The sequence below is a fragment of the Streptomyces sp. 3211.6 genome (assembly GCF_003634815.1).
In the GTDB taxonomy this organism is placed as follows: Bacteria; Actinomycetota; Actinomycetes; order Streptomycetales; family Streptomycetaceae; genus Streptomyces; species Streptomyces katrae_A.
The window spans coordinates 2,362,288-2,419,190 of sequence record NZ_RBXC01000001.1; the positions used below are offsets into that span (position 1 = coordinate 2,362,288).

General features: G+C 72.8%; 53 protein-coding genes and 1 riboswitch (2 of these 54 only partly in view). Of the genes, 20 read left to right on the forward strand and 33 right to left on the reverse strand.

Going from position 1 to position 56,903, the window contains the following annotated elements:
* The 16 genes from BX286_RS10970 to rsmH form a co-directional block, all read right to left on the reverse strand.
* Positions 1–754, reverse strand: the 5' portion of a protein-coding gene (locus BX286_RS10970; RefSeq protein WP_079426087.1) for a DivIVA domain-containing protein. It extends 464 nt beyond the left edge of the window; 754 of the gene's 1,218 nt are visible here — the first part of the coding sequence; it begins with the start codon at positions 752–754; its stop codon lies beyond the left edge, outside the window.
* A gap of 82 nt (positions 755–836) precedes the next feature.
* Entirely contained in the window at positions 837–1,133 is a 297-nt protein-coding gene (locus tag BX286_RS10975; protein ID WP_079426090.1) for a YggT family protein, read from the reverse strand.
* Positions 1,134–1,193: 60 nt separating this feature from the next.
* Positions 1,194–1,811 carry a cell division protein SepF gene (locus BX286_RS10980; protein ID WP_045949551.1) on the reverse strand — a complete coding sequence of 206 codons (618 nt, stop codon included), beginning with the start codon at positions 1,809–1,811 and terminating at the stop codon, positions 1,194–1,196.
* Between the two features lie 149 nt (positions 1,812–1,960).
* A complete protein-coding gene (locus BX286_RS10985; protein WP_079426093.1) occupies positions 1,961–2,680 on the reverse strand; it encodes a YggS family pyridoxal phosphate-dependent enzyme in 720 nt (239 codons plus the stop codon).
* Between the two features lie 3 nt (positions 2,681–2,683).
* A complete protein-coding gene (pgeF, locus tag BX286_RS10990) occupies positions 2,684–3,415 on the reverse strand; it encodes a peptidoglycan editing factor PgeF (protein WP_079426096.1) in 732 nt (243 codons plus the stop codon).
* Positions 3,412–4,614, reverse strand: a complete 1,203-nt coding sequence (gene ftsZ, locus BX286_RS10995; RefSeq protein ID WP_079426098.1) for a cell division protein FtsZ — start codon at positions 4,612–4,614, stop codon at positions 3,412–3,414. Before ftsZ ends, pgeF begins: the two co-directional genes overlap by 4 nt.
* A gap of 280 nt (positions 4,615–4,894) precedes the next feature.
* Positions 4,895–5,734, reverse strand: coding sequence for a cell division protein FtsQ/DivIB (locus BX286_RS11005; protein WP_100863808.1), 840 nt, complete (start codon positions 5,732–5,734; stop codon positions 4,895–4,897).
* Positions 5,735–5,757: 23 nt separating this feature from the next.
* Positions 5,758–6,849, reverse strand: a complete 1,092-nt coding sequence (gene murG / locus BX286_RS11010; RefSeq protein ID WP_079426104.1) for an undecaprenyldiphospho-muramoylpentapeptide beta-N-acetylglucosaminyltransferase — start codon at positions 6,847–6,849, stop codon at positions 5,758–5,760.
* A gap of 6 nt (positions 6,850–6,855) precedes the next feature.
* Positions 6,856–8,217 (reverse strand): putative lipid II flippase FtsW, encoded by a 1,362-nt coding sequence (ftsW, locus tag BX286_RS11015; RefSeq protein WP_079426106.1) that lies wholly within the window; start codon positions 8,215–8,217, stop codon positions 6,856–6,858.
* 68 nt (positions 8,218–8,285) lie between these two features.
* Positions 8,286–9,731 carry a UDP-N-acetylmuramoyl-L-alanine--D-glutamate ligase gene (gene murD / locus BX286_RS11020; protein WP_079426109.1) on the reverse strand — a complete coding sequence of 482 codons (1,446 nt, stop codon included), beginning with the start codon at positions 9,729–9,731 and terminating at the stop codon, positions 8,286–8,288.
* Positions 9,713–10,783, reverse strand: coding sequence for a phospho-N-acetylmuramoyl-pentapeptide-transferase (mraY, locus tag BX286_RS11025; protein WP_079426112.1), 1,071 nt, complete (start codon positions 10,781–10,783; stop codon positions 9,713–9,715). Before mraY ends, murD begins: the two co-directional genes overlap by 19 nt.
* Positions 10,780–12,198 carry a UDP-N-acetylmuramoyl-tripeptide--D-alanyl-D-alanine ligase gene (gene murF / locus BX286_RS11030; protein ID WP_079426115.1) on the reverse strand — a complete coding sequence of 473 codons (1,419 nt, stop codon included), beginning with the start codon at positions 12,196–12,198 and terminating at the stop codon, positions 10,780–10,782. The genes mraY and murF overlap by 4 nt, the downstream gene beginning before the upstream one ends.
* Complete coding sequence (locus BX286_RS11035) at positions 12,195–13,889, reverse strand: UDP-N-acetylmuramoyl-L-alanyl-D-glutamate--2,6-diaminopimelate ligase (protein WP_121014917.1); 1,695 nt, start codon at positions 13,887–13,889, stop codon at positions 12,195–12,197. The genes murF and BX286_RS11035 overlap by 4 nt, the downstream gene beginning before the upstream one ends.
* Before the next feature lie 43 nt (positions 13,890–13,932).
* Entirely contained in the window at positions 13,933–15,897 is a 1,965-nt protein-coding gene (locus tag BX286_RS11040; protein WP_121014918.1) for a penicillin-binding protein 2, read from the reverse strand.
* A gap of 351 nt (positions 15,898–16,248) precedes the next feature.
* Entirely contained in the window at positions 16,249–16,782 is a 534-nt protein-coding gene (locus BX286_RS11045) for a hypothetical protein (protein WP_079431666.1), read from the reverse strand.
* Positions 16,783–16,823: 41 nt separating this feature from the next.
* Entirely contained in the window at positions 16,824–17,753 is a 930-nt protein-coding gene (gene rsmH / locus BX286_RS11050) for a 16S rRNA (cytosine(1402)-N(4))-methyltransferase RsmH (protein WP_237293302.1), read from the reverse strand.
* A 277-nt stretch (positions 17,754–18,030) separates the two neighbouring features.
* Here rsmH and BX286_RS11055 point away from each other — a divergent pair, with 277 nt between their 5' ends.
* The 4 genes from BX286_RS11055 (at position 18,031) to BX286_RS11070 (ending at position 23,576) form a co-directional block, all read left to right on the forward strand.
* A complete protein-coding gene (locus tag BX286_RS11055) occupies positions 18,031–18,645 on the forward strand; it encodes a beta-class carbonic anhydrase (protein WP_398898380.1) in 615 nt (204 codons plus the stop codon).
* A 136-nt stretch (positions 18,646–18,781) separates the two neighbouring features.
* Positions 18,782–19,792: a MoxR family ATPase gene (locus BX286_RS11060; protein WP_079426129.1), complete on the forward strand. Its 1,011-nt coding sequence runs from the start codon at positions 18,782–18,784 to the stop codon at positions 19,790–19,792.
* Positions 19,792–21,153 (forward strand): DUF58 domain-containing protein, encoded by a 1,362-nt coding sequence (locus BX286_RS11065; RefSeq protein WP_079426132.1) that lies wholly within the window; start codon positions 19,792–19,794, stop codon positions 21,151–21,153. The genes BX286_RS11060 and BX286_RS11065 overlap by 1 nt, the downstream gene beginning before the upstream one ends.
* Positions 21,150–23,576 carry a DUF3488 and transglutaminase-like domain-containing protein gene (locus BX286_RS11070; RefSeq protein ID WP_079426134.1) on the forward strand — a complete coding sequence of 809 codons (2,427 nt, stop codon included), beginning with the start codon at positions 21,150–21,152 and terminating at the stop codon, positions 23,574–23,576. Before BX286_RS11065 ends, BX286_RS11070 begins: the two co-directional genes overlap by 4 nt.
* Before the next feature lie 284 nt (positions 23,577–23,860).
* Here BX286_RS11070 and BX286_RS11075 read toward each other — a convergent pair whose 3' ends face one another.
* From BX286_RS11075 to BX286_RS11085, 3 genes are read right to left on the reverse strand one after another with little or no spacing between them, the layout of a single operon-like run.
* Positions 23,861–24,487, reverse strand: a complete 627-nt coding sequence (locus BX286_RS11075) for a TetR/AcrR family transcriptional regulator (RefSeq protein WP_237292765.1) — start codon at positions 24,485–24,487, stop codon at positions 23,861–23,863.
* Between the two features lie 29 nt (positions 24,488–24,516).
* The gene (locus BX286_RS11080) at positions 24,517–26,604 is read right to left on the reverse strand and encodes a YhgE/Pip domain-containing protein (protein WP_100863805.1); all 2,088 of its coding nucleotides are present in this window, start codon (positions 26,602–26,604) and stop codon (positions 24,517–24,519) included.
* Positions 26,576–27,595, reverse strand: a complete 1,020-nt coding sequence (locus BX286_RS11085; protein WP_079426141.1) for an ATP-binding cassette domain-containing protein — start codon at positions 27,593–27,595, stop codon at positions 26,576–26,578. Before BX286_RS11085 ends, BX286_RS11080 begins: the two co-directional genes overlap by 29 nt.
* A gap of 214 nt (positions 27,596–27,809) precedes the next feature.
* Here BX286_RS11085 and BX286_RS11090 point away from each other — a divergent pair, with 214 nt between their 5' ends.
* From BX286_RS11090 to BX286_RS11110, 5 genes are all read left to right on the forward strand, one after another.
* Positions 27,810–28,292, forward strand: coding sequence for an SAV_6107 family HEPN domain-containing protein (locus BX286_RS11090; protein ID WP_079426143.1), 483 nt, complete (start codon positions 27,810–27,812; stop codon positions 28,290–28,292).
* A gap of 76 nt (positions 28,293–28,368) precedes the next feature.
* Positions 28,369–29,127, forward strand: coding sequence for a bifunctional 2-polyprenyl-6-hydroxyphenol methylase/3-demethylubiquinol 3-O-methyltransferase UbiG (locus BX286_RS11095; RefSeq protein WP_079426145.1), 759 nt, complete (start codon positions 28,369–28,371; stop codon positions 29,125–29,127).
* A gap of 311 nt (positions 29,128–29,438) precedes the next feature.
* Positions 29,439–29,840: a DUF3040 domain-containing protein gene (locus BX286_RS11100; RefSeq protein WP_079426147.1), complete on the forward strand. Its 402-nt coding sequence runs from the start codon at positions 29,439–29,441 to the stop codon at positions 29,838–29,840.
* 90 nt (positions 29,841–29,930) lie between these two features.
* The gene (locus tag BX286_RS11105; protein WP_079426149.1) at positions 29,931–30,545 is read left to right on the forward strand and encodes a DUF4126 domain-containing protein; all 615 of its coding nucleotides are present in this window, start codon (positions 29,931–29,933) and stop codon (positions 30,543–30,545) included.
* A 51-nt stretch (positions 30,546–30,596) separates the two neighbouring features.
* Positions 30,597–32,030, forward strand: coding sequence for an NAD(P)/FAD-dependent oxidoreductase (locus tag BX286_RS11110; protein WP_100863801.1), 1,434 nt, complete (start codon positions 30,597–30,599; stop codon positions 32,028–32,030).
* Between the two features lie 105 nt (positions 32,031–32,135).
* On the opposite strand, the gene BX286_RS11115 is transcribed toward BX286_RS11110, so the two are convergent.
* The 5 genes from BX286_RS11115 to BX286_RS11135 form a co-directional block, all read right to left on the reverse strand.
* A complete protein-coding gene (locus BX286_RS11115; RefSeq protein ID WP_079426154.1) occupies positions 32,136–33,029 on the reverse strand; it encodes a hypothetical protein in 894 nt (297 codons plus the stop codon).
* A 53-nt stretch (positions 33,030–33,082) separates the two neighbouring features.
* Positions 33,083–33,997: a methylenetetrahydrofolate reductase [NAD(P)H] gene (gene metF / locus BX286_RS11120; RefSeq protein ID WP_121014919.1), complete on the reverse strand. Its 915-nt coding sequence runs from the start codon at positions 33,995–33,997 to the stop codon at positions 33,083–33,085.
* Between the two features lie 138 nt (positions 33,998–34,135).
* Positions 34,136–34,774, reverse strand: coding sequence for a thiamine phosphate synthase (gene thiE / locus BX286_RS11125; protein ID WP_079426159.1), 639 nt, complete (start codon positions 34,772–34,774; stop codon positions 34,136–34,138).
* Between the two features lie 76 nt (positions 34,775–34,850).
* Entirely contained in the window at positions 34,851–35,216 is a 366-nt protein-coding gene (locus tag BX286_RS11130) for an Rv2175c family DNA-binding protein (RefSeq protein ID WP_045949327.1), read from the reverse strand.
* 177 nt (positions 35,217–35,393) lie between these two features.
* Positions 35,394–36,647: an NAD(P)/FAD-dependent oxidoreductase gene (locus BX286_RS11135; protein WP_398898382.1), complete on the reverse strand. Its 1,254-nt coding sequence runs from the start codon at positions 36,645–36,647 to the stop codon at positions 35,394–35,396.
* Positions 36,648–36,748: 101 nt separating this feature from the next.
* Positions 36,749–36,861, forward strand: a riboswitch (TPP riboswitch).
* Between BX286_RS11135 and thiO the strand changes: the two genes are divergently transcribed.
* The 6 genes from thiO (at position 36,859) to BX286_RS11165 (ending at position 43,072) form a co-directional block, all read left to right on the forward strand.
* Positions 36,859–38,055 (forward strand): glycine oxidase ThiO, encoded by a 1,197-nt coding sequence (gene thiO, locus BX286_RS11140; protein ID WP_079426164.1) that lies wholly within the window; start codon positions 36,859–36,861, stop codon positions 38,053–38,055. It overlaps the preceding riboswitch by 3 nt.
* The gene (gene thiS / locus BX286_RS11145; protein ID WP_079426167.1) at positions 38,052–38,252 is read left to right on the forward strand and encodes a sulfur carrier protein ThiS; all 201 of its coding nucleotides are present in this window, start codon (positions 38,052–38,054) and stop codon (positions 38,250–38,252) included. Before thiO ends, thiS begins: the two co-directional genes overlap by 4 nt.
* A 5-nt stretch (positions 38,253–38,257) precedes the next feature.
* Positions 38,258–39,052, forward strand: coding sequence for a thiazole synthase (locus BX286_RS11150; protein ID WP_121014920.1), 795 nt, complete (start codon positions 38,258–38,260; stop codon positions 39,050–39,052).
* Between the two features lie 548 nt (positions 39,053–39,600).
* A complete protein-coding gene (gene pknB, locus BX286_RS11155; protein ID WP_121014921.1) occupies positions 39,601–41,514 on the forward strand; it encodes a Stk1 family PASTA domain-containing Ser/Thr kinase in 1,914 nt (637 codons plus the stop codon).
* 6 nt (positions 41,515–41,520) lie between these two features.
* Entirely contained in the window at positions 41,521–42,381 is an 861-nt protein-coding gene (locus BX286_RS11160; RefSeq protein ID WP_100863796.1) for a deoxyribonuclease IV, read from the forward strand.
* Between the two features lie 100 nt (positions 42,382–42,481).
* Positions 42,482–43,072 (forward strand): DUF4396 domain-containing protein, encoded by a 591-nt coding sequence (locus tag BX286_RS11165; protein ID WP_121014922.1) that lies wholly within the window; start codon positions 42,482–42,484, stop codon positions 43,070–43,072.
* 7 nt (positions 43,073–43,079) lie between these two features.
* On the opposite strand, the gene BX286_RS11170 is transcribed toward BX286_RS11165, so the two are convergent.
* On the reverse strand, positions 43,080–43,712 hold the full coding sequence (locus BX286_RS11170) for a sulfite oxidase-like oxidoreductase (protein WP_079426182.1): 633 nt from the start codon (positions 43,710–43,712) through the stop codon (positions 43,080–43,082).
* Positions 43,713–43,884: 172 nt separating this feature from the next.
* On the opposite strand from BX286_RS11170, the gene bfr reads away from it, so the two are divergent.
* On the forward strand, positions 43,885–44,361 hold the full coding sequence (bfr, locus tag BX286_RS11175) for a bacterioferritin (RefSeq protein ID WP_037926968.1): 477 nt from the start codon (positions 43,885–43,887) through the stop codon (positions 44,359–44,361).
* 65 nt (positions 44,362–44,426) lie between these two features.
* Here bfr and BX286_RS11180 read toward each other — a convergent pair whose 3' ends face one another.
* Together BX286_RS11180 and BX286_RS11185 are read right to left on the reverse strand one after the other, a co-directional pair.
* Positions 44,427–44,681, reverse strand: coding sequence for a bacterioferritin-associated ferredoxin (locus tag BX286_RS11180; protein WP_100863794.1), 255 nt, complete (start codon positions 44,679–44,681; stop codon positions 44,427–44,429).
* Positions 44,682–44,835: 154 nt separating this feature from the next.
* A complete protein-coding gene (locus BX286_RS11185; RefSeq protein ID WP_185117263.1) occupies positions 44,836–46,200 on the reverse strand; it encodes a class II 3-deoxy-7-phosphoheptulonate synthase in 1,365 nt (454 codons plus the stop codon).
* Positions 46,201–46,530: 330 nt separating this feature from the next.
* Between BX286_RS11185 and BX286_RS11190 the strand changes: the two genes are divergently transcribed.
* The gene (locus BX286_RS11190; protein ID WP_121014923.1) at positions 46,531–48,459 is read left to right on the forward strand and encodes an anthranilate synthase family protein; all 1,929 of its coding nucleotides are present in this window, start codon (positions 46,531–46,533) and stop codon (positions 48,457–48,459) included.
* 82 nt (positions 48,460–48,541) lie between these two features.
* On the opposite strand, the gene BX286_RS11195 is transcribed toward BX286_RS11190, so the two are convergent.
* From BX286_RS11195 to BX286_RS11210, 4 genes are all read right to left on the reverse strand, one after another.
* Positions 48,542–49,573, reverse strand: a complete 1,032-nt coding sequence (locus tag BX286_RS11195) for a 6-phosphofructokinase (protein ID WP_079426199.1) — start codon at positions 49,571–49,573, stop codon at positions 48,542–48,544.
* A 155-nt stretch (positions 49,574–49,728) separates the two neighbouring features.
* Positions 49,729–50,373, reverse strand: a complete 645-nt coding sequence (locus BX286_RS11200) for a response regulator transcription factor (protein ID WP_079431668.1) — start codon at positions 50,371–50,373, stop codon at positions 49,729–49,731.
* Positions 50,374–50,453: 80 nt separating this feature from the next.
* Positions 50,454–51,668 carry a MacS family sensor histidine kinase gene (gene macS, locus BX286_RS11205; RefSeq protein WP_237292767.1) on the reverse strand — a complete coding sequence of 405 codons (1,215 nt, stop codon included), beginning with the start codon at positions 51,666–51,668 and terminating at the stop codon, positions 50,454–50,456.
* Between the two features lie 46 nt (positions 51,669–51,714).
* On the reverse strand, positions 51,715–52,440 hold the full coding sequence (locus BX286_RS11210; protein WP_079426205.1) for a 1-acyl-sn-glycerol-3-phosphate acyltransferase: 726 nt from the start codon (positions 52,438–52,440) through the stop codon (positions 51,715–51,717).
* Positions 52,441–52,659: 219 nt separating this feature from the next.
* On the opposite strand from BX286_RS11210, the gene BX286_RS11215 reads away from it, so the two are divergent.
* Complete coding sequence (locus BX286_RS11215; protein WP_167747580.1) at positions 52,660–53,439, forward strand: carboxylesterase; 780 nt, start codon at positions 52,660–52,662, stop codon at positions 53,437–53,439.
* Positions 53,432–53,986 (forward strand): hypothetical protein, encoded by a 555-nt coding sequence (locus BX286_RS11220; RefSeq protein ID WP_079426211.1) that lies wholly within the window; start codon positions 53,432–53,434, stop codon positions 53,984–53,986. The genes BX286_RS11215 and BX286_RS11220 overlap by 8 nt, the downstream gene beginning before the upstream one ends.
* 260 nt (positions 53,987–54,246) lie before the next feature.
* Here BX286_RS11220 and BX286_RS11225 read toward each other — a convergent pair whose 3' ends face one another.
* Together BX286_RS11225 and BX286_RS11230 are read right to left on the reverse strand one after the other, a co-directional pair.
* On the reverse strand, positions 54,247–54,741 hold the full coding sequence (locus tag BX286_RS11225) for an NUDIX domain-containing protein (protein ID WP_079426214.1): 495 nt from the start codon (positions 54,739–54,741) through the stop codon (positions 54,247–54,249).
* Between the two features lie 33 nt (positions 54,742–54,774).
* A complete protein-coding gene (locus tag BX286_RS11230) occupies positions 54,775–56,130 on the reverse strand; it encodes a helix-turn-helix transcriptional regulator (RefSeq protein WP_079426217.1) in 1,356 nt (451 codons plus the stop codon).
* A 192-nt stretch (positions 56,131–56,322) separates the two neighbouring features.
* On the opposite strand from BX286_RS11230, the gene BX286_RS11235 reads away from it, so the two are divergent.
* A protein-coding gene (locus BX286_RS11235; RefSeq protein WP_121014924.1) for a hypothetical protein crosses the window boundary here: on the forward strand, positions 56,323–56,903 show its 5' portion. 169 nt of this gene lie beyond the right edge of the window; only the first 581 of its 750 coding nucleotides appear in the window; it begins with the start codon at positions 56,323–56,325; its stop codon lies beyond the right edge, outside the window.

Here is a 56,903-nt window from a genome sequence, read left to right on the forward strand (position 1 = left end):
CGTCGGCCTTGGCGCGGGCGTCCCGCTCCAGGCCCTCGGCGCGCGAACGGGCCTCGCCGACGATCTTGTTGGCCTCGGAGCGGGCCTCCGCGATCGCCTGGTCGGCGGTCTGCTGGGCGAGCGACAGGACGCGGGCGGCGCTGTCGCCACCGGGGCCCTGCTGCGGGAGCTGCGGCTGCTGCATGGGCTGCATCTGCTGGCCCATCGGCTGCATCTGCTGACCCATGGGCTGCATCTGCTGCCCCATGGGCTGGCCGAGCTGGTTCTGGCCGCCCATGGACTGCTGCTGCATCTGCTGCTGCATCTGCTGCTGGCCCATCTGCTGCTGCGGCGCCATGGGGTGCTGGCCACCCATGGACTGCTGCTGCATGGGGCCGCCCATCGGGCCCGGACCCTGCGGTCCGTGTCCGCCGGGGCCCGGGGGCAGCTGGGGCTGGCCGCCCGGCAGCTGCGGCGGGCCCATCTGCGGCTGCTGCTGCTGCGGCGGGCCGGATATGGCCGCCGGCACGGGGGCGCCCGGGCCTCGCTGGTCCTGGGGTTCCGGCTTGCGCATGTTGGCCTGCTGCTGGCTCTGCGCGGCGGCACGCGTGGCGGCGGCCAGCTTCGCGCGCAGGTCCTCGTTCTCGCGCAGCAGGCGCGTCAGCTCGGCTTCGACCTCGTCGAGGAAGGCATCGACCTCGTCCTCGTCATAGCCTTCTCGCAGGCGGACGGTCGTGAACTGCTTGTTCCGCACGTCCTCGGGAGTCAGCGGCATGTCTTCTTCACCTCTACGTAGTCGTCGGCAGTCGGCAGGACCGTATCGGGACTGTCCCCGCAGGCGCGGGGGAGCTCATCGTTCACACGCTTCTCGCAGCGGTGCTCACGAAGCTGATGAGGATGTAAACGATGATCATCAGAACGAAGAAGGACAGGTCGAGCGCCACGCCCCCGAGACGCAACGGCGGGATGAACCGCCGAAGGAGTTTGAGCGGTGGATCGGTGACAGTGTAGGTGGCCTCCAGAACGACCACCATCGCCTTGCCGGGTGTCCATGAACGTGCGAACTGGAACACATAGTCCATGACCAGTCGGAAGATCAGCACGATGAGGAAGCACATCAGCGCGATGTAGACCACCTGCAGTGCGATGCCCATCCCGCGCTTCCCTCTCCCCTGCTCCCGCTCTGTTCCCGGTCCCGTATCTGACGGATCGGTCTAGCTTTGGTTGAAGAACCCGCCCTCCGCGATGCGGGCCTTGTCCTCCGCCGTGACATCGACGTTAGCAGGCGACAGCAGGAACACCTTCTGTGTCACGCGTTCAATGCTGCCGTGCAGACCGAAGACGAGACCGGCCGCGAAGTCGACCAGACGCTTCGCATCGGTGTCGTCCATCTCCGTGAGATTCATGATCACCGGAGTGCCCTCACGGAAGTGTTCCCCGATGGTACGGGCCTCGTTGTAGGTCCGGGGGTGCAGCGTCGTGATGCGGTACGGCTCCCGCTCGGAGACGACCTTGGGCATGATCACGGGGGCGTTCTTCTCCAGGTTGGTGCGGTCAGGTGTGATGGATGCCACGGGGGCAATTCGCGCGGGACGTCCGTTTTCTGACGGAATTGGGAGGGGTTCGCGCGGCGCCGGCGGCTGCACCGCTCGTACCGGTTCGTCCGTTACGGGCGATTGGTGCACGGGCTGCTGCCGCCGCTCCCGCTCCCGGGGGCGCTCGGGCTCCGGCTCCGGCTCGAATTCGTCATCGGGGTCGTACCCCGGGTTGTCGTACCGGTCGTCCTCCACGAGGCCGAGGTAGACCGCCATCTTGCGCATCGCGCCGGCCATTCTCCGAGTCCTCCGCTCTGTGGTGGATCGCCCTGTCGCAGGTGTCGCCGTGTCACCAAAGTCACCAACTGCCCGCGATCCACGTGGTCTGTCCGCTCATCCGCGGAAATGACCATATTTTCTGCTGTGGTCCGACTTTCTTGGCGACGTTACCCGAGCCGGGGTCTCGCGCCGAGTACCGCAGTGCCGACGCGTACATGTGTCGCACCCGCCAGCACGGCCTGTTCCAGGTCGGCGCTCATCCCAGCCGACACCATCGTGGCAGCCGGATGGTCCGCGCGCAGGCCTGATGACAATTCCATCATCCGCTCGAAGGCCGCCTGTTCGCGCCCCGCGTAGCGACCGGCGAGGGGGGCGACGGTCATGAGACCGTCGATCCGCAGCCCCGGCGCGGCCGCGACGAGGTCCGCCAACTCGGCCAGCTGCTCGGGCGCGGCACCGCCCCGGGCCCCGCGCTCCCCCGACTCGGCGTCGAGGGCGATCTGCACGAGGCAGCCGATCTCCCGCCCGTGCGCCACCGCGGCCGCCGAGAGGGCGGTGACGAGCTTCGGCCGGTCGACCGACTGCACCACGTGCGCGTATCCGGCCACGGAACGGACCTTGTTCGTCTGCAACTGGCCCACGAAGTGCCAGTTCAACGACAGATCCGCGCAGGCCGCCGCCTTGGGGGCGGCATCCTGGTCCCGGTTTTCCGCCACATGACGGACCCCCAGGTCCGCCAGCAGTCGTACGTCGGTCGCGGGGTAGGTCTTGGTGACCACGATGAGGGTCACCTCCTCCCGCTTCCGGCCCGCCGCCGCACAGGCGGACGCGATCCGCTCCTCCACCCGCGCGAGGTTCTCCGCGAGCTCGGACTTACGATCCGTCATCAGTCAGTCCAACCAGACATATCCGGCAAGCCGCCCGGTCACCCGGTCGCGGCGGTACGAGAAGTGGTCCCGCGACTCCAGTGTGCAGACCGGGGAACGGTGGCCTTGCGGCACCCCCGCCTCCGCGAGCTGGGCGTGCACCCCGGCGACCACGTCCACGGCCGGTGTCCCCCAGCTGGTCTCGGCCCACGCGGCCGGCACCACCTCGGCGACCGCCTCCCGCATCTCGGCCGGCACCTCGTAGCAGCGCCCGCAGACGGCGGGTCCGGTACGGGCGACGATCCGCGCGGGGTCGGCGCCGAGGGCGGCCATCGCCTCGACGGCGGCGGGCACCACCCCGGCGACCAGCCCGGGCCGCCCGGCGTGGGCGGCCGCGGCGACCCCGGCCACGGGGTCGGCCAGCAGCACGGGGGTGCAGTCGGCGGTGAGCACGGCGAGGGCGAGCCCCCGGCGGGCGGTCACCACCGCGTCCACCGACGGGATGTCGGCGGCGGCGCCCCAGGGGCCGTCGACCACGGCCACGTCCCGTCCGTGCACCTGGTTCATCCAGACCACCAGGTCCGGGTCGATGCCCAGCTCCTTCGCGGCGGCCGCCCGGTTCGCGCGAACGGCGGCCGGGTCGTCGCCGACCGCGCCGCCGAGATTGAGCTCCTCGTACGGAACGGCGCTCACCCCGCCCCACCGGTCGGTGAAGGCGAAGTGGGCGCCGCTCTCGTGATGCTGCTCCAGCGTCACTTCAAGAAGTCCGGAACGTCCAGCTCTTCGGCCGGGCTGTCCTGGTAGGGCCGGGCCGTGGGGACCTGCGGCGGGGCGGGCGCCGGCTCGACCGGGATCTCGACCGGGGCCGGGGGCTCCTCGCGCGGGGTCACGGTGCCGAGTCCGCCGAAGGCCGGGCGGACCGGCTCGGGCGCGCGGACCGGCGCGGGGGCCGGCTCCTCGCGCTTGGTGGACGCCGCGCCGATCACGTTGTCCCGGCGGGCCGGGGGCTGGCCGCCGTCGAAGCCGGCCGCGATGACCGTGACGCGGACCTCGTCGCCGAGGGCGTCGTCGATGACGGCGCCGAAGATGATGTTCGCCTCGGGGTGCGCGGCCTCGCTCACCAGCTGCGCGGCCTCGTTGATCTCGAAGAGACCGAGGTCCGAGCCGCCGGAGATGGAGAGCAGCACGCCGCGGGCGCCGTCGATGGACGCCTCCAGCAGCGGCGAGGAGATCGCCATCTCGGCCGCGGCCACGGCGCGGTCGTCGCCGCGGGCGGAGCCGATGCCCATCAGGGCCGAGCCGGCCTCGGACATCACGGACTTGACGTCGGCGAAGTCGAGGTTGATCAGACCCGGGGTGGTGATCAGGTCGGTGATGCCCTGGACGCCGCTGAGCAGGACCTGGTCGGCCGACTTGAAGGCGTCGAGCACCGACACCTGGCGGTCCGAGATGGACAGCAGGCGGTCGTTGGGGATGACGATGAGGGTGTCGACCTCTTCGCGGAGCTCGGCGATGCCGTCCTCCGCCTGGTTCGCGCGGCGCCGGCCCTCGAAGGTGAACGGGCGGGTGACCACACCGATCGTCAGGGCGCCCAGCGAGCGCGCGATGTTGGCGACGACGGGCGCGCCGCCCGTGCCGGTGCCGCCGCCCTCGCCGGCGGTCACGAAGACCATGTCGGCCCCCTTGAGGACCTCCTCGATCTCCTCGCGGTGGTCCTCTGCCGCCTTGCGGCCGACGGCCGGGTTGGCTCCGGCGCCGAGGCCCCGGGTGAGTTCGCGGCCGACGTCGAGCTTGACGTCGGCGTCGCTCATCAACAGCGCCTGGGCGTCGGTGTTGATGGCGATGAACTCGACGCCCTTGAGACCGACCTCGATCATTCGGTTGATGGCATTGACACCACCGCCGCCGACACCGATGACCTTGATGACTGCGAGGTAGTTCTGCGGTGCTGCCACGTCGAAGGCCTCTCGCCTCGAGTTACGTGTCGCCGCCTCGCGGGCCTGCGGTGCGACGACTGATGCCGAAATGTGGGACGGTCCGTACGCGCCGACCCGAACCCTAACCCTGAAGTTTAGGGTTATGGATGTGCCTGTTCCTTGGACTCTTCCGAACAGGACACTAAGTCGACAAGTAGCGCGTGTTCAACGAACACGCCGAACCTCCCGTTTTTCTTTTCACCCTATGTGATCACCCGTATCGGTGGCCAACCAGGGTGCGTCGGGCCTCGACCCGACGTCAACTCCCGGACACCGCGGGGGCGGTGGGGACGCTCACGTCGAAGTGGTCGGCCTTGGGCGCGGCCTTCAGCAGGGCGGTCAGCGCCCGGCCTTTGGCCTCACCCAGGTCGCCGCTCCCCCACACCACGGAGCGGCCCTTCGTCAGTTCCAGTACGACCGAGTCGAACGACCGTACCTTGACCTGCAACGTCTCCTTCGCGACTGCGTCGGGAAGGCCCCCCGCGATGCCCACCGCCTCCCGCAGCAACCGCTCCTCGTCGAAGCGGCGGGCGCTCGGCGAGCGTTCCGCGGCCATTTCGAGGAGCGGAACGCCGGCGGGTGCTTTCGCAACGGTGTCGAACCGCACACCCTTCGCGTCCACTTCGACGAAGTCCGCGCCCTTTTTGATGAGCAGCACCGGTTTGCGCTCCGTCACCTTCAGCCCGATCCCGTGCGGCCAGGCCCGCACCACATCGACCGAATCGATGCGGGACAGCCGGCCGCGCACCCGGCTCGCGATCTCGTCGGTGTCGACGCTCACCAGGGGCGCGCCGACGGGCACGGCCGCGGCGGAGAGGACCTGTTCGGCGGTGAGCACCTCGGTGCCGGAGGCCGTGACCTTCTCGACGCGCAGCCAGGAGGATCCGTAGAGGGCCCAGGTGACGCCCCCGGCGAGGAGCGCCGCGGCGGCGAGGGTCACCAGCAGGCGGACCCGGCGCGGTCTCCCGCCGCCGGACCCGCGCGGGCCGGTGCCCTTGGGCGACTTGGGCGGCCGGGGCGGTTTGGGCACGCCCGCACCCTTTCCGCCCCCGCCCGCCCGGCCGGACGCCCCGCGTCGTGCCGTCGTCGCTCCGGCCACTCCTGTGCCTCCTGGGTCGGCGGTTACCCGCGTGCGGCCGCGATCGCCTCGTGGACGAGGCCGACGAGGAGCTCGTCGGCGTCCCGACGGCCGAACTCGGCGGCGGCGCGGGACATCTCGTACAGGCGGTGCGGATCGGACAGCACCGGCAGGACCTGGCCGAGCACCCAGTCGGGCGTCAGTTCCGCGTCGTCGACGAGGAGGCCGCCGCCGGCCTTGACCACCGGCTGGGCGTTGAGCCGCTGTTCGCCGTTGCCGACGGGCAGCGGTACGTAGGCGGCCGGCAGTCCGACGGCGGCGAGTTCGGCGACGGTCATCGCGCCCGCGCGGCACAGCATCATGTCGGCGGCGGCGTACGCGAGGTCCATCCGGTCCACGTACGGTACCGGGACATAGGGCGGCATCCCGGGCATGTTGTCGACACGCGGCAGTTCGTTCTTCGGGCCGACCGCGTGCAGGATCTGGATCCCGGAGCGCTGGAGCGTCGGCGCGACCTGCTGGATGGTCTCGTTGAGCCGGCGCGCGCCCTGGGAGCCGCCCGAGACCAGCAGCGTGGGCAGGTTGGGGTCGAGGCCGAAGGCGGCCCGCGCCTCGGGGCGGACGGCGGCGCGGTCGAGGGTGGAGATGGAGCGGCGCAGCGGGATGCCCACGTAGCGGGCGCCGCGGAGCTTGCTGTCGGGGGTGGAGACGGCGACGGCGTGGGCGTAGCGGGAGCCGATCTTGTTGGCCAGTCCGGGCCGGGCGTTGGCCTCGTGGACGATGATCGGCACCCCGAGCCGCTTGGCGGCGAGGTAGCCGGGCAGGGCCACGTAGCCACCGAAGCCGACGACCACGTCGGCCTTGGTGCGGACCAGGATCTCCTCGGCGGCCTTGATGGTGCCGCGCAGCCGTCCGGGGACGGTGATCAGCTCCGGGGTGGGTTTGCGGGGCAGCGGTACGGCGGGGATCAGGCCCAGCTCGTAGCCGCGTTCGGGCACGAGGCGGGTCTCGAGGCCGCGCTCCGTACCGAGGGCGGTGATGCCCACGGTCGGGTCCTGCCTGCGCAGGGCGTCCGCGAGGGCCAGCGCCGGCTCGATGTGGCCGGCGGTCCCCCCACCGGCGAGTACGACATGCACCGAAATTCACCGCTCTCCGGACGGACGCCTCTTGACGCGCCGTCTCATCGACTTCCATATCGGCCCGCTCCGCCGCCAGCCGGCTCCCGGCTGTCGCATCGCGAGCGCCGCGCGCGCCGCCGGCTCCTCCCGCGCGAACGCGATGAGCAGGCCGACCGCGAACATGGTCGGCAGCAGGGCGGACCCCCCGTAGGAGAACAGCGGGAGGGGCACCCCTGCGATCGGCAGCAGACCGAGCACCGCACCGATGTTGATCACGGCCTGGGCCGTGATCCAGGTGGTCACGCCTCCCGCGGCATACCGTACGAAGGAGTCCTCCGTGCGTCCGGCCACGCGGATACCCGCATAGCCTAGGGCCGCGAACAGGGCGAGCACCGACAGCGTCCCCGCCAGGCCCAGTTCCTCACCGGTGATGGCAAAGATGAAGTCGGTATGGGCTTCGGGCAGTTGCCCCCATTTTTCCACACTCGCCCCGAGACCGGAACCGAACCATCCGCCGGATGCGAGGGCGTAGATCCCGTGGACGCCCTGCCAGCAGAGGTCGTTCTTGCCCGGGTCCGTGGCCCCGAGGCAGGCGAGCCGGTCCATGCGGTGCGGGCTGGTCCTGATGAGCAGTGCGACGATCACACCCGCGAAGAGGAGCACGCACGCGAACATCCGCGTCGGCGCCCCGGCGAGCCACAACAGGCCGAACAGGACGGCTCCGAGGATCATCGCGGTGCCCATGTCCCCGCCGAGCATGATCAGCCCGAGCAGCAGGAAGGCGACCGGGACCAGCGGCACCAGCAGGTGCTTCCACTGGGTCAGCAGGCCCTTGTCCCCCTTGCGGGCCAGCAGGTCGGCGCCCCACAGGATCAGCGCCAGCTTGCCGAACTCGCTGGGCTGGAGCATGAACGGGCCGCCCAGGGAGATCCAGTTCTGGTTGCCGTTGATGGAGACCCCTATCCCGGGGACCTGGACCAGGACCATCAGGAACAGGGTGCCCGCGAGCACCGGGTAGGACAGGGCGCGGTGCAGTTTGACCGGCATGCGGGAGGCGGCGAACAGCAGGACGCCGCCGATGGCGGCGGCCAGGAACTGCTTCTTGAAGAAGTAGGCGTCCCCCAGGCCCAGCTGGAGGGCCTTGATCATGGACGCCGAGTAGACCATCACCAGGCCGAGCACGGTGATGAGCAAGGAGCTGCCGAAAATCAGGTAATACGCCGTGAGCGGGCGGTCCCAGGCCTTCGTCAACTGCCGCCGCGTACGCCTGAGCCGCTCCAGCGGCCCGCGCCGGGCGGGCCGCCCGGAACCGGCGGCGGGACGTTTGCGGCCCTGCGCCTTGACGGCGGAGGGCCGCCGTCCCGGCAGCATCTGTTTGGCCGGCATCTGTGATCTTCCCCTCCACTCGTACGGGGCGAGCAGCCGGCCGGAGGGAACCTGGGGGGCGCCCTCGGCTAGGCCGTGTCCGTGGCGCTCCCGGAGGCGAGTTCGCGCACCGCGTCGGCGAACGCGTCGCCCCGCTTGTTGTAGTTCGCGAACATGTCCATCGAGGCGCACGCGGGCGCCAGGAGGACGGTGTCTCCGGGTTCCGCGAGCCGGGCCGCTTCCCGGACCGCTGCGAGCATCGCCCCAGTGTCGGTCCGTTCGAGGTCGGTCACCGGGACCTCGGGCGCGTGTCGCGCCAGTGCCTCGGCGATCAGCGCCCGGTCGGCGCCCATCAGCACGACGCCGCGCAGCCGCTTCGCGGACTTCTGCACGAGCTCGTCGAAGGTGGCGCCCTTGGCGAGGCCGCCGGCGATCCAGACGACCGGCTCGAAGGCCGCCAGGGAGGCTTCGGCCGCGTGGGTGTTGGTGGCCTTGGAGTCGTCGACGTAGCGGACCCCGTCGACCTCGTCCACGTACGCCACGCGGTGCGCGTCGGGGCGGAAGTCGCGCAGGCCGTCGCGGACGGCGCGCGGCTCGACGCCGAAGGCGCGGGCCAGGGCGGCCGCGGCGAGGGCGTTGGCGATGTTGTGCGGGGCGGGCGGGTTGACGTCGTCGACGTGCGCCAGCTCCTGCGCGTTCTTCTGCCGGTTCTGCACGAACGCCCGGTCGACGAGGATCCCGTCGACCACGCCGAGCATGGAGGGGCCGGGGGCGCCGAGGGTGAAGCCGATGGCGCGGCAGCCCTCCTCGACGTCGGCCTCCTCGACCAGCCGCTCGGTGGCCGGGTCGGCGACGTTGTAGACGCAGGCGACGGTGTTGCCCTCGTAGATGCGGCCCTTGTCGGCGGCGTACGCCTCCATGGAGCCGTGCCAGTCGAGGTGGTCCGGGGCCAGGTTGAGGACGGCCGCCGAGTGGGCGCGTACGGAGGGCGCCCAGTGGAGCTGGTAGCTGGAGAGCTCCACGGCGAGGACGTCGTACTGCTCCTCGCCGGTCACCACGTCGATGATGGGGGTGCCGATGTTGCCGACGGCGGCGGTCTTCAGACCGGCCGCCCGCAGGATCGAGGCCAGCATCTGGGTGGTGGTGGTCTTGCCGTTGGTGCCGGTGATCGCCAGCCAGGGGGCGGCGTTCTCGCCGCGCAGCTGCCAGGCGATCTCGACGTCGCCGACGACGTCCACGCCCGCCGCGGCGGCGGCCGCGAACAGCGGGCTGTCGGGCTTCCAGCCGGGCGAGGTGACGACGAGGTCGGTGCCCTCGGGCAGGGTCTCGGCGTCGCCGAGGCGCACGGTGACGCCCTTGGCCTCCGCCTCCAGCTCCGCGGCCCGGGCCCGGTGGCCCTCGCTGTCGCCGCCGTCGACCACGGTCACGAGGGCGCCGAGGCCGGCCAGGGCGCGGGCGGCGCTGATGCCGCTCACGCCGAGGCCGGCGACGGTGATGTTCCGGTCCTGCCAGGGGGTCACTTGTCCGCTGCCCATCCCGCGTAGAAGAGGCCGAGACCCACGATCACGCACATGCCCTGGATGATCCAGAAGCGGACCACGACAAGGACCTCTGACCAGCCCTTGAGTTCGAAGTGGTGCTGGAGCGGGGCCATTCGGAAGACTCGCTTGCCGGTCAGCTTGAAGGAGCCGACCTGGATGACGACCGACATCGTGATGAGCACGAAGAGGCCGCCGAGGAGGGCCATCAGGAACTCCGTGCGGGAGCAGATGGCCAGACCCGCGAGCGCGCCGCCGAGCGCGAGCGAGCCGGTGTCGCCCATGAAGATCTTGGCGGGCGAGGTGTTCCACCACAGGAAGCCGAAGCAGGCTCCCATGAGGGCGGAGGCGACGACCGCGAGGTCCAGCGGGTCGCGGACCTCGAAGCAGGCGTTGGGGTTCGTCAGGGTCACCGCGTTGGCGCAGGACTCCTGGTGCTGCCAGACGCCGATGAAGGTGTAGGCGCCGAAGACCATCACGGCGGCGCCGGTGGCCAGGCCGTCCAGACCGTCCGTCAGGTTCACGCCGTTGGACATGGCCAGGATCATGAAGAGGGCCCAGACCACGAACAGCACGGGGCCGATGGCCCAGCCGAAGTCCGTGACGAACGAGAGCTTCGTCGAGGCCGGGGTGAGCCCGCGCGAGTCCTTGAACTGGAGCGCGAGCACGGCGAAGGCGATGCCGACGATCAGCTGGCCGGCCATCTTGGCCTTGGCCCGCAGACCGAGCGAACGCCGCTTGACGATCTTGATGTAGTCGTCGAGGTAGCCGACCAGGCCCATGCCGGCCATCAGGAACAGCACCAGCAGGCCCGAGAAGGAGGGCTCCTCGCCGGTGATGACCTTCGTCAGGGCGTACGCGATGAGGGTGGCCAGGATGAAGGAGATACCGCCCATGGTGGGCGTGCCCTTCTTGCCGGCGTGGCCGCGGGGGCCGTCGTCGCGGATGAACTGGCCGTAGCCCTTGCGGGCCAGCAGCTTGATCAGCAGCGGGGTGCCGATGACGGTGAGGAACATGCCGATGACACCGGCGAACAGGATCTGCCTCATCGGCCGGCGACCTCACCCTCGAGCAGCGCCAGCGCCACCCGTTCCAGACCGGCCGACCTGGAAGCCTTCACCAGCACGACGTCCCCCGGGCGCAGTTCACTGCGCAACAGGTCGACCGCCGCCTGCGCGTCGGACACGAGCACCGACTCCTCACCCCACGAACCCTCGTTATATGCGCCCAGCTGCAGCCAGGACGCTTCCCTGCCCCCGACTGCCACCAGCCTGCTCACGTTGAGCCGGACGGCGAGCCGCCCCACCGCGTCGTGCTCGGCCAGCGACGCGTCCCCGAGCTCGGCCATGGGACCGAGCACCGCCCACGTACGTCCCCCGCCCTCCTTGCCGGCGCCGCCCATCGCGGCCAGTGCGCGCAGGGCGGCCCGCATGGATTCGGGGTTCGCGTTGTAGGCGTCGTTGACGATCGTGACGCCGTCCGCCCGCTCGGTGACCTCCATGCGCCACCGGGACAGGGTGCCCGCCCCGGAGAGCGCGGTGGCGATCTCCTCGGCTGACATGCCCAGGACATGGGCGACGGCGGCCGCGGCGAGCGCGTTCGACACGTGGTGCTCACCGTACAGGCGCAAGGTCACATCACTGCACCCGGTGGGTGTGTGGAGTGTGAAGGAGGGCTGTCCCGCGGGCGTCATCCGCACCTCGGTCGCGCGTACGTCCGCGTCCTCGGCCTCGCCGAAGAGGACCGTACGGGCCTTGGTCCGGGCGGACATCGCGCGCACCAGCAGGTCGTCGGCGTTGAGGACGGCGACCCCGCCCTCGGCCTCGCCGGGCAGGGCCTCGACCAGCTCGCCCTTGGCCCGGGCGATGGCCTCGCGGCCGCCGAACTCGCCGATGTGGGCGGTGCCGACGTTCAGCACCAGGCCGATGCGCGGAGGGGTGAGGCCGGTGAGGTAGGCGATGTGCCCGATGCCGCGGGCGCCCATCTCCAGGACCAGGTGCCGGGTTTCTGCGGTGGCCTTCAGGGCCGTGAGCGGCAGGCCGATCTCGTTGTTGAGGGAGCCGGGCGTCCACACGGTGGGCGCGTGGTGCTGGAGCACCTGGGCGATCAGGTCCTTGGTGGAGGTCTTGCCGGCCGAGCCGGTCAGGGCGACCACGTCGGTGCCGAGCCGTCCGACGACGGCGCGGGCGAGGGCGCCGAGCGCCTTCTCCACGTCGTCGACCACGATCGCGGGGACGCCGACCGGCCGGGCGGCCAGGACGGCGACGGCACCGGCGGCGACCGCGCGCTCGGCGTAGTCGTGGCCGTCGACGTGCTCGCCGGCGAAGGCGGCGAAGAGGCTGCCGGGCTCCACCTGGCGGGAGTCGATGACGACCGGGCCGCCGACCGTCGCGGAGGGATCCGGTATGTCGTGGGGCCGCCCGCCGGTGATGTCGGCGATCTCGGCGAGGGAGAGGGCGATCACTGGTTCACCTCGGCCTGTCGGGCGCGGAGCTGCTGGTTCTCGATGGCCGCGCGGAGCACGGCGCGGTCGTCGAAGGGGCGTACGACGCCCGCCGTGTCCTGGCCCTGCTCGTGGCCCTTGCCCGCCACGAGGACGGTGTCCCCGGCCTCGGCGCGCGCGACGGCGGCGGCGATGGCCGCGGCCCGGTCGGCGTCGACCAGGACGGTGCCCCGCTCCTCGGCGGGGACGGAGACCGCGCCCTCGAACATCGCGGCGAGGATCTTCAACGGGTCCTCGGAGCGCGGGTTGTCGGAGGTCAGGACGGCGGTGTCGGCGTACCGGGCCGCCGCGGCGCCCATCGGGCCGCGCTTGGTGGTGTCACGGTCGCCGCCGCAGCCGAGCACGATGTGCAGCTTGCCGGTGGTCACCTCGCGCAGGGCGCGCAGCACCGACTCCACGGCGTCGGTCTTGTGCGCGTAGTCCACGACGGCCAGGTACGGCTGTCCCGCGTCGACCCGCTCCAGCCGGCCGGGTACGCCGGGGACCGCGGCGACGCCGTCGGCGGCGGTCTGCGGGTCGAGCCCGGCGGCGGCCAGGGTGACGACCGCGGCGACGGTGTTGGCGACGTTGAACGGGCCGGGCAGCGGGGCCTTGGCCCGTACGCGCTGTCCTTCCGGCCCGACGAGGGTCAGGGTGGAGTCCATGTGGCCGCTGACCACGTCCTCGGCGCGCCAGTCGGCGGCCGGGTCGCCGGCGGCGGAGAAGGTGACGACCGGGATCAGCGCCTCCTTGGCGAGGCGGCGGCCGTACTCGTCGTCGATGTTGACCACGCCCAGGCGGGCGCGGCGCTCGGTGAAGAGCTGCGCCTTGGCCTGGAAGTAGTCCTCCATGTCGGAGTGGAACTCCATGTGCTCCGGGCTGAGGTTGTTGAAGACGGCGACGTCGAAGACGCAGCCGTCGACCCGGCCCAGCACCAGGGCGTGGCTGGAGACCTCCATGGCGACGGCCTCGACGCCGCGTTCGCGCATGACGGCGAACAGGGCCTGGAGGTCGGTGGCCTCGGGGGTGGTGCGCTCGGACTTGATGCGCTCGTCGCCGATGCGCATCTCCACGGTGCCCACCAGCCCGGTGGCCCTGCCCGCCGCGCGGAGCCCGCCCTCGACGAGGTAGGCGGTGGTGGTCTTGCCGGAGGTGCCGGTGATGCCGAGCTGGAGCAGGGCTTCGCCGGGGCGGCCGTAGATCTCGGCGGCGAGCTCGCCCATGCGGCCGCGCGGGTCCTCGACGGCCAGGACGGGCAGGCCCGTCGCGGCGGCGCGTTCGGCGCCCTGCGGGTCGGTCAGCACGGCGGCGGCGCCGAGGGCGGCCGCCTGGGCGGCGAAGTCGGCGCCGTGCAGCCGGGCGCCGGGCAGGGCCGCGTACAGGTCGCCGGGGCGCACGGCACGGGAGTCGTGCGTGATGCCGGTGATCCGGGCGTCGCCGGACTCGGGCAGACCCAGCAGGCCGGCCAGCTCGCCCAGGGGGGTCGGGCGGGCGGTCACGGGCCGGGGCGCTCCCGGCGGCGCTGCCGGGGCGTCTTTCTGGGCGGTTCTGGGCTGATCAGCGTGGGGCACGGCGGTGAGCGTACCGGGCGCGGCGGGCCGCTCGCGAAGCGAGGGGCCGTCCGGGGCGGCTTCGGCCGTCTGGTTCCCGGGTTTCGGGGTGATCGTTGTCACTGATGGAGCCTCACGCGTGGGTGGTGGGAGGGTCGGTTCACTGTCAGGGCTGCGGGCTGGGCTGCGCGGTGGGCGGGGCGGCGGGCGGCGGAGCGGCCGCGTAGGTCACCGGGAGCCCGGCGGGGGCGGTTCCGGTGGGCGCGACCTGGAGGGTCTTGAGTGCGAACTCCATGACGGTCTTGTAGATCGGGCCGCAGATCTGGCCGCCGAAGTAGCTGCCCCTGGTGGGGTTCTGGATCGCGCAGTAGACGGTGATCCGCGGGTCGTCGGCGGGGGCGAAGCCGGCGAAGGAGGCGGTGTAGCCCTTGTAGCGGCCGGTGGCCGGATCCACCCGGTTGGATGTGCCGGTCTTGCCGCCGACCCGGTAGCCGGGGATCTTCGCCTTGGTTCCGGTGCCCTCCTGGTCGTCGACCACGGACTCCAGCATCTCGGCGAGGGACTTGGCGGTCTGCTGGCTGATCACCCGGGTCTTCTCGGGCGCCGGGGCCGGGGTGAAGCGGCCGTCGGGGCCCTTGGTGCCGCGGACCAGGGTGGGGGTGATGCGGACGCCGCCGTTGGCGACGGTGGAGTAGACGGAGGCCGCCTGCATCGCGTTGAGGGAGAGGCCCTGGCCGAAGGGGATCGTGTACTGCTGCGAGGTGGACCAGGCCTCGGGCCTGGCGAGGATGCCCCGCGACTCGCCGGGGTAGTTCAGGCCGGTGGGCCGTCCGATGCCGAACCTGTCCAGGTAGGAGTACAGGACCCTGTTGGCCTCGGGCTGGGTGGCGCCGAGCTGGCCGGTGGCCAGGATGGTGCCGATGTTGGAGGACTTGGCGAGGACCCCGTTGAGGGTCAGGTACCAGGTGGGGTGGTCGACGTCGTCCTTGAAGAGGCGGTCGCCGCGGTGCAGCCGGTTGGGGACCTCGACGTGGGTGTCGGGGGTGGCCTTCTTCTCCTCCAGGACGGCGGCCATGGAGATCACCTTGGCGGTGGAGCCGGGCTCGTAGACGTCCTGGAGCGCGGCGTTGCCCATGGCGGCGGACTTGGCCCGGCTGAGGTCGTTGGGGTCGAAACCGGGGGCGTTGGCCATGGCCAGCACCTCGCCGGTGCGGGTGTCCTGGACGATGACGTAGCCGCGGTCGGCGCCGGACTTCTCGACCTGCTCGGTGATGGCGCTCTGGGCGGCCCACTGGATGTCGCGGTCGATGGTCAGCTCGATGTCCTCGCCGGGCACGGCGGGCTTCTCGTGGGACCCGGCGGTGGGCACGCGGCGGCCGCCGGACTGGGCGTAGGTGATCTCGCCGTCCTTGCCGGCCAGCTTCTTGTCGAGGGCGGACTCCAGGCCTCCGCCGCCCTTGCCCTCGGCGTTGACGTAGCCCAGTATCCCGGCGGCGAGGTCGCCGTTCGGGTACACGCGCTTGCTGCTGTTCTCGTTGAAGATCCCGGCGATGACGTTGGCGCCGGGGCCGTTGTTGCGCTTGTCGGCGGCCGCCTTGTCGGCGAAGAGCTTCTTGAGGTCCTTGATCTGGTTCCAGACCTGCGGGGTCTGCCGGCGGGCCAGGACCACGTAGCGGGTGTCCTTGGTCTTCAGCCGGGCGGCGATCTCCTTGGCGTCCTTGCCGAGGATCGGCGCGAGGAGGGCGGCGGCCTGCTCGGGGGCGTCGGGGGCCTCGCTCTCCTGGGGCGTGAACATCTTCGGGTCGGCGGTGATGTCGTACGCGTCGACGCTGGTGGCCAGGGCGACGCCCTTGCGGTCGGTGATCTCCCCGCGCTCGGCGGCCAGGACGTACTTGGCGAAGCGGTTCTCGGTGGCCTTGGCGGAGTACGCGGAGGCGTCGACGGCCTGCACCTGGAGCAGCCGGACGACGAAGGCGAGCATCACGAGGGTGAGCCCGACGCCGACCAGCCGCAGCCGGGGCTTGGGGCTGCCGAGCCGGATGGTGTGCGGGGTCCGCTGCGCGGGCGTCTTGGCGGTGGTCCGGGGCCGCCCCGGGCCCGGCACCCGGCGCGGGGGCTCCTTGGGGCTCACCGGTGCACTCCGCGCCGGCCCAGGGCAGCCCCGCCCCGGCCCCTGGGGGCTCCGCCCCCGGACCCCCACGCCTCGAACTCCCCCGGACTCCGCCTGGGGGTACCCCCAGGCGAGGCTGGATTCTGCTCGGCCGGGTGCTTGTCCGCGGATTGCGCCTGGCGGGGCTGGGAGTGCGCGCAGCGCACTTCGAGCCTCGCCGGCGATTGAGGCGCGGGCGCGGTAGCGCCGTGCAGTGGGCCGCACCCACGTCCTCCAGCCTCGCCGGCGATTGAGGCGCGGGTCCGGGCGGAGCCCGGGGAACGGGCGAAGGGCGGGGCGGGGAGAAGTCCCGCAGGGTTCCGCGTCACGACGTCACCTGCCTGGGGTCGGGGTGGGCTGCGGGGCCCCGCTCGGGGCCGGCCCGGCCGGGGTGTCGGGGTTCTGGCCGGCGGCCCCGGCCGGAGACGGAGGCTGCGGGACCGACGGGGCCACCGGCGCCGAGGGCTGCGAGGCGGGCGGAGCCACGGACGGCGGGGGCGGGGCCTCCGCCACCGCCGGGGTGCCGGCGGTCTTGCCGTCGGGGCCGAGGAAGACGGGGCTGCCGCCCGGCACCAGGCCGAGCTCGCCGGCCCGCCGCTGGAGGGCGTCGGGGGCCGAGTAGGCGTCGACGTCCCGCTGGAGGGCCTGCTGCTCGTCGGTCAGCGCGGTGGTCTCCTTCTTCAGCCGGCTCAGCTGGAAGGACCCCTGGTTGAGCGCCGAGTTCAGCAGCAGCAGGCTGATCAGGCCGCCGGCCAGCAGCGCCACGACCAGCAGCACGAACGGCATCCGCGCCGCCTGCCGGGCCCCGCCCGGCCCGGCCGCGGCGGGGCGGCCCCGGACGAGGCGGGCCGCCTGCCCGCGGGTCAGCGTGGCCACCTTTCCGGCCCTCCCCGCCTTCCCGGCCTTGGTCACGGCCGCGCCTCGCGGATCCGCTCGACGCCGCGCAGCCGGGCCGGGGCGGCGCGCCGGTTCTCGGCGATCTCCTCCTCGGTGGGCAGCTCCGCGCCCCGGGTGAGGAGCTTCAGCTTCGGCTGGTACTTCTCCGGCACGACGGGCAGTCCGGCCGGGGCCGTGGAGGTGGCGCCGGCCGTGAAGACCTGCTTCACCAGCCGGTCCTCCAGGGAGTGGTAGGACAGGACCGCGATCCGCCCCCCGACCGAGATCCGGTCGACGGCGGCCGGAATGGCCCGCTCCAGCCCGGCGAGCTCCCCGTTGACCTCGATCCGCAGGGCCTGGAAGGTCCGCTTGGCCGGGTTGCCGCCGGTGCGCTTGGCCGCCTGCGGCAGCGCGTCGCGGATCAGCTCCACCAGGCGGGCGCTGTTGCTGAACGGCTCCTTGTCGCGCTCGCGCACGATCGCCGAGACGATCCGCTTGGCCTGCTTCTCCTCGCCGTACTGGCGCAGGATGCGGACCAGCTCGCCGGGGGCGTAGGTGTTGAGGACCTCGGCGGCGCTGATGCCCGTCGTCTGGTCCATGCGCATGTCCAGCGGCGCGTCCTGCGCGTAGGCGAAGCCGCGGTCGGCCTCGTCGAGCTGCATGGAGGAGACGCCGAGGTCGAAGAGGATGCCCTGGACGGTGGGCAGACCCAGGCCGTCGAGGACCTCGGCGAGGTCGGCGTAGATCGCGTGGACGAGGGTGGCCCGGTCGCCGAAGGGCGCGAGCCGCTCGCCGGAGAGGCGCAGGGCCTCCTTGTCGCGGTCGAGGCCGATCAGGCGCGCCTCGGGGAACCGGGTCAGCAGGGCCTCGCTGTGGCCGCCGAGGCCGAGGGTGCAGTCGACGACGACGGCCCCCGGCCTCTCCAGCGCCGGGGCCAACAGGTCCAGGCACCGCTGGAGCATCACCGGGACATGTCGGGACTCGCTAGTCAAAGCGCCCTCTCAGATAACGGCGCGGCAGGCATACGCCGCGCCGCGCACGCGGAGTGTTACCAGGGGGCCGGGCGGCCGGTGGGGCCGGGCTCCGGCCGGTTCGCGCCACTTTAGTGCAACGCCCGCCCCGGTCAACGAACCGCCCCGCACGCGGTGCGCCCCTCCCCCGGCGCACCCGCAAAAGCCGTGAATCACCCGGCCGGCGGACTCCTTCGCACCCTTGTGGGTTAGCTCACAACAATCATGGTTGACCTTCTTTGTCCGTCCTCACCCCATGCCCGGGCGGCCCGTGACCACTAACGTCGTATGCATGACGACATCCGCATCCCTGCCCGCACACTCCGCGCCGACGGCATCCGGCGGCGACTCCGTCACCGACCGGCTCGTCGCGGCGAACCGCCGCTACGCCGCCGAGTTCACCGACCCCGGCATGGACGCCCGCCCCGTCCTGCACGTGGCCGTCGTGGCCTGCATGGACGCCCGTCTCGACCTGCACAAGGCCCTCGGCCTGGAGCTCGGCGACTGCCACACCATCCGCAACGCCGGCGGGGTGGTGACCGACGACACCATCCGCTCGCTCACCATCAGCCAGCGCGCCCTCGGCACCCGCACCGTGATACTGATCCACCACACCGGCTGTGGTCTCGAAAGCCTGACGGAGGACTTCCGGCACGAGCTGGAGGACGAGGTCGGCCAGCGGCCCGCCTGGGCGGTCGAGGCCTTCCGGGACGTGGACCAGGACGTGCGCCAGTCCATGCAGCGGGTCCGCACCAACCCGTTCCTGCCCCACCGCGACGATGTGCGAGGCTTCGTCTTCGACGTGCACACCGGGCTCCTGCGGGAGATCGATCCGGCCACCTGAGTGACACAGCGCCCGGCGCCGTCAAGAATGCGGTGAGACGTCACCCGGAAACCCTCCGGGGCGGTGTCCGTGTTTCGGGGCGGGCCGGACCGTGCGCCATGCGCGTCGGCCCTGGGAAAGGGCCGAGGAGAACCAGGTGACCACGTACGACGACCGAGCGAGCCTCGCTGATCTGACCAGCACGGCCGAGCGGGTCCGCCAGTCGGTCGAGCGCGTGATCGAGGGCAAGCCCGAGGTCGTCCGGCTCGCCCTGGTGGTCCTGCTGGCCGAGGGCCACCTGCTCATCGAGGACGTGCCCGGCGTCGGCAAGACGATGCTGGCCAAGACCCTGGCCAAGTCCATCGACTGCTCGGTCCAGCGCATCCAGTTCACCCCGGACCTGCTGCCCTCGGACATCACCGGCGTCAGCATCTACGACCAGCAGCGCCGCGAGTTCGAGTTCAAGCCCGGCGCGATCTTCGCGCAGATCGTCATCGGCGACGAGATCAACCGGGCCTCGCCGAAGACCCAGTCGGCGCTGCTGGAGTCGATGGAGGAGCGCCAGGTCACCGTCGACGGCACCACCTACGCGCTGCCCAGCCCGTTCATGGTCGTCGCCACCCAGAACCCGGTCGAGATGGAGGGCACCTACCCCCTCCCCGAGGCCCAGCGCGACCGCTTCATGGCCCGCGTCTCGGTCGGCTACCCCAGCCCCGAGGCCGAGCTGGAGATGCTCGACGTGCACGGCGGGCTCTCCCCGCTCGACGACCTCACCGCCGTCGCGCACGCCCACGACGTCGTCAAGCTGATAGAGGCCGTCCGCGAGGTGTACGTCGCCGCCCCCGTGAAGCGGTACGTGGTCGACCTGGTCTCCGCCACCCGCAGCCACCCCGACCTGCGCCTGGGCGCCTCCCCCCGGGCCACCCTGCACCTGCTGCGCGCGGTCAAGGCCTCCGCCGCCCTGTCCGGCCGCGACTACGTCCTGCCCGACGACGTCCAGCAGCTGGCGGCGCCGGTCCTCGCGCACCGCCTCCTGCCGACCGCACAGGCCCAGCTGGGCCGGCGCACCTCCGAGCAGGTCGTCCACGACATCCTCCAGCGCACCCCGGTCCCGGCCACGCACACGCGCGGCGAGGTCCCGCCCGGCGCGGGCGCCCGGAGCTTCTGATGGCGGCCGGTGCCCCGCACGGCGCCGGCGGCCAGGCCGGGAACCCGGGCGGGCTGCGCGCCACGCTGTCCGGGCTGACCACCCGGGGCCGTTCGTTCCTGGCGGCCGGGGCCGCCGCCGCCGTCTGCGCGTACGTCCTCGGGCAGGGCCAGCTGCTGCGGGTCGGGCTGCTGCTCGTCGTCCTGCCGCTGATCTGCGTCGTCGCCCTGCACCGCACCCGCCAGCAGGTCACCGCCGGACGCCGGCTGACCCCGCCGCGGGTGCCCGCGGGCGGCGAGGCCCGGGTCCAGCTGCGGCTGGAGAACGTCTCCCGGATGCCCACGGGGCTGCTCATGCTCCAGGACCGGGTGCCGTACGTGCTGGGGCCGCGCCCGCGCTTCGTGCTGGACCGGGTCGAGCCCGGCGGCCGCCGCGAGGTGTCCTACCGGGTCCGCTCCGACCTGCGCGGCCGCTACCCGCTGGGCCCGCTCCAGCTGCGGCTGACCGATCCCTTCGGGATGGTCGAGCTGACCCGCTCCTTCAGCGCCTACGACACCCTCACCGTCGTCCCCCTCACCCAGCCCCTGCCCCCGGTCCGGCTGACCGGCGAGGCGGGCGGCCACGGCGACGGCACCCGCCGTTCCCTGGCCCTGGCCGGCGACGACGACGTGATCCCCCGCACCTACCGGCGCGGCGACGACCTGCGCCGCGTCCACTGGCGCTCCACCGCCCGCTACGGCGAGCTGATGGTCCGCCGCGAGGAGCAGCCCCAGCGCAGCAAGGCCACCGTCCTGCTGGACACCCGCTACCTCGCCTACGAGGGCGCCGGCCCCGACTCCGCCTTCGAGTGGGCGGTGTCCGCCGCCGCCTCCACCCTGCTGCACGTCCTGGAACAGGGCTTCGCGGCGCGGCTGCTCACCGACACCGGCGACGCCGTGCCCGGCGTGGGCTCCTTCGCCGGCGGGAGCTCCGCCGGCGGCCCGGAGTCCGCCGAGGCGGCCGGGCTGATGATGGACACCCTCGCGGTCGTCGGCCACTCCGAGGGGAACGGGCTGGGCCGCGCCTACGACGCGCTGCGCGGCGCCGCCGCCTCCGCCTCCCCGGGCGGCGACGGACTGCTGGTCGCCTTCTTCGGCGGCCTGGACGACGAACAGGGCGAGATGGCGGCCCGGATGCGGCAGCGCAGCGCGGCCGCCATCGCCTTCGTGCTGGACCCCGCGCTGTGGGCCGGAGCGCCCTCGCGGGTGGAGGAAAGGCTGCGCGGGCTGCGCGACGCGGGCTGGACGGCGCTGGCCGTACCGCCCGGCGCGGCCTTCGCCGAACTGTGGCGGCAGGCCGGGAACGTCCCCGTCGGCCCGCGGAACCCCGGAGGCACGGCATGAGCGGGCGGACGCGCGTGACGCTCTTCGGAACGCTGGCGACGCTGCTGACCGCCTGGTCGCTGGCCCCGCTGGTGGAGACCTCCGGCTGGCTGGTCCAGGCGGCGCTGCTGCTCGCCGTGCAGGCGGCGGTGGGCGCGGGGGCCCGGCGGGTGCCGCTCGCCCGGTCGCTGACCGTGGGCGCGCAGCTGCTGGTGTCGCTGCTGCTGCTCGCCTTCCTGTTCGCGGGGAAGGCCGAGTCCACCGGGAGCGGGCCGCTGGCCTTCCTCGTCACCGACTTCGCCGGGCTGTTCCGGCAGGGCGTGCGGGACGTCGGCGAGTTCGCCATACCGGCGCCGCTGACGGACGGCATCCGGCTGCTGCTGCTCGCCGGGGTCCTGTTGATCGGGCTGCTGGTGGACGCCCTGGCGGTGACGCTGCGCACGGCCGCGGCGGCCGGGCTGCCGCTGCTGGCGCTGTACTCGGTCGCCGCCGGGCTGTCGGACGGGCGCGGGCAGCCCTGGGTCGCGTTCCTGCTGGCCGGCGCGGGCTACCTGATGATGCTGCTGTCGGAGGGGCGCGACCGGCTGGCCCAGTGGGGCCGTGTCTTCGGCGCGGCTCCCAACGCCCGCACCCCCGCCTCGGCCGGCTCCGGCTACGGCGCGAACGGGGCCGGGGGCACCCGCGCCGTGGCCCCCGTGCGCACCGGGCGGCGGATCGGCGCGGTCGCGCTGGGCCTGGCGCTGGCGGTGCCGGCCGCGCTGCCTTCGCTCGGCGGCGGGATGCTGGGCAACCCGGGCGACGACGCCGCTTCGGCGGGCGGGGGCGGCGGCACGATCTCCGCGGTCAACCCGCTGGTCTCCCTGCAGAGCAGCCTCAACGCCCAGGACAACCGGGTCGTGATGAAGTACCGCACGGACAGCCCGCAGCTCGGCGAACAGTACCTGCGGATCCTGGCGCTCGACGAGTTCAACGGGGTCAAGTGGGAGGCGTCCGCCCGCCCGCTGACGGACGTCCCGCAGCGGCTTCCGAACCCGTCGGGGCTCACCGAGGAGGTCCGCGCGGGCGCGGTCGAGGTCCGCACCACCGTCTCGGCGGCGGACACGTACGCCCAGCGCTACCTGCCGATGCCGTACCCGGCGACGCAGGTCGACATCGGCGGGAAGTGGCGCTTCGAGCCGGTCGGCCGGACCCTGGTCGGCGACCAGCTGGGCAAGGACCGCTTCCAGAACGTGCAGGGCGCGCAGTACACCGTCCGGAGCCTGCTGCTGCGGCCCACGGCGGAGCAGCTGCAGTCCGCGCCGCCCGCGAACGCGGCGGTGCACGCGGAGTACACGAAGCTGCCCGACAACCTGCCGCCGGTGGTGGCGGAGACGGCCCGCCGGGTCACGCAGGGCGCGACGAACGACTACGCGCGGGCGGTGAAGCTCCAGGACTTCTTCGCCGTGAGCGGCGGGTTCCGTTACGACACGAAGGTGTCCTCGGGCACGGGTTCGCAGGCCATCGCCCGCTTCCTGGAGGACAAGGAGGGCTTCTGCGTCCACTTCGCGTTCTCCATGGCGGCGATGTCGCGGACGCTGGGGATCCCGGCGCGGGTCTCGGTCGGGTTCACCCCGGGGGAGAAGCAGTCCGACGGCACGGTGAACGTCTCGATGCGGGACGCGCACGCCTGGCCGGAGCTGTACTTCGAGGGCGTGGGCTGGACCCGGTTCGAGCCGACGCCCCGTTCGGGCATCACCCTGCCGGACTACGGCGCTCCCGAGGTCCCGGCCCCGCAGCCGTCCGCGTCGTCCGCGGCACCCTCGCAGTCGGCGGCCGCGCCGTCCGCGGCGCCCTCGCAGGGCGAGGCGTGCCCGCCGGCGCAGAAGAAGCTCGGCGAGTGCGGCGGACCGGTGGCCCAGCAGAGCGCCGGGTCCGGGTCCGGTGGGGTGGCGGCCGGGACGGTCCTCGCCTGGACGGCGCTGGTGCTGCTGGTGGCGGCCGTGCCGCTGCTGCCGCTGCTGTGGCGGCGGCGGGTGCGCGAGCGGCGGCTGGGCTCGGGTGACGTCCTGGCCGCCTGGCGGGAGCTGGGCGACTGCGCCTGGGACGTGGGCATCCCGCCCGACGGGGCGCTCTCGCCACGCGGCGCGGCGGGACGCATCGTGCTGCTGGGGCGGCTGGAGGGTGAGGCCGCCGAGGCGGTGCACCGGGTCGCGGGCGCGGTGGAACGGGCGCTGTACGCCCCGCCGGGCGCGGCGGGCGCCTACGCCGGCCTGACCGCGGACGTCCTCACGGCCCGGTCGGCCCTCCTGGCCGGCGTGGGCCGCCGCTCCCGCCTGCGCGCCCTGCTGCTGCCGCGCTCGGGGGCCCGTCTGACCGCCGCCGCGTCGGCCCGTCTGTCGGCGGCCTCGGCGGTGGTCTCGCGCCTCGGGGGCCGCGTCCGCCTCCCGCTCCGCAACCGGGGCTGACGGCGGGGGGAGGGAGACGGGAAACGCCGGTGCGTCCGGGCTCGTTCCCCCTGAGCCCGGACGCACCGGCGTCCTGTTACCCGGGCAGTAGCCGGTCCGCTCCGTGGCCCCGTGTCCGCGGTGCGGGCCGGCCGGCCTGCCCTTGTCCCCAACCCCCAGTCTGCGGTTTGCGCAGGTGGGAACCCATCCGTACGGGTACTCATCTGTGCACCTAGGTACGGATACTCAGTTCTACGCCGCCGGGGCCCGGCCACGGCACCGCCGACCGGGCGTCACCCGAAGGGTCAGCGGCTCCCGCTCACCCGCCCCCGCAGCAGCAGCGACAGCGCCGAGTGCACGTCGTCCAGCGACCGCTCGCTCTGGAAGGCCTGCCAGTCCAGCGCGGCCACCAGCACCATCCCGACCAGCGCCGCCGCCGTCAGCGGCACGTCGATCTCGGCGCTGAGTTCACCCCGCTCGACCCCCTCCCGCAGCACCGACTCCACCACCGCCACCGCCTGGCCCCGGACCACCATCAGCGTGCCCTGCCAGGCGCGGTTGGTGCGCCAGAGCTCGGCGACGTACAGCTGGGTGAAGGCCGGGTAGCGGTGGATGAAGACGAGGCCCGCCCGGATCATCGCGTCGAGCGCCTCGATCCGGCTGCCGCCGCGCTCCTCCGTCTCGTCCGCGGCCGCCCGCAGCGAGGCGGTCAGCAGGCCGACACCGTGCCGCAGGAGTTCCTCGAAGAGCTCGGTCTTGCTCGCGAAGTTGTAGTAGACGGTGCCCTTGGCCACGCCCGCCCGTTCGGCGATCTCGTCGACGGTGGTCGCGGAGAAGCCCTGTTCCGCGATGAGGGTGACGGCCGCCTCGTACAGCTTCTGTCGCGTGGCCTGCCGCCGGGCCCCGCCGGCGGTGGTGCTGCTGCTTTCCATGGCGCTGATTCTCACAGGTCAACAGCCCCTTACAGGCTCAGTTCCGGGTGCAGCCGGTCCATCGTCCACACCTGCTTGCCGCGGGCGGCGAGGGCGGTGAGGGCCAGGGCCCCGGCGGTGAAGGCGAGCAGGACCAGGCCGCCCTGCCACACCGGGGTGAGGTCCCCGCCGGTGATCAGGCGGCGCAGGCTCGCGACGATGTACGACATCGGCAGGTACGGGTGGATGGCGTTGAAGAAACCGGGGCTCGTCTGGACGGGGTAGGTGCCGCCCGCCGAGGTCAGCTGGAGCATCAGGACCGCGAGGACCAGGATGCGTCCGGCGGCGCCGAACTTGGCGTTGAGCCACTGGACGATCGCCGCGAAGCAGGCGGTGACCAGGACCAGGAAGCCGATGGTCAGCGCCGGGTGGGCCATCTCCAGGCCGAGGCCCCAGTGCAGTACGGACATCAGCGCGCCCACCTGCGCGGCGCCGAGGCCGACCACGGGCAGCCAGCCCGCGAAGGCGATCCGCCAGGCCGAGGCCCCGGCGGCCAGGGCCCGCTTGTTCATGGGTGCGATCAGCATGTAGGCGACCATCGCGCCGACCCAGAGGGAGAGCGGGATGAAGTAGGGGGCGAAGCCGGTGCCGTAGTTGGGCGCCTTGTGCAGGGGGTCGCTGGCGAGCTGGACCGGGTCGGCCATGACCTGCGTACGGGCGTCGCGCTGCCGCTGGTCGTAGTCCGGGATCTTGCCGGCGCCGTCGTGGAGACCGCCGGCGAGCTGGCCGGTGCCGTCGACCAGCTTGAACATGCCTCCGTTGAGCTGCTGGGCTCCGTCGCCGAGCTTGCCGACGCCCTCGCCGAGCTTGCCGGAGCCGCCGGCGGCGGTGCCGATGCCGGCGTGGAGCTTGACCATGCCGTCGGCGACCTGGTGGGCGCCGTCGTTGAGGGCGTTGGCCTTGGCCACGGCGGCGTTGAGGTCACCGGCGAGGCCGGGGGCCTTGGTGGCGAGTTCGCGGGCCTTGTTCTCCAGGTCGGTGAGCTGGCCCTGGAGCTTGGCGATGTCGCCCTTGCCGTTGCCGAGCACGGTGTTCGCGTCGGCGGTCAGCAGGGCGGCCTCGGCCGCGTCGTCCTTGATCTTCTTCTGCGTCTCGCAGAACCCGGCGGGCAGCTGGGGGTTGGGCTTGCCGCAGTACCGGGTGTAGCTGGAGTCGGCGAGGCCCGCGAGGCTCTTGGTGGCCGCGGCGGCGGCCGGGGCGTGTTCGGCGGCCTTCTCCAGGTGGTTGTTGACGACGTGCGCGGTATCGGCGACCAGCTTGGCGGTGTCCGCGAGGTTCTTGGGGTCCTTGACGAAGGGGCGGGCCTTGTCGGCGGCGCCGTTCGCCAGGTCGGCGACCTTCTGGGTGCCCTCGGCGACCTCCCGGGTGCCGGTCTCCAGCTTGGCGGCGCCCTCGTTGAGCTTGTTCAGGCCCCCGGTGAGCTCGCCGGACTTCTCCTTGGCCGTGTCGAGGCCGTCGGCGAGGTCCTTGGCGCCCTGCTGGGCCTTGCCCGCGCCGTCCTTGAGCTTGTCGGCCCCGTCGGCGGCCTCGGCGGTCTTGTCGTGCAGGTCGGAGAAGGAGACGAAGATCTTGTCGAGGAACTTGCGGGACGCCTTGGTGGAGGCGGCCGAGCGGACCTCGGAGAAGACGGTGCGGGAGATCGAGCCGACGATGTAGTTGTTGGCGTCGTTCGTGCGGACCTGGAGGGCGCCGGTGGTGGGGGCGGCTCCGCCGCTGGAGGCGACCTTCTCGCTGAAGTCGGCGGGCATGGTCAGGGAGAGGAAGTACGTGCCGTCCTCCAGGCCCTTGGCCGCCTCGTCGGCGCTGACCACGTGCCAGTCGAAGGTCTTGCGCTCGCGCAGGTTCCGGGTGATCTCACCGCCGACGTCGAGGTGCTCGCCGCCCACGGTGGCGCCCTTGTCGGCGTTGACGAGGGCCACGGGTACCTGGTCGAGGCGCTTGTAGGGGTCCCAGAACGACCACAGGTACAGGGCTCCGTAGAGCAGGGGCAGCAGGAGCAGCGCGACGAGGGCGGCGCGGGGCAGCTTCCCCCGCCCGAACCGCTTCAGCTCAAGCGCGGCCAGTTTCGGCGAGCGCATCGTCCGCCCCCTTCGTGTCTTCGTCGTCGGTGTCTGCGTCGTCGGTGTCTGCGTCGTCGGTGTCTGCGCCGGTGCCTTCGTCGGCGTCTTCGCCGGTGCCGTCGGTGCGGCCGTCCTGGACGGGCCCGGGCGCGGCCTGCGCCCCGGGGGCCGCCTTGGTGAGGGACGGTGCGGCGGGGTGCGGCTGCGGGTCCGCCGGGGTGTGCGCTTCCTCCGGGCGGGAGGTGCCCCAGGTGACCTTCGGGGTCTCGGAGGGGGACGCGGCGGCCGGCTTCGGGGCGGGCTCCGGCTGGGTCCGCGGGCCCGTGCGGATCACCGTCACGTCGCCGGGGGCCTCGCTGCACACCGCGAGGACGGTGGTGCCGCGGGCGGCGACCGAGCGGAGCAGGGTCCAGGCCTCGGCTCGTTCGGCGTCCGAGAGCTTGAGGTCGAGGTCGTCGAGGGCCAGCAGCCGGGGGCCGCTCAGCAGGGCGATGGCCACGGACAGCCGGACGGCCTCCAGCCGCTCCAGGTCCCGCACGGAGGTGCGCGGCCCCTTCGGCAGGGTGGCCGGGTCGAGCCCGGCGGCCGCGAGGGCCTGCTCGATCCGGGCCGGGGCCGGGGCGGCGTGGGCGCCGCGGCGGCGCAGCAGGGAGCGCAGCGGGGCGTCGTAGCGGCGCTGGAGCATGGCGCCCTCGCGCAGCTGCTCGGCGACGGTGAGGGCCTGGTCGAGGTCGTTGACCCCGGGGACCGGGCCGAGGGCGGCGATCCGGCGGACGGCGGCCATCTTCTTCGGAAGGCGGTGGCGGCCGATCTCGGCGTGGCCCGCGGTGGGTTTCATCCGGCCCGTGAGGGCCAGGAGCAGGCAGGTGCGGCCGCTGCCGGAGGGGCCCTCCACCGCGAGGAGCGAGCCGGGTGCGGCGTCGATCGCGATGTCCTGGAAGACCCAGCCGCGCGGGCCCTTGAGTCCGAAGCCCTCGGCCTTGACGGCGGCGCCGTGCGGGCTGTCCACGCGCCCTCCCCCTCCTTTTGAACTGACCAGTCAGTTCAAAAACTAGCAGGGTCGGGACCAAGGCCGGTAGAGGAGGGGGACTTTGGGGGGAAAGGCGCAGGTCAGGGCGATTGTCAGTGGCGGGCGTCACGATGGGTCCAGCAACGGAAACCACGCACCACCCGGCAGCACCCAGCAGCACCCGCCAGCACCACGCAACGACAGGAGGTTCGTCATGGCCACACCGTCCCCGTCCCCTGTCCACCCCGTCCCGCGCAGGTCGGCCGCGCCCCCGGCCGCCCTGGACCTGCTCGCCAAGGCCCGCAGCGGCCTGGCCGAGGCGGCCCTGCTGCCCCGGCCCAACGAGCGGTACGCCACCGCCCACCTCGCCGCCCTGCGCACCGCCGCGGCGGTCCTCGCCGCGCGCGCCCGGCCCGAGCCGGCCGGCTCCAGGCGGCGGCCCCGGATCCGCAGCGCGTGGGAGGTGCTTCCGGAAATAGCGCCGGAGCTGACCGAGTGGAGCGCCCTGTTCGCCTCGGGCGCCGCCCGCCGGGCCCGGGCCGAGGCGGGGATACCGGACGCGGCCAGCGGCCGGGACGCGGACGACCTCGTGCGGGAGGCCGGGATGTTCCTGCGCCTGGTGGAGCGGATGCTCGCGCTGCAGCCCGTGGCGCAGCCCGTCCCCCAGCCCCGTCCGGAGCGTCCGGACGCGCGATGAGCTGCCCGGTCGGCCGAGGCAATAGGGTGGGGCAAGCACCGCACCCCGCCCCAACGCCGCCGAGGAGCCATCAGCCGTGTCGGACATTTCCCGCCCCCGTGCCTCCCTCCGCACCGCCGTGGTGTGGGAGGTCCTCAAGGAGGCCCTCGACCGCCGGGTGAAGGCGACCGGGCGGGATGTGCTGGACGTCCTCGACACCGGCGGCGGCACCGGCAAGTTCGCCGTGCCCGTCGCCCGTCTGGGCCACCGGGTGACCGTGGTCGACCCCAGCCCGAACGCGCTGTTCGGGCTGGAGCGCCGGGTCGCCGAGGAGGGCGTCGCCGGGCTGGTGCGCGGGGTACAGGGCGACGCCCAGGGCCTGCTGGACGTCGTCGAGCGGGACGCGTACGACGTGGTGCTGTGCCACGGCGTGCTGGAATACGTGGACGACCCGGCCGAGGGCGTGGCCAACGCCGTCGCCGCGCTGCGTCCCGGCGGTGTCCTCAGCCTGCTCGGCGCCGGCCTCGGCGGGGCCGTCCTGGCGCGGGCGCTGGCCGGGCACTTCACCGAGGCCCGCACCGCGCTCACCGACCCGGCCGGGCGCTGGGGCGCCGGCGACCCGGTACCGCGCCGCTTCACGGCCGAGCAGCTCGCGGAGCTGGTCGGCGCGGCCGGCCTGGAGGTCGGCGCCGTGCACGGGGTGCGGATCTTCGCCGACCTGGTGCCCGGCGTCCTGGTGGACACCGAGCCGGGGGCGGTGGAGGCGCTGCTGCGCCTGGAGGAGGCCGCGGCCGAGCTGCCCGCCTTCCACGCGGTGGCCACCCAGCTGCACGTCCTGGGCGAGAAGCCGGCCTGATCCGCCGCCCGGTCCGCCTGATCCACGGGCCCGCGCGGGGTGACCTGCGCGAGACCCCTCCGTTCCCGCGCCGTGACCCGTATGATCGGACCACCGCTCGGCATGGCGGACCGCTCATTGGGGAATAAGCGCCTCAGTGACCGCGCTGGTGACGGTACGTTTCACGCAGTGGTTGTCCACACAGTGGTTTCTCGCTCAGCGATGTGCAGAATGTGGCGTAGAGGGCGGGTATCACGGGGGCGATTCCCCGCCTATCCTGAAGGGGACCCCTGGTCGCTACCCCCCGCGACCGACGGATGAGGAGGACTCCCGTGCCGCTCTCGGAGCACGAGCAGCGAATGCTCGAGCAGATGGAGCGAGCGCTGTACGCCGAAGACCCCAAGTTCGCGACAGCGCTTGAGGGCAGTGGACTGCGCACGTACACCCGGCGACGGGTCTACCAGGCAGCCGCAGGCATTGTGGTGGGTATCGCGCTCCTCATGACCGGTGTGATCTGGCAGGAAGTGCTCTGGATCAGCGTGGTGGGATTCCTCGTCATGCTGGCCTGTACGGTCCTCGTCGTCACCGGTTGGCGCAAGGCACCCAAGCCCGGCGAACAGCCCGTCTCCGGAAGTGCAGGCGGTTCGGCCCGCGGGCAGAACCGGCAGCGTCGGTCGATGATGAACCGTATCGAGGACCGGTGGCAGCGCCGCCGCGACGAACAGGGGCATTAGTCCCCGCACCCCATTCCGTCCGGTGAGGGACGGCCGCGCGAGCGCGGCCGTCCCTCACCGTTTTCCGCGTCCCTGCGGCATGATGCCGGTGTGAGTGTGCTCCCCCTGGTCTTCACCAGCGGCTGGGCCAGCGGGATCAACGCCTACGCCGTGGTCCTCCTGCTCGGCGTCTTCGGCGCGACCGGCCTGACCGACGAGGTCCCGGCCTCCCTCCAGCGCACCGACGTGCTCGTCGTGGCGGGCGTGCTGTTCCTCTGCGAGGCCGTCGCCGACAAGATCCCTTACGTGGACTCCGTCTGGGACTCCGTCCACACCGTGATCCGCCCGGCCGCCGGGGCCGTGATCGGCGCCCTCCTGGCCGGGCAGAGCGGCTCGCTGTCCGACCTGGCCGCCGGCGCCCTCGGCGGCTCCACCGCGCTGGCCAGCCATCTCGTCAAGGCCGGCACCCGGATGGCCGTCAACACCTCCCCCGAGCCCTTCAGCAACTTCGTGCTGAGCACGGCCGAGGACCTCGGCGTGGGCGGACTCGTCACGTTCGCCATGTTCCATCCGATGGCCGCCGCGGTCATCGCGGCCGTCCTGCTCGCCGCCGGCGTGGCCCTGCTGGTCTTCCTCTGGAGCCGCATCCGCCGCTACCGGCGCCGGCGGGCCCAGCGGCGCGAGGAGAAACGGATGGCCGCGGTCCGCGGGGCGCCGCCGTTCTGACCCGCTGACCTCGCTCGATGGGCGGGGCACTCGCTCGATAGGCTCAGCGCCATGGCAAGAATTGCGGTGATCGGCGCCGGCATGGGCGCGATGGCGACGGCGGCCCGGCTGGCGGTGGCGGGCCACCAGGTGACGGTCTACGAGCGCGGCTCCACCTACGGCGGCGCGCTCGGCCGGTACGAGCGCGACGGCTTCGCCTTCGACACCGGGCCGGGCCTGCTGCACCTGCCCGCCGTCTACCGCGACCTGTTCGTGAAGACCGGCAAGCGGCCCCTGGAGGACCTGGTCGAGATGGTCCAGGCGGACCCGGCCGTCCGGCACGTCCTGGACCACGCCGCCGTCACCCTCCCCGGCACCTCCCGGGGCGGGGTCGCCGCCGCCCTGGACGAGACCTTCGGCGCGGGCGCGGGCGAACGCTGGAACGACCTGCTGGGCCGCGCCCGCGACACCTGGGACGCCACCCGCCGCCCCCTGCTGGAGGAGCCGCTGCGCCCCGACTGGCAGGTCCTGGGCCGCGACCCCTATCCGGCGCTGCGCGGCAGCGGCCTGCTGCGCCGCCGCCAGCCGACCCTGGCCGAGGTGGCCCGGCGCGAGCTGGGCGGCGGGCTCGGGGAGCTGCTGCGCGGGCGGGTCCTGGCGTACGGGCTCGACCCCGACTCGGCGCCCGCCGCCGCTGCGGCCCTGCCGTACATGGAGCAGACCTTCGGCACCTGGTACGTACGCGGCGGCATGCGCGAGCTCGCCACCGCCGTGTACGAGCGCTGCCTGGAGCGGAAGGTGGAGTTCGTCTTCGGAGCCCCCGTACGGGCGGTGCTGAGCCGGGACGGCCGGGCGGCCGGGGTCCGGCTGGACGACGGCACCGAGGCAGCCGCCGACTCCGTGGTCTGCGGGATCGACCCGAGGCAGCTCCCGTCCGGCTCCGTGTCCTGGCCGCGCGGCAGCGTGCAGGCCCGGGGCGGCTCGGTGCCCGGCCGGCTGACCCTGCTGCTCGCCCTGCGCGGCGGCCGCCCGGCGGACGCCGTCCACCGCACGCTGGTGCACTCCCCGGGCTCCGCCGCCGTCCAGCTGGTCACGGTGCTGCGCCCGGACGACCCGTCCACCCGGCCCGACGAGAACCACGAGGCGGTGACCGTGAGCGCCGTGTGCGGCCCCGCCGGAGGGGCCGCGGTGCCGGACCCGGAGAAGCTGCTGGACCTCGCCGCACGGGCCGTCCCCGACCTGCGCAAGCGGCTGCTGTGGCAGGAGGTGCGCACCCCGGAGCACGTGGAGGCGGCCACGGGCGCCCTCGGCGGCTCGGTGCCCGCCCCGGCGCTGCCGGGCGACGGCGGGCGGCTGCTGTACCCGGCCAACGCGACGGGCCTGCCCGGGCTGTACCTCGCGGGCGGCTGGGCGCACCCCGGCGGCGGGCTCGCGCACGCGGGGATGACGGGGGCCCTGGTGGCCGGCCTGATCGTCGAGGGGGCGGACTTCCGCGGCTCGCAGTGAGCCGCCCGGGCCGTGGGCCCGCGGCGCGCGCAAAAAAAGGGGGGAGGGCCCGGCTCGTACGAGCCGGGCCCTCCCCCCTGGCCGCTCCAGCGGCGGGTACCGGCTTCAGTAGCGGTACTGCCCGTACTCGCCGTTGCCCTGGTACGGGTACCCCTGCTGCTGCGGGTCCTGCTCCGGGTAGGGCTGCGGGGCCGCGTCGGTGGCGCGCTGCTGCGGGACCCAGACCCCGCCGGGCGGGGTGTCCATGGAGTACTGCTGCTGCGCGGGGTCGTAGTGCGGGTAGTCGTACGGCTGGCCCGGGGAGACCGCCCCGCCGGTGCCGATGTACGGGTCGGAGTAGGCGGCGTAGACCTGCTGGTCACCCGCCGGGTACCCGCCGGTGTAGTCGTAGCCCCCCTGCCCCTGCCCGGGGCCGGGGTAGGCGTGCTGCCCGCCGTCGTGGCCGTCCGCGGCGAACGGGGAGGCGAAGGCGGTGGTGGCGTCCGGCTGCTGGGGGGCGAAGCTCTGTATCCCGTAGGAGCCGGTGTCCTCGGGCACCGGCTGCGGGACGAAGACGTTGCGGTCGTCCCGGTCGCCGGCGTCCTCGTGGGATGGGAAGTCGGCGCCGGCACCGGCGGCGGCCGGGTCCTGGGAGCCGTACTCCAGCCCCGTCACCTCCAGCGCGGGCTCCTGGCGCTGTGCACCGCGCCCCGAGTGGCGGCGGCGTCTGCTCGGCGCCTCCTGGCGGACGGGCCGGCCGTCCTTGCCCTTGCGCAGGGCCCAGCCGGCGACGAAGCCCTTGCGGAAGGAGAGCGTCACCAGAGTCTGGCCGACGGCGAAGGCGATCGCACCGACGGCGATGACGAGCACCGACGGCAGCACGACGCCGGCGACCACGCCGAGGAACCCGGCGAAGGCGAGCAGGCGCCAGCGCAGCCGGGCCTTGTACTGCATCAGGACCTCGGCAAGCAGCCACAACGCGACGAAAGCGAACGCGATGTAGAGGACCGTCATTCCCATGCAAGGCCCCTCTCGGTACGGCCGTACCGCGCGGGAGACGGGGAGACGGCCGATCAGGCCCGCTGGTGCAGGCCCAGGTTCTCGTAGATTTCGAGAGTCGCCGTGGAATTGTTCAGCGTGATGAAGTGCAGTCCCGGAACACCTTCGGACAGCAGCCGCGCGCAGAACTCCGTGGCGAACTCGATGCCAATGGAGCGTACAGCGGCCGGATCGTCCTTGACGGCGTGCATGCGGTCTTTCACGGCGTCGGGGAAGACCGCGTTGCTCAGCTGGGGCAGTCGGTCGAGCTGCTTGATACCCACAACAGGCATGACCTCGGGGATGATCGGGGTCTCGCAGCCCGCCTTCTGGACGCTGTCGCGCAGCCTCAGATAATTCTCGGGGTCGAAGAACATCTGGGTGATGGCGTAGTCCGCACCTGCGCGGCACTTGTCCACGAAGTACCGGATGTCCGTATCCCAGTTGTCGGAGCGGGGGTGCATCTCGGGGAAGGCGGCGACGCCCACGCAGAAGTCGCCGGACTCCTTGAGCAGGCGGACGAGGTCGGCCGCGTAGTCCACGCCCTCGGGGTGCTTGACCCACGGGCCCATGGGGTCGCCCGGCGGGTCGCCGCGGAGCGCGAGCATGTTGCGGATGCCGGCGTCGGCGAACTGGCCGATCACGTGGCGCAGCTCGGCGATGGAGTGGTCCACGGCGGTGAGGTGCGCGACGGGGGTCAGGGTGGTGTCGGCGGCGATCTGCTGGGTGGCGCGGACGGTGCCGCCCCGGGTGGAGCCGCCGGCTCCGTACGTGACGGAGACGAAGCTCGGGGAGACCGCCTCGATCCGGCGGAGCGCGTTCCAGAGGTTGCGCTCGCCCTTCTCGGTCTTGGGGGCCCAGAACTCGAAGGAATACGAGGCTCCGGACGCGAGGAGGTCGCGGACCGTGTGTGCACGGTCCGACCAGGTGGAAGCGGTACCAAGGGCCATATGGGCAGGTTAGACGCGCCCCGCCGGACGCCGAAGCACTGTCCATCCATTGGACAGATTTTTGGACACCCGGGCGCGGGCCCGAGCGCGGCACGAGCTCCGCACGAGTGGGCTACGAGACCGGCCGCCCGGGATCCGTCACGCGAGGCGGGCGCGGACGCGCTTGGCCAGGTCGGCGGCGGCGGCCCCGGGGTCGGTGGCCTCGGTGATCGCACGGACGACCACGACGCGGGTGGCTCCGGCGTCGAGGACCTCGTCCAGGTTCGCGGCGTCGATGCCGCCGATGGCGAACCAGGGGCGGTCCTGCTCCAGGGAGGCCGCGTAGCGGACGAGGCCGAGGCCCGGGGCGTAGCGGCCGGGCTTGGTGGGGGTGGGCCAGCAGGGGCCCGTGCAGAAGTAGTCCACGCCCGGTTCGGCGACGGCGGCGTCGACCTCGGACTCGGCGTGGCAGGAGCGGCCGATCAGGACGTCCCGGCCGAGGATGGCGCGGGCGGCGGGGACGGGGATGTCGCCCTGGCCGAGGTGCAGGACGTCGGAGCCGATGGCGTGCGCGACGTCGGCGCGGTCGTTCACGGCGAGCAGCTTGCCGTGGCGGCGGGCGGCCTCGGCGAACACCTGGAGGTGTTCGAGTTCCTCGCCGGCCTCCATGCCCTTGTCGCGGAGCTGGACGATGTCGACGCCGCCGGCCAGGACGGCGTCGAGGAACTCGGGGAGGTCCCCCTGCCGCTTGCGGGCGTCCGTGCACAGGTAGAGCCGGGCGTCGGACAGCTGCTGCATGGGAGTACCCCTTGGCGGTGATGGAGTGCGGGCGGGCCGAGGTTACCCGGCCCGCCCGCATCCGTGGATCAGCCGGTCAGAGGGCGAGCGCCTGAGCGCGGCGCTTCACCTCCGTGCCGCGGTTCTCCCGCAGCGCCTGCACGGGGGTACCGGGCAGGGAGGGGTCCTCGGTGAACAGCCATTCCAGCATCTCCTCGTCGGAGAAGCGGTCGTCGCGCAGCACGGTCAGCAGGCCGACGAGCCCCTTGACGACCTTGTCGCCGTCGATGAACTGGGCCGGAACCTGCAGCGCGCGGTTCTCGCCCCGGCGTACGGCGATCAGCTGCCCTTCCTTGACCATCTGGCGGACCCGGGTCACCTCGACGTCGAGCATCTCCGCGATGTCGGGGAGGTACAGCCAGGAGGGGACTAGGGCATCGATCTTTGCGTCAATCTCGGTCACGGACACAAGCCTGCCACCTCGGCGGGGCGCCCGGTACCCGGCCCCGTCCGTCCGGGTCCGGGCCGGTGCGCGGACTGGCGTCCGGGCCGGTGGGCGGACAGGCGTCCGGGCCGGGGCCCGGGGCCGGGTGCGGGTGCGGGTGCGGGCCCGGGCACGGACCCCTGTCGGAGGGGTCCGTCAGGCGGCGGCCGATTTCAGCGGGACGCCCGGGTCGGCGACCTTGGCCGGGTCGACGGGGGTGCCCGACTCGATCAGCTTGCGCCCCTGGGCCAGGTCCCGGGGCCGGCCCACGGCCAGGACGGCGACGAGCACGTCCCCGCGCAGCCAGCACACCGACCAGGTGTCGCCGTCCGGGTCGCCGCGCCACAGCAGGGTGTCGGCGCCGCCGTGGTGGCCCGCGTACTGCACGAAGCGGCCGAACTGCTCGGACCAGAAGTACGGCACCGGGTCGTAGGCCTGGACGGCCTCCCCGGCGACGATGTTCGCCGCGACGGCGCGGGGGCCCTGGAGGGCGTTGTCCCAGTGGTGGACCAGCAGCCGGGTCCCGTAGCGGGCCGACGGGAAGGAGGAGCAGTCGCCGACGGCGTACACCCCGGGCAGCGAGGTGCGCAGGTGGGCGTCGGCGGTGACGGAGCCGTCGGGGCCCCGCTCGACGCCGCTGCCGGCGAGCCAGTCGGTGGCGGGGCGGGCGCCGATGCCGACGACGACGGCCCCGGCGGGCAGCTCGCCGCCGTCCGCGAGGAGCACCCGGCCCTCCTCGATCCCGGCCACCTTCGCGCCGGTGAGCAGGGTGGCGCCGGCGCCCTCGTACCAGCGGGCCATGGGGGCGGCGACCTCGGCGGGCAGGGCCCCGGCCAGGACCCGGTCGGCCGCCTCGACCACGGTGACGGCGCAGCCGGCCTCGCGGGCGGCGGTGGCGAACTCGGCGCCGATCCAGCCGGCCCCGACCACCACGACCCCGGGGGCGGCGGCGAGCACGGGGCGCAGCCGGGCGGCGTCGTCGAGGGTGCGCAGCAGGTGGACGCCGGGGACGCCCTCGGTGCCGGGCAGGGTCAGCGGGGTGGCGCCGGTGGCCAGGACCAGGACCTCGTACGGGACGGGTCCGGCCTCGGTGTCCAGCTCGCGGTCGGCGGCGCGCAGGCCGGTGACCTCGGTCCCCAGGCGCAGGGTGATGCGCAGGCCCTCGAAGTCGACGTCGAAGGCGGAGTCCTCGGCCTTGCCGAGCAGCACCGCCTTGGAGAGCGGGGGGCGGTCGTAGGGCTGGTGGGGTTCGGCGCCCAGCAGGGTCACGGGGCCGGTCCAGCCCTGGTCCCGCAGGGCCACCGCGGTCTGCACGCCGGCCATGCCGGCGCCGACGATCACCACGCCGGGCCCCGGCTGCTCCGTCTGTTCCGTCTGCTGCTGCGTCTGCTGCTGCGTCTGCTCACTCACACGGTCAGCCTAGCCACCTGACGACCTGTCAGGAAAGCGGGGGCCGCCCGGCGCGGGGAGGCAGCCTTACCCGCCACCGGCCCCGGGGTTAGTCTGGCCACCGTACCTATCGCGGGAGTCCGGGCGCACCGGGCTGAGAGGGAGGCTGGCCGGCCTCCGACCGTACGAACCTGATCCGGGTCATGCCGGCGAAGGGAGGGGCTGGACGCCCATGCACGCATCCGACAAGGGATCCGACCACCGGGGCCACGACGTCCGCCACGACGTCCTCGTCATCGGTGGCGGGATCATCGGCCTGGTCACCGCCTGGCGGGCGGCCCGGCACGGGCTGCGCACCGCGCTCGCCGACCCCGACCCCGGGGGCGGCGCCGCCCGGGTCGCGGCCGGCATGCTCGCCGCCGTCACCGAGCTGCACTACGGCGAGGAGACCCTGCTGGGGCTCAACCTCGCCTCCGCCGCCCGCTACCCGGAGTTCGCCGCCGAGCTCACCGAAGCCAGCGGCGGCATGGACCTCGGCTACCGCGCCTGCGGCACCCTCGCCGTCGCCCTCGACGCCGACGACCGCCTCCACCTGCGGGAACTGCACGCCCTCCAGCGGCGCTGCGGCCTGGAATCCGAGTGGCTCACCGGCCGCGAGTGCCGCCGCCTGGAGCCCATGCTCGCCCCCGGGGTGCGCGGCGGGCTGCGCGTCGACGGGGACCACCAGGTGGACCCGCGCCGCCTCGCCGCCGCCCTGCTCACCGCCTGCGAGCGGGCCGGGGTGCGCATCCACCGCGCCGGCGCACGCCGGCTGCTCGTCACCGCCGACCGGGCCCGCGGGGCGCTCCTCGACGACGGCACGGAGCTCCTCGCCGACCAGGTGGTCCTCGCAGCGGGCTCGCTCAGCGGCCGGCTGGAGGGCGTACCGGAACAGGTGCTGCCGCCCGTACGGCCGGTCAAGGGACAGGTGCTGAGGCTGGCCGTACCGCCCGCCTACGCGCCGTTCCTGTCCCGGACGGTACGGGCCGTGGTGCGCGGCAGCCACGTCTACCTGGTCCCGCGCGAGAACGGCGAGCTCGTCATCGGCGCCACCAGCGAGGAACTCGGCTGGGACACCACCGTCACCGCGGGCGGGGTCTACGAGCTGCTGCGCGACGCCCACGAGCTGGTCCCCGGCATCACCGAGCTGCCGCTGGTCGAGACCCGGGCCGGGCTGCGCCCGTGCTCCCCCGACAACGCCCCGCTGCTCGGCCCGACCGACCTGCCCGGACTGCACCTGTCCACCGGCCACTACCGCAACGGGGTGCTGCTGACCCCGCTCACCGGCGACGTGATGGCGGAGCTGCTGACCACCGGCGCCGTGCCGGAGATCGCCCGTCCGTTCTCCCCCCGCCGCTTCTCCCCCGCACGTCAGGAGTCGTACGCATGACCATCTCCGTCAACGGCGAGCCGCGCGAGGTCGCGGCCGGCACCACCCTCGACGCGGTGGTCGCCACCCTCACCACGGCCCCGTCCGGCGTGGCCGCCGCCCTCAACGAGACGGTCGTCCCACGCGGCCGGTGGTCCCTCACCCCGGTCGGCGACGGCGACCGGGTCGAGGTCCTCACCGCGGTCCAGGGAGGCTGAGCGCGATGGCCGACGACCTGTTCGCCCTGGGCGGCCGGACCTTCTCCTCCCGCCTGATCATGGGCACGGGCGGCGCCCCGAGCCTGGAGATCCTGGAACGCGCCCTGATCGCCTCCGGCACCGAGCTGACCACGGTGGCGATGCGCCGCCTGGACCCGACGGTGCAGGGCTCGGTCCTGTCGGTGCTGTCCAAGCTGGACATCGCGGTCCTGCCGAACACCGCGGGCTGCTTCACCGCCGGCGAGGCCGTCCTGACGGCCCGGCTGGCGCGGGAGGCCCTGGGCACGGACTGGGTCAAGCTGGAGGTGGTCGCGGACGAACGGACCCTGCTGCCGGACGCGGTGGAACTGCTGGACGCGGCGGAGGTCCTGGTCGACGAGGGCTTCACGGTCCTCCCCTACACCAACGACGACCCGGTGCTGGCCCGGAAGCTGGAAGACGTGGGCTGCGCGGCGATCATGCCGCTGGGCTCCCCGATCGGCTCCGGGATGGGCATCCGCAACCCGCACAACTTCGAGCTGATCGTGGAGCGGGCCGGGGTCCCGGTGATCCTGGACGCGGGGGCGGGGACGGCGTCGGACGCCGCCCTGGCGATGGAGCTGGGCTGCGCGGCGGTCATGCTGGCCTCGGCGGTCACCCGCGCCCAGGAGCCGGCCCTGATGGCGGCGGCCATGCGCGACGCCGTCTCGGCGGGCCGCCTGGCCCACCGAGCGGGCCGCATCCCGCAACGCCGCTTCGCGGAAGCCTCGTCCCCGACGGAGGGCCGCGCCACCCTGGACCCGGAGCGGCCGGCGTTCTGAGGGGGCCGCGGGGCTCGCGACGGGGGCACGCCATCTCCCCCTCGAGGGGCGGACGCGGAACGGCGCCTGCCCACCCGCCCCCGAGTGCGGGCGGTGGGATGGGGGGGCGGCGTCCCGCCGGGCGGTGACCGGACAGCCGGACAGGATCCGGGGGGCGGGGCCCCACTCGGCGGTCTCAGGGATGGGTTGGGGCTTTCCGTCAGTCTCATCGTCCTTCCGCGTCGGGCCACCCTGTCAAGGGTCGCCGCAGGCGATCGCGCAGCGACGCGACCGAAGGGAGCGCCCTTGACAGGGCGGCCCGGACCGGAAGGACAGTGGGACTGACGGGAAACCCCCAGACCGGCTCTGAGACCGCTGAACGGGGCACCGCCCTCCCCCGGCCCCGCCCGGCATCCCACCGCCGCCCCGCCCCCGCACCCCGAGCCACCGGCACCGCCTCGCCGGGCCCGCCCCCGCGCCCCCCGAGCCCCCGCCCCCGCATGTCACGGCTGCGCTGCAAGCGTGGACGCCCCGGCCGGGGGTGGCGGAGGTCCTCGTAGAATCGCCGGGTGGATACGACCCTGGATGACCCCCTCGTCGGGCGCGTGCTCGACGGCCGCTACCGCGTCGACGCGCGCATCGCCGCAGGCGGCATGGCGACGGTCTACCGGGCGCTCGACACCCGCCTCGACCGCGTCCTCGCGCTCAAGATCATGCACCCGGACCTGGCCGCCGACACGGCCTTCGTGGACCGTTTCATCCGCGAGGCGAAGTCCGTCGCACGCCTGGCCCACCCCAACGTCGTGGCCGTCTTCGACCAGGGCACGGACGGGCCGTACACCTACCTGGCGATGGAGTACATCTCCGGCTGCACCCTGCGCGACGTCCTGCGCGAGCGCGGCGCGCTCCAGCCGCGGGCCGCGCTCGACATCCTCGAACCGGTCCTCGCCGCCCTCGCCGCCGCCCACCGCGCCGGCTTCGTCCACCGGGACATCAAGCCCGAGAACGTCCTGATCGGCGACGACGGCCGGGTCAAGGTCGCGGACTTCGGCCTGGTCCGCTCCGTGGACGCCGCCACCCACACCACCGGCTCCGTCCTCGGCACCGTCTCCTACCTCGCCCCCGAGCAGATCGAGGACGGGGTCTACGACACCCGCGTGGACGTCTACGCCTGCGGCGTCGTCCTGTACGAGATGCTCACCGGCTCCAAGCCGCACACCGGCGGCACCCCGGCGCAGGTCCTGTTCCAGCACCTCAACGAGGACGTCCCGCCCCCGTCGGCCGCCGTCCCCGGGCTCCCCGCCGCACTCGACGAGCTCGTCGCCCGGGCCACCGCCCGCACTCCGGAGCTGCGCCCCACGGACGCCGCCGCCCTGCTGGGCCTGGCCCGCGAGGCGCGGGCGCGGACAGGCGAGGCCGAGCTGGACGCCGTGCCGCCGCAGGCGCGGTCCACCGAACGGTCCGCCGCCGAGGACCGCACCAGCGTGATCCCGCGCCCCCTGGCGGGGCAGGCCGCCGAGCCCGTCCTGCACCACACCTCGCGCCTGGAGCGGCCCCCCGCCCCGGCGCCCGAGGCGCCCCCAGCGCCCCGTCGGCAGCGCCGCGGCACGTTCCTCGTCATCGCCGCGGTCCTGCTCGCCCTGGGCATCGGCACCGGCGTCTGGTACATCAACTCCGGGCAGTTCACCAAGGTCCCCAACCTCCTCGGCAAGACGGAGGACCAGGCCAGGGCGGAGCTCTCCGCCGCCGGGCTCGGCGTCAAGAAGGTCGACCGGAAGTTCAGCGAGGCCTTCGACCGCGGGACGGTCATGGACTCCGACCCCGCCGGCGGCAAGAAGATCCGCGGCAACGGCGCGGTGACCCTGACCGTCTCGCGCGGCCCCGAGCTGGTCAGCGTGCCCGACCTCAAGGGCCGCCCGCTGGAGGACGCCAAGGCGGAGCTGACGAAGGCCGGGCTGGCCCCGGGCATCGTCACGCAGGCCTTCAGCCAGGACGTGGCCCAGGGCTCGGTGATCTCCACCGACCCGGCGGGCGGCCAGAAGCGGGCCCCCGACTCCGCCGTCGCCCTCCAGGTCAGCAAGGGCCGTCCGGTGCAGGTCCCCAGCGTCACCGGACAGCCCGCCGACCAGGCGCGCGCCGCGCTGGAGGCCCTCGGCCTGAAGGTGGCGACCGCCCCCGACCAGGTCAACTCCCCCGCGCCCGCCGGAACGGTCGCGAACCAGTCGGTCGCCGCGGGCACCCAGGCGGCGGGCGGGGACACCGTCACGCTGACCCTCTCCAAGGGCCCCCGCCCCGTCCAGGTGCCGAACGTCGCCGGCCAGGACGTGGACACGGCCCGCAAGACCCTGGAGGCCCTGGGCTTCAAGGTGAAGGTGGAGCGCCCCTTCCTGTCCTTCAGCAGCACGGTGGACACCCAGTCGCTGCCCGCCGGGCAGAGCGCCCCCGAGGGCAGCACGATCACCATCAAGACCAAGGGGCTCTGAGCAGCGGTGCTTCGCAATCCCGTGGGCGGGCACGTGCCCGTCGCCGGCGGGCTCGCCTCGGTGGGCCTGACCTACGCCCGTGAGATGGGCGCCGAGGCCGTCCAGGTCTTCGTCGCCAATCCGCGCGGCTGGGCCACCCCGACCGGGAACCCGGCGCAGGACGAGCTGTTCCGCGCGCAGTGCGCCGAGGAGTCGGTCCCGGCGTACGTGCACGCCCCGTACCTGATCAACTTCGGCTCGCACACCGAGGCGACCGTGGAGAAGTCGGTGGAGTCCCTGCGGCACTCGCTGCGCCGGGGCCGGGAGATCGGCGCGCTCGGGGTGGTCGTGCACACCGGGTCGGCGACCGGCGGCCGCCCGCGCGAGGCGGCGTACGCGCAGGTCAGGGAGCACATGCTGCCGCTGCTGGACGAGCTGACGCACGAGGACGACCCGTTCCTGCTGCTGGAGTCCACGGCCGGGCAGGGCTCCTCGCTCTGCTCGCGCACCTGGGACTTCGGCCCGTACTTCGAGGCGCTGGACCACCACGAGAAGCTGGGCATCTGCCTGGACACCTGCCACATCTTCGCGGCGGGCCACGACCTGGCCGAGCCGGGAGGCACCAAGCAGACGCTGGACCTGCTGGTGGACACGGTCGGGGCGGGCCGGCTCAGGCTGATCCACGCCAACGACTCCAAGGAAGGCGTCGGCGCCCACAAGGACCGGCACGCCAACATCGGCCAGGGGCACATCGGCCGCGAGGCCTTCGCCGAGCTGTTCTCGCACCCGGAGATGGACGGCGTACCGCTGATCATCGAGACGCCGGGCGGCAAGGAGGGGCACGCGGCGGACGTGGCCCTGCTGAAGGAGCTCCGCGACCTGCACTGACACGGCGAACATCCTTGAGGGAATACCCCTGGGGGGTATACGGTTCCACCAGTCGGCGGGACCGCCACCCGGCGTTCCCCCGGGCCTTCAGGGGGTAGTCATGGAACAGGCGCACGAGCACCACGAGCACCACGAGCACCACGAGCACCACGAGCACCACCACGGAGACCACGGACACCACGGTCACGAGAGCCACGGCGGCCACGCCGGACACGAGAGCCACGCCGACCACGGCAGCCACGCCCACCACACCGGACCCGTCGGCTGGGGCATGGCCGCCAAGGCCACCCTCCACTGCCTCACCGGCTGCGCCATCGGCGAGGTGCTCGGCATGATCGTCGGCACCGCCCTGAGCTGGGGGAACCTCCCGACGATGGTCCTGGCCATCGTCCTCGCGTTCTTCTTCGGCTACGCCCTCACCCTGCGCGGCATCCTGGCCGCCGGCGTGGACCTCCGTTCGGCCGTCCGGGTGGCGCTGGCCGCGGACACCCTGTCGATCGCCGTCATGGAGCTGATCGACAACGGCGTCATCGCCGTCTGGCCGGGGGCCATGGACGCCCACCTCTCGGAAGGGCTGTTCTGGTTCGCCCTCGCGGTCTCGCTCGCGCTCGCCTTCGTCGTGACGACCCCGGTCAACAAGTGGATGATCGGCCGCGGCAAGGGCCACGCCGTCGTCCACCAGTACCACTAAGGGAGGGTCACAGCTCCGGACCGTCCCCCGGCCCCTCCTGGTACGAGTAGCGCTGCTCGCGCCAGGGGTCGCCGATGTTGTGGTAGCCGCGCTCCTCCCAGAAGCCGCGGCGGTCGGCGGTCATGTACTCGATGCCCCGGACCCACTTGGGCCCCTTCCAGGCGTACAGGTGCGGGACCACCAGGCGCAGCGGGAAGCCGTGTTCGGCCGTCAGCGGTTCGCCGCCCATGTGGGTGGCGAAGACGGTCCGGTCGGAGGCGAAGTCCGCCAGTCTCAGGTTCGAGCTGAAGCCGTACTCGGCCCACACCATCACGTGCGTGACCTGCGGGGCGGGCGGGGCCAGGGAGAGGATCTCGCGGGCCAGCACCCCGCCCCATTCGGCGCCCTGCATGCTGAACTTGGTGACGCAGTGCAGGTCGGCCACCACAGAGTCGAACGGCAGCGCCGCGAACTGCTCGTGGTTCCAGCAGTGCTTCTCACCGTCGGCCGTCGCCCCGAAGACGCGGAACTCCCAGCGGTCCGGCTTGAACTTGGGGACGGGACCGTAGTGGGTGACCGGCCAGCCCCTCTGCAACCGCTGCCCCGGAGGGAGCTCGACCTGCTCTGCTCCCGGAAATTCCCGGCTGTCCGGCTGACCCATGCCTCCATGGTGACAGACGTGGCGGGGTGGTCACGACCAGGTACGAAACGAAACGGGCAACTACCAGCAACTCATACTAAGGAGGCACTTACTGGACGGCCCCGTACGGCGGTGCAAAGATGCGCGCACTACCCAGTCACCTCGCTGACATTGCCTGGAAGGAGCCTCTGCGATGCAGGGCGACCCCGAGGTCCTCGAGTTTCTGAACGAGCAGCTGACCGGCGAGCTCACGGCCATCAACCAGTACTGGCTGCACTACCGCATCCAGGACAACAAGGGGTGGACGAAGCTCGCCAAGTACACGCGTGAAGAGTCCATCGACGAGATGAAGCACGCGGACAAACTCACCGAGCGCATCCTCATGCTCGACGGTCTGCCGAATTACCAGCGCCTCTTCCACGTGCGCGTCGGACAGACGATCACCGAGATGTTCCAGGCCGACCGGCAGGTCGAGGTGGAGGCGATCGACCGCCTCAAGCGCGGTATCGAGGTCATGCGCGGGAAGGGCGACATCACCTCCGCCCGCCTCTTCGAGGAGATCCTGGAGGACGAGGAGCACCACATCGACTACCTCGACACCCAGCTGGAGCTCATCGAGTCCCTGGGTGAGGCGCTGTACATCGCCCAGCTCATCGAACAGCCGAGCTGACGGATCAGACCGGTCGGGTGACTGGGCGACTCGGACGGCTCAGGCGACCCGGACGGCCGGAGGCCTCAGGCGGCTTCCGCCAGCTGCGGGGCCGGGTCGGCGGCGAGGACGGCGGCCGCGTCGCCCTTCTCCAGCAGTTCCCGGCGCGGGCACGCGCCACGGCCCAGGATGCCCTGGATGGTCCGCACGCAGGAGCCGCAGTCGGTGCCGGCCTTGGTGGCCGAGGCGATCTGGCGGGGGGTGCAGGCCCCGGCGGCCGCGTGTTCCTTGACCTGCTTGTCGGTGACCCCGAAGCAGGAGCAGACGTACACGCGGTTCACCTCCCTGAGCGGAATGGTTCTTGCAGCCACCCCGGTGCGGTGAGGCTTACCTAACCGTACCCAAAGTTAGGTAAGCCTAAAAGGCCCGGGGACGAGGATGGGGCGCGGATCACATGGATCCGCGCCCCATCCTCACTCAGAGCTCATCGGCCCGTCACTGGTCGCGGTACATCTCCGCCACCAGGAAGGCCAGGTCCAGCGACTGGCTGCGGTTGAGACGCGGGTCGCAGGCCGTCTCGTAGCGCTGGTGCAGGTCGTCGACGAAGATCTCGTCGCCGCCGCCCACGCACTCGGTGACGTCGTCACCGGTGAGCTCGACGTGGATGCCGCCCGGGTGGGTGCCCAGCGCCTTGTGGACCTCGAAGAAGCCCTTGACCTCGTCCAGGACGTCGTCGAAGCGGCGCGTCTTGTGGCCGGAGGCCGCCTCGAAGGTGTTGCCGTGCATCGGGTCGGTGACCCAGGCGACGGTCGCACCGGACGCGGTGACCTTCTCGACCAGCTCGGGGAGCTTGTCGCGGACCTTGTCGGCGCCCATGCGGACGACGAAGGTCAGCCGTCCCGGCTCACGCTCGGGGTCCAGGCGGTCGATGTAGGTCAGCGCCTCGTCCACCGTGGTGGTCGGGCCGAGCTTGATGCCGACCGGGTTGGCGATCTGCGAGCAGAACTCGATGTGCGCGTGGTCCAGCTGGCGGGTGCGCTCACCGATCCAGACCATGTGGCCGGAGGTGTCGTACAGCTTGCCGGTACGGGAGTCCGTACGGGTGAGGGCGCCCTCGTAGTCCAGCAGCAGGGCCTCGTGCGAGGAGTAGAACTCCACCGCCTTGAACTCGGCCGGGTCGGTGCCACAGGCCTTCATGAAGTTCAGCGCGTTGTCGATCTCCCGCGCGAGCTGCTCGTAGCGCTGCCCGGACGGGGAGGACTTCACGAAGTCCTGGTTCCAGGCGTGCACCTGGCGCAGGTCGGCGTAACCGCCGGTGGTGAAGGCGCGTACCAGGTTCAGCGTGGAGGCCGACGCGTGGTACATCCGCTTGAGCCGCTCGGGGTCCGGGACGCGGGCCTCTTCGGTGAAGGCGAAGCCGTTGACCGAGTCGCCGCGGTAGGTCGGCAGGGTCACGCCGTCGCGGGTTTCGGTGTCCTTGGAGCGCGGCTTGGAGTACTGGCCCGCGATGCGGCCGACCTTGACGACGGGCACAGAGGCCGCGTACGTCAGGACGGCGCTCATCTGGAGCAGGGTCTTCAGCTTGGCGCGGATGTGGTCGGCGGAAACGGCGTCGAAGGCCTCGGCGCAGTCGCCGCCCTGCAGCAGGAACGCCTCGCCCTTGGCGACGGCTCCCAGGCGGGCGCGCAGCTGGTCGCACTCGCCCGCGAAGACGAGCGGAGGATACGACTCGAGGTCCGCGACGACAGCGCGCAGGGCCTCGGCATCGGGGTACGAAGGCTGCTGCGCCGCGGGAAGGTCTCGCCAGGTCGCCTTGGCGGCGAGGGCGTGGTTTTCAGCGTTCACGGTCACCTCGTACACATTACGTCGTCATTCGCCGTGTCCGGCCGGACGCCCACCTGGTGAGACGGTGTCGTTCGAAGGTCCACGGACCCCGGATGAACGGAATTCAAGGTTCATATGCCGGAGGAGGCGGGATGCGGCAGGACGGCGGCCGTTTCGGCTAGGGTGCCTCCCATGTACGCGCTCTCCGTCCAGAACTGGTGGTGGTCCGCTCCCGGCGGCCCGCCCCTCGTGCGTACCCACTGACACGAGCGACACGAAGGCCGCCCCGAGGGGCGGCCTTCTGCGTACGCAGGCAGACACGGGCCGCTCCTCCTCCCGACACCCCACCGGAAGGACGCCCGCTCCATGCCCCAGCCTCAGTTCTCCCCGTTCTCACCGTTCTCCCCCTTCGCCCTCTCCCGGCTCCTCGACGACGGCGCCCCGCCGTTCGCGCTGCTGCGCCGGCGCACCCCCGGCCGGGACCACGACACCGTCGAGGTGCTCCTCGGCCCGGTCCACGAGGCCGCCCGCCTGGCCGACCTGCCCGTGCGCGAGCTGCCCACCCTGGCGCTGGTCCCGTTCCGGCAGATCCGCGAGCGCGGGTTCGACGTGCGCGACGACGGCACCCCGCTGAGCGTGCTGTGCGCCGAGGAGGCCTACGAGGTCCCGCTGACCGAGGCACTGGCCGCCCTCCCGGACCACTGCGTACGGGTCGAGGGCGGGGGCTTCGACGTGGGCGACGAGGAGTACGCGGCCACCGTCGAGCGGGTGATCCGGGACGAGATCGGCCGGGGCGAGGGCGCGAACTTCGTGATCCGGCGGACGTACGAGGGCCGGATCGGCGGTTTCGGCCGGGCCGACGCCCTGGCCCTGTTCCGGCGGCTGCTGGAGGGCGAGCGGGGCGCGTACTGGACGTACGTGGTCCACACTCCGGACCGCACCCTGGTCGGGGCCAGCCCGGAGGTCCACGTCCGGATGACGGGCGGCACGGTCGTGATGAACCCCATCAGCGGCACCTACCGCTACCCGGCGGGCGGGCCGACCGCCGAGTCGCTCCTCGCCTTCCTCGGCGACCGCAAGGAGACCGAGGAGCTGTCGATGGTGGTGGACGAGGAACTGAAGATGATGTGCACGGTCGGCGACATGGGCGGCACCGTGGTCGGCCCCCGCCTGCGGGAGATGGCCCACCTCGCGCACACCGAGTACGAGCTGCGCGGCCGCTCCTCGCTGGACGTCCGGGAGGTGCTGCGGGAGACCATGTTCGCGGCGACCGTGACGGGCTCGCCGGTACAGAACGCCTGCCGGGTGATCGAACGGTACGAGAACGGGGGCCGCGGCTACTACGCGGGCGCCCTGGCCCTGCTCGGCCTGGACCCCTCCGGCGCCCAGACCCTGGACTCCCCGATCCTGATCCGCACCGCCGACATCGCCCCGGACGGGACGCTGCGGGTCCCGGTCGGGGCCACCCTGGTCCGCCACTCGGACCCGCGGGGCGAGGTGGCCGAGACGCATGCCAAGGCCGCCGGTGTGCTGGCCGCGCTGGGCGTGCGCGGGGCCGCGCCGCGCCCCGCCTCCTCCGGTGGCGCCCGGCTGGCGGACGACCCCCGGGTGCGGGCGGCACTGGCCGCGAGGCGGGCGGACCTGGCGCCGTTCTGGCTGCGGATGCAGGAGCGGATGCCCGCCGCCGGGGGACACGCGCTGGTGGTGGACGGCGAGGACACCTTCACGGCGATGCTGGCGCACGTGCTGCGGGCGGCGGGCCTGTCGGTGACGGTGCGCCGCTACGACGAGCCGGGGCTGCGGGAGGCGGCGTCGGCCTGGCAGGGCCCGGTCGTCCTGGGCCCGGGCCCGGGCGACCCGGCGGACGGGGCGGACCCGAAGATGCGGATGCTGCGCGGGCTGGCGGGCGAACTGCTCGCCTCGCACCGGGGCGGGCTGCTCGGCGTCTGCCTGGGCCACGAGCTGCTGGCGGAGCAGATCGGCCTCCCCCTCGTCCGCAAGACGGAGCCGGCACAGGGGGCGCAGGTGCGGATCGACCTCTTCGGCAGGCCGGAGGTGGTCGGCTTCTACAACACGTACACCGCCGCCTGCGACGCCGAGACGCAGGCGGAGCTGGCGGCGCACGGGGTCGAGGTCTCCCGGGACCCGCTCACGGACGAAGTCCACGCCCTGCGCTGCGCGGCACGCGGCTTCGCGGGGGTCCAGTTCCACCCCGAGTCGGTCCTCACGCTGCGGGGCGCGGAGCTCGTCGCCGGCCTGGTCCGGGCCGTGGTCCCGGTGGGGCGGGGCGCGTAGCGGGGCGGGGGCGGGCCCTGCGGGGCCGGTCCCCGGTGCCGGTGGGGCCGTGAACAGCCCCGCCGGCACCCCGGCGGCGGGGTCAGCCGAAGAAGACGCCCGCCTCCTCGTACAGCGCCGGGTCCACCGTCTTCAGCCTCGCCGTCGCCTCGGCGATCGGCACCCGCACGATGTCCGTCCCCTTGAGCGCGACCATCTTCCCGAAGTCCCCGTCCCGCACCGCGTCGATCGCGTGCAGCCCGAACCGTGTGGCCAGCCACCGGTCGAAGGCGCTCGGGGTGCCCCCGCGCTGGATGTGCCCGAGGACCGTGGTGCGGGCCTCCTTGCCGGTCCGCGCCTCGATCTCCTTGGCCAGCCACTCCCCGACACCCGACAGCCGGACGTGGCCGAAGGAGTCCCGGGACACCGCGTCCTTGAGCACCAGGTCGCCGTCCTTCGGCATGGCCCCCTCGGCCACCACCACGATCGGCGCGTAGCTCGCCTTGAAGCGGGAGGTCACCCAGGCGCAGACCTGGTCCACGTCGAAGCGCTGCTCGGGGATGAGGATGACGTTCGCCCCGCCCGCGAGCCCGGAGTGCAGGGCGATCCAGCCGGCGTGCCGCCCCATCACCTCGACGACCAGGACCCGCATGTGGGACTCGGCCGTGGTGTGCAGCCGGTCGATGGCCTCCGTCGCGATGCCGACGGCCGTGTCGAAGCCGAAGGTGTAGTCGGTGGCCGACAGGTCGTTGTCGATGGTCTTGGGGACGCCGACGCAGGGGATGCCGTACTCCTCGTACAGCCGGGCGGCCACGCCCAGCGTGTCCTCGCCGCCGATCGCGATGAGCGCGTCGACCTCGGCCTTGGCGAGGTTGTCCTTGATGGAGCGGACCCCGTTCTCGGTCTTGAACGGGTTGGTGCGCGAGGAGCCGAGGATGGTGCCGCCGCGCGGCAGGATCCCGCGGACGGCGGGGATGTCCAGCGGGACGGTGTCCCCCTCGACCGGCCCCCGCCAGCCGTCCTTGAATCCGACGAACCCGTATCCGTACTCCTGGACGCCCTTGCGGACGACGCCCCTGATCACCGCGTTGAGCCCGGGGCAGTCGCCGCCGCCCGTGAGCACTCCGACCTTCATGGAATCTCCCTTCGCCATGACCGCCACGCTAGTGGTGACCCAGGTCACAGCAAGGGGCCTGGAGTGGGCAATTCCGGTGGAATTACGGGGCGTTGCGTACGCGTGTTCACTCGTACGGGGAAGTAAGTACGACCGGCGGGTACGCCGGAGCACCCTCAGGCGTCGTCGAGCCCGCGCTCTATCGCGTACCGCACGAGCTCCACCCGGTTGTGCAGCTGGAGCTTGCCGAGGGTGTTCTGCACGTGGTTCTGCACCGTGCGGTGCGAGATGACCAGCCGTTCCGCGATCTGCTTGTACGACAGCCCCTTGGCCACCAGCCGCAGCACCTCGGTCTCCCGGTCGGTCAGCTGCGGCGCCTTCGGCTCGTCGGCGGCGGCCGGCGCCGGGTCGGTGGCCAGGCGCCGGTACTCGCCGAGCACCAGCCCGGCCAGGCCCGGGGTGAACACCGGGTCGCCGGCGGCGGTGCGGCGCACCGCGTCGATCAGCTCCTGGGCCCCGGCCGACTTCATCAGGTAACCGGTGGCCCCGGACTTCACCGCCTCCAGCACGTCCGCGTGCTCCCCGCTCGCCGACAGGACCAGCACGCGCAGCGCGGGGTCGGTGCCGACCAGCTCCTTGCAGACCTGGACCCCGGGCATGCCGGGCAGGTTGAGGTCGAGGACCAGCACCCGCGGGGCGACGGCACGGGCCCGGCGCACCGCCTCGGGGCCGTCCCCGGCGGTGGCGACCACGTCGAAGCCCGCGGCGGCCAGGTCGCGGGCCACCGCGTCCCGCCACATCGGATGGTCGTCGACGACCATCACCTTGATGTCATGGAGCCCGTCGCCGCTGCCGACGCCGACGCCGTCACTGCCGCTGCCGCTGCCGCTGCCGCTGCCGTTCACTGGGTCCTCCCCCTCGGTACTTTCAGTTCCACTTCGGTGCCCTGCCCGGGGACGGACACCAGCTCGGCGCTGCCGCCGAGGTCGCGCAGCCGGCCCCGGATGGACAGGGCCACGCCCATCCGTCCCTCACCCTCCGCCTGGTCGAGCCGGCCGGCCGGGATGCCCGGGCCGTCGTCCCGTACGGTCACGATCACCTCGTCGCCCCAGTCCTCGACCAGGATCCAGGCGCTGGCCCCCTCCCCGGCGTGCTTGCGCACGTTGTCCAGGGCGGCGCCCACCGCCGCGGCCAGCTCCCGCGCGGCGGGCGCGGGCAGCGGCACCGGGGCGCCCGGCTCGGCGAAGCTCACCCGGGAGCCGGCGTGCGGGGCCAGCAGGGCCCGCAGGTCCAGCTCGCCCTCGTCGGCGCCCGGCTCCTCCACCTCGTACGTGTCCACCCGCGCGCCCAGCGCCTCGTCACGCGAGACCCGGGAGGGGCGGACCAGCCCGCTGGAGACCAGCGTGCGCAGCGCCACCTCCTGCTCCCCGGCCATCCGGCCCAGCTCGGCGGCCTCGCCGCCCAGCTCGGTGCCCCGCCGCTGGACCATGGCGAGGACCTGGAGGACACCGTCGTGGATGTCGCGGGCGAGGCGTTCGCGCTCCCGGGTCGCGGCCTCGATCTCCAGGGCGCGGGCGAGGGTGGCCTCACTGGCCCGGGCGACCTCGACGACGTAGCCGAGGGCGATGGAGGCGACCCAGACCAGCAGCACGTTGTGGAGGGTGTCCCGGGTGGGGTCGCCGCCGTGGATGGCGATGTTGGCGACGGCCACGAAGGTGGAGGCGATACCGGCCCACCGCCAGCCGCCCTTGAGGGCGAAGGCGAGGACCGAGCCGGCCGTCCAGATGCTGGGGAGGGTGGGGCCGCCCGCCTGGATGCGGGCGTGGGCGTCGGCGAGCGGGGTCAGGGCGATCCCGGCGAGGGCGACGGTGAGGTCTGCGGCCAGGAAACCCCTGGTGCAGTGCGCCGCGCCGCCCACCCGGCGGTAGGTGGCCAGGGTCCAGACGACGAGGACGGCGAGGTAGCCGACCGCGACGCCGGGACGGACGAAGTCCTTGTGGGCGGAGAGGAACAGCAGCACCGCGTAGACCATGGTGAGCAGCCGGTACGCGGTCAGCGCCCGCCACAGCGGCTGCTCGACCGACATCCGCACGACGCGCTCGCGCTTCGCCGCCATCTCCCCCACCCCCGCCGCGCGGACGGCAGCCTGCCGCCCGCGGGAACTACTCCGCGCCGCCGTCGCCCTTGTCGGCCTTGGCCGCTTCCTTGGCCGCCTTCTCGGCGTCCGCGATCTGCCGCTTGGCGGCGGTCGCGTAGATGTCGACGTACTCCTGGCCGGACAGCTTCATGATTTCGTACATGACCTCGTCGGTCACCGAGCGCAGGATGAAGCGGTCCCCGTCCATGCCCTGGTAGCGGCTGAAGTCCAGCGGCTTGCCGATCCGGATGCCCGGGCGCATCAGCTTCGGGACCACCTTGCCGGGCGGCTGGATCTTCTCGGTGTCGATCATCGCCACCGGGATCACGGGCGCACCGGTGGCCAGCGCCACCCGCGCCAGGCCGCCGGGCTTGCCGCGGTAGAGGCGGCCGTCGGGTGAACGGGTCCCCTCGGGGTAGATACCGAACAGCTCTCCGCGCTCGATGACCTCGATACCGCTCTTGATGGCGGCCTCGCCCGCACCGCGCGCGCCGGAGCGGTCCACGGGGAGCTGGCCGACGCCCTTGAAGAAGGCCGCGGTCAGCTTGCCCTTGACCCCGGGGGAGGTGAAGTACTCCGCCTTTGCGATGAAGGTCACCTTCCGGTCCAGCACGGCCGGGAGGAAGAAGGAGTCGGAGAAGGACAGGTGGTTGCTCGCGAGGATCGCCGGCCCCTCCGCGGGAATGTTCTCGAGGCCCTCCACCCACGGCCTGAAGGCGAGCTTCAGGGACCCGCCGATGGAGAACTTCATTGCGCCGTAGATCAACTCGAAAGCCTTCCTGTGTCTGTCGATCAGACCATAACCCCTGGCTCCGCCGAGAGCGCCCGACGACCCTGGTCGGTGTCATCCCGGTCGCGTACGGTGAAGTCACACAGCGCGACGCACCCGTACGTACCCGTACCCCGCACGCGTCAAGGCCCTCGTCGAGTCGTAGTCCTCTCGTAGTCCTCACCCATCAAGGAGACTGTGGTGCCCGTCCTCCCTGGAGCAGAGCCGTTCCGCCACGAGGGCGGAGAGGTGGGCGTGCTCCTCTGCCACGGCTTCACCGGTTCCCCTCAGTCGCTGCGCCCCTGGGCCGAGTACCTGGCCGAGCGCGGACTGACGGTCTCGCTGCCGCTGCTGCCGGGGCACGGCACGCGCTGGCAGGACATGCAGCTCACCGGCTGGCAGGACTGGTACGCCGAGGTGGACCGGGCGCTGAGGGAACTGCTGGACCGGTGCACGCAGGTGTTCGTGTTCGGGCTCTCGATGGGCGGCGCGCTGACCCTGCGGCTGGCCGCCAAGCACGGGGAGGCGATCAGCGGCATCGTCCTCGTCAACCCGGCCAACAAGGTGCACGACCCGCTGGCCGTGGCCCTCCCGGTGGCCAAGCACTTCATCCGGTCCACGGCGGGGATCGCCAGCGACATCGCCAAGCCGGGCGCGGCGGAGGTCGGCTACGACCGGGTGCCGACGAAGGCGGCGCATTCGCTGAGGAAGTTCTTCCAGCTGGTCGACACCGAGCTGCCGCAGGTCACGCAGCCGGTGCTGCTGCTCCACAGCCCCCAGGACCACGTGGTCCCGCCGGTGGACTCGGAGCGGATCCTGGCGCGGGTGTCGTCGACGGACGTCACCGAGACCCTGCTGGAACAGAGTTATCACGTCGCGACGTTGGACCATGACGCGGAGCGGATCTTCGCGGACAGCTATGCGTTCGTCGGGCGGCTCGCGGAGAGCGTCGGCAGGGAGGGGGCGGCCAGCGGTGGCTGAGCACGAGGAGTCCTCCGGGGGTGTGCCCCCGCTGGACGAGGAAGCGGCGTGGGCCGCGATCGTCGCCGGGTACGGGCAGGAACCGCCGGACCCGCCGGGGGCCCGTCCGTTCCGGCCCATCGAGAACCTGATGCTGCCGGAGGAGGACGTCCAGCCGGAGCCCCCGGCCGCCGCCCCGACGGCGCCGACGGCCCTGGGCAGCTCGGTGGTCTTCGCCCCGGGCGTCGGCCTCGGGCCCCGCGACCACACCCCGGCGGAGCCGAAGGACGAAGACCTGGCGGGCGAAGCGGGCGACGAGGGCCACTTCGTCCCCCCGGAACCCCCGGAGCTCCCGCCGGCGGACACGACGGCGAAGTTCGCCTGGCTGGCGGTGGTCGGCGGCCCGGTACTGCTGCTGGTGGCGGTACTGCTCCAGTGGGACATGACCTGGTGGCTCACCACCCTGGGCATCGGCGGCTTCCTGGGCGGCTTCGCCACCCTGGTGGCCCGCATGTCGGGCGACACGGACGACGGCGACGACGACCCGGGCCGCGGCGCGGTGGTGTAGGGGGCGGGGCCCCGCGGCGCGGTACTGACGCCGTCCGCGGCGACGCCTCGCGGCGCGGGCCCGCCATCTCCCCCTCGAGGGGTAGGGGCGGGCCGGTAGCTGCCCACCCGCCTCCCCCGGGCGGCCGGGGCCGGCCGCTCGGCGGAGCCTTGGCCGGGCGGAAGCGGAGAGGCGGCCGGGACCGGTGTGCGCAACAGATCGCTACGCGCTGCCCTCGTCTCAGCGTCTGCGAGCCGTCTGGAGCGCTGTCGTCGGGCGATTCACCACCCGTTCAGCGAAACCTCCGGACCGGCGTTCAAGTACTGACGAAGAGCGCTTGATGTGGTGTCCACGAAAGCGTCGGGGATGGCGTCGGCGGCGACCCAACGGACCTGGGAGTGCTTGCGGGGTTCGCGGTTTTCGGGTTCGCCGGTCCATTCGTTGGCAGCGAACACGACGGTGAGGAATCCGTTGGGGGCTTCGACGCCCCAGGCTCCGTGGATGATGTGGGCCACCTTGAGGGATTCCGGCTTCACGGTGAGGCCCGTCTCCTCGTAGAGCTCGCGGACGGCGGTCTCGGTGATGGGTTCGCCCGGTTCGCTCTTGCCGACGGGGAGGTCCCACATGCCCTGGGCGAACTTGGCGTTCTCACTGCGCTGGAGGAGGACGACGCGGTTGGTGGCCTTGTCGTGGACGATGACGGCCGCGACCAGCAGGGTCATCGATTCGAGCGCCGGCTTGAGGGCTTGGGAGCGGTCGTCGGTCTGCTGGGCCACGGTGTTCCCTTCGTCGGACGGTTGTTGGGCATGTTAGGCGAGGGCCTCGCGGGCTCTGCGGGCGAGATCGGCGGCGCCGGGGACGCGGCGGTGCTGGTAGACCGCGAGGGTGGAGCGGATCGAGGTGATCGCCTTCCGGGTCCGGTCGGACGTCATGCCCTCCATGAGGACGAGGGCCTGGGTCCACGCGGAGACGGCTTCGTCGGCGCGGGCCTGAGCGGCGAGGCTGTCGCCCAGGTCGGCGTGGGTGAGGGCGTGGACGCGCTTGTACTTGTCCGGGTCCCAGCGGGTGAGGGCGTCGCGGTGCTGCTGTTCGGTGCCGACGTGGTCGGCGAGGTCGGTCAGGGTGCGGGCGGTGTGGCTGGCCACGGTGCCGGCGGCGGGGCCGCTGACGCGGGAGTAGCTGGGCTGGGGGCCGTCGTCCCGGAGCAGGGCGTCTTCGGCGGCGAGGAGGGCGCGTGCAGCCGAGGGGCTCGCGTCGGTGGCAGCGTAGGCGCGGGCATGGGTGATGTGGAGAAGGGCTTCGGTCTGGCCGTCGACATGGCCGAGGCCACGTCGCAGGGCGCCTTCGACCAGGTCGACGCAGTGATGGGGCTGTTTGAGGCTCAGGGCCTGATGGGCGAGGGCGCGCATCATCCAGGCAGCGTGGCCGTGGGGGTCGGCTTCGCAGGCGAGCTGGTAGCCGACCTGGTAATAGCGCTGGGCGGCGCCTTCGTGGCCCAGGTCGTGGTGCTTCCACCCGGCGAGGTAGGCGAGTTCGGCGACGGCGCCGAAGGCGGCCTGGCGTAACGGCTCAGAGGGGAAGCGGCCGCGGAGCATCGGGGCGGCGGTGTCGGCGAGGTAGGCGGTGACGGTGGTCAGACCATGGCCGCCGCCCAGGCGCTCGTCGGCGGCGCTGAAGGCTGCGGTGATCTGGCGTACGACGTCGATGTCGTCGGTTCCGACCAGGGAGCGGCCGGTACGGGCGCGGAGCATCCGGGAGGTCGCCTCGTGGTCGTGGAGCAGCGGCATGGCGACGCCTGCCGTGGTGAAGGCTGCGATGGCGAGGAATCGGCGGCGTTCGACGTCCGCGCGGCCGAGATCGGTGACGGTCAGGACCGGGTCGCCGTTCGAGGTGGCTCCGGCATCGCCGGGCTGGAGGCCGATCTCGGTCGGGGTGACGATGCGGCCGAGGCGGCGGGAGAGGGCTTCGGCAAGGTACTGGCCGGTCTGGCCCGAGGGCTCGCGGGTGCCGTTGGCCCAGTGGGAGATCGCGGACTTGTTGGTCTGGAGGAGTTCACCGTTCTCGGCTGCGATGCGGCGGACGTCGTGGGCGAGCGATTCGTACGTGCATCCGGCCTCGTGGATGGTCTCGCGCAGGCGGGAGTTGGCGTCGGTCGGCGCTGGCACGTTCCTCCGTCCCGGAGCTGTAAACCGCGTATACCGCTTGGGCCCGGTCACACCGTACCCACTCTGCGTAGCGGACGGTTCACTTATCGACAGCCGCCCCACCTTCGGGCCGGGCGGCCCCCAAGTTCCGTACGCCCCAACGGGCTCGGGCATTCCTATGCCCTGGCCCGGACGATCAGAGACGGAGACACCGTGACCATCATCGACACCACGACCATCACGGTCGAGCTGCCTGACGCCTTCGACCCGCGCTGGAACCGGCTGCCCGGCATTCAGGTCGAGGGACGACGCATCACCATCGACCCGGCCGAGTACTTCTTCCGCTTCGAGTCCAGCACCTGGCTCCTCGCCGACTGGGAGCTGGTCAAGGCCCAGCTCCTGGACGTCGACGAGACGACCGAGAGTGCGGTCGAGCAGCTGGCGCTCGACTTCATCAAGAACCACGCCGAGTCCACGTCGGATGCCGCCCGCGTCCTGGCGACGGCGTACGAGGTGTACGCGTACCTCTTCCGCGACGAGCACCTCTCCGGCCTGGGCCTCCCGCAGATCACCGCCGGACACCTGCGGATGCTCCGCGAGGCCGCCACGCTCATGGCGCTCAACAAGGTCGAGCTGGACGGGCACATCTCCAACGTCGGCCCGTGCTGGTTCTTCCCCGCCGCCACCTCCGTCGTCTTCGACCTGGAGGACGAAATGGGCGGGATGCTCGACGAGGTCTACCACGGCGGCTGGTTCAACGAGCACCGCCGCATCGAGTCCATCAAGGCCCACGC

What these genes read in the sequence shown, in the direction of transcription:
- BX286_RS10975 (WP_079426090.1), bottom strand. Translation starts at nt 1,133, where the DNA reads ATGGGCATCGCACTGCAGGTGGTCTACATCGCGCTGATGTGCTTCCTC.
- BX286_RS10980 (WP_045949551.1), bottom strand. Translation starts at nt 1,811, where the DNA reads ATGGCCGGCGCGATGCGCAAGATGGCGGTCTACCTCGGCCTCGTGGAG.
- BX286_RS10985 (WP_079426093.1), bottom strand. Translation starts at nt 2,680, where the DNA reads ATGACGGATCGTAAGTCCGAGCTCGCGGAGAACCTCGCGCGGGTGGAG.
- ftsW (WP_079426106.1), bottom strand. Translation starts at nt 8,217, where the DNA reads ATGCCGGCCAAACAGATGCTGCCGGGACGGCGGCCCTCCGCCGTCAAG.
- murD (WP_079426109.1), bottom strand. Translation starts at nt 9,731, where the DNA reads ATGGGCAGCGGACAAGTGACCCCCTGGCAGGACCGGAACATCACCGTC.
- mraY (WP_079426112.1), bottom strand. Translation starts at nt 10,783, where the DNA reads ATGAGGCAGATCCTGTTCGCCGGTGTCATCGGCATGTTCCTCACCGTC.
- rsmH (WP_237293302.1), bottom strand. Translation starts at nt 17,753, where the DNA reads ATGCTCCAGCGGTGCCTGGACCTGTTGGCCCCGGCGCTGGAGAGGCCG.
- BX286_RS11065 (WP_079426132.1), top strand. Translation starts at nt 19,792, where the DNA reads ATGGCGGCCGGTGCCCCGCACGGCGCCGGCGGCCAGGCCGGGAACCCG.
- BX286_RS11070 (WP_079426134.1), top strand. Translation starts at nt 21,150, where the DNA reads ATGAGCGGGCGGACGCGCGTGACGCTCTTCGGAACGCTGGCGACGCTG.
- BX286_RS11075 (WP_237292765.1), bottom strand. Translation starts at nt 24,487, where the DNA reads ATGGAAAGCAGCAGCACCACCGCCGGCGGGGCCCGGCGGCAGGCCACG.
- BX286_RS11080 (WP_100863805.1), bottom strand. Translation starts at nt 26,604, where the DNA reads ATGCGCTCGCCGAAACTGGCCGCGCTTGAGCTGAAGCGGTTCGGGCGG.
- BX286_RS11090 (WP_079426143.1), top strand. Translation starts at nt 27,810, where the DNA reads ATGGCCACACCGTCCCCGTCCCCTGTCCACCCCGTCCCGCGCAGGTCG.
- BX286_RS11110 (WP_100863801.1), top strand. Translation starts at nt 30,597, where the DNA reads ATGGCAAGAATTGCGGTGATCGGCGCCGGCATGGGCGCGATGGCGACG.
- BX286_RS11115 (WP_079426154.1), bottom strand. Translation starts at nt 33,029, where the DNA reads ATGGGAATGACGGTCCTCTACATCGCGTTCGCTTTCGTCGCGTTGTGG.
- metF (WP_121014919.1), bottom strand. Translation starts at nt 33,997, where the DNA reads ATGGCCCTTGGTACCGCTTCCACCTGGTCGGACCGTGCACACACGGTC.
- thiE (WP_079426159.1), bottom strand. Translation starts at nt 34,774, where the DNA reads ATGCAGCAGCTGTCCGACGCCCGGCTCTACCTGTGCACGGACGCCCGC.
- thiO (WP_079426164.1), top strand. Translation starts at nt 36,859, where the DNA reads ATGCACGCATCCGACAAGGGATCCGACCACCGGGGCCACGACGTCCGC.
- thiS (WP_079426167.1), top strand. Translation starts at nt 38,052, where the DNA reads ATGACCATCTCCGTCAACGGCGAGCCGCGCGAGGTCGCGGCCGGCACC.
- BX286_RS11150 (WP_121014920.1), top strand. Translation starts at nt 38,258, where the DNA reads ATGGCCGACGACCTGTTCGCCCTGGGCGGCCGGACCTTCTCCTCCCGC.
- BX286_RS11165 (WP_121014922.1), top strand. Translation starts at nt 42,482, where the DNA reads ATGGAACAGGCGCACGAGCACCACGAGCACCACGAGCACCACGAGCAC.
- BX286_RS11170 (WP_079426182.1), bottom strand. Translation starts at nt 43,712, where the DNA reads ATGGGTCAGCCGGACAGCCGGGAATTTCCGGGAGCAGAGCAGGTCGAG.
- bfr (WP_037926968.1), top strand. Translation starts at nt 43,885, where the DNA reads ATGCAGGGCGACCCCGAGGTCCTCGAGTTTCTGAACGAGCAGCTGACC.
- BX286_RS11190 (WP_121014923.1), top strand. Translation starts at nt 46,531, where the DNA reads ATGCCCCAGCCTCAGTTCTCCCCGTTCTCACCGTTCTCCCCCTTCGCC.
- BX286_RS11195 (WP_079426199.1), bottom strand. Translation starts at nt 49,573, where the DNA reads ATGAAGGTCGGAGTGCTCACGGGCGGCGGCGACTGCCCCGGGCTCAAC.
- BX286_RS11200 (WP_079431668.1), bottom strand. Translation starts at nt 50,373, where the DNA reads ATGGTCGTCGACGACCATCCGATGTGGCGGGACGCGGTGGCCCGCGAC.
- macS (WP_237292767.1), bottom strand. Translation starts at nt 51,668, where the DNA reads ATGGCGGCGAAGCGCGAGCGCGTCGTGCGGATGTCGGTCGAGCAGCCG.
- BX286_RS11210 (WP_079426205.1), bottom strand. Translation starts at nt 52,440, where the DNA reads ATGAAGTTCTCCATCGGCGGGTCCCTGAAGCTCGCCTTCAGGCCGTGG.